The 56,386-nt window shown below is 45.3% G+C and carries 62 protein-coding genes and 1 pseudogene (2 of these 63 only partly in view); 33 read left to right on the top strand and 30 right to left on the bottom strand.

What is annotated here, in order from left to right:
• Window positions 1-1,880, bottom strand: partial view of a DNA/RNA helicase domain-containing protein gene (locus JI667_RS14605; RefSeq protein WP_206856135.1) — the 5' portion only. The gene continues 67 nt to the left of window position 1, outside the view; only the first 1,880 of its 1,947 coding nucleotides appear in the window; it begins with the start codon at window positions 1,878-1,880; its stop codon lies beyond the left edge, outside the window.
• Window positions 1,881-2,086: 206 nt separating this feature from the next.
• Here JI667_RS14605 and JI667_RS14600 point away from each other — a divergent pair, with 206 nt between their 5' ends.
• From JI667_RS14600 to JI667_RS14575, 7 genes are all read left to right on the top strand, one after another.
• On the top strand, window positions 2,087-2,407 hold the full coding sequence (locus JI667_RS14600; RefSeq protein WP_244668333.1) for a helix-turn-helix domain-containing protein: 321 nt from the start codon (window positions 2,087-2,089) through the stop codon (window positions 2,405-2,407).
• A 19-nt stretch (window positions 2,408-2,426) separates the two neighbouring features.
• A complete protein-coding gene (locus tag JI667_RS14595; RefSeq protein ID WP_206856118.1) occupies window positions 2,427-2,600 on the top strand; it encodes a hypothetical protein in 174 nt (57 codons plus the stop codon).
• Window positions 2,601-2,738: 138 nt separating this feature from the next.
• Window positions 2,739-3,353, top strand: coding sequence for a hypothetical protein (locus tag JI667_RS14590; RefSeq protein ID WP_206856115.1), 615 nt, complete (start codon window positions 2,739-2,741; stop codon window positions 3,351-3,353).
• Window positions 3,354-3,572: 219 nt separating this feature from the next.
• Complete coding sequence (locus JI667_RS14585; protein ID WP_206856112.1) at window positions 3,573-4,832, top strand: helix-turn-helix domain-containing protein; 1,260 nt, start codon at window positions 3,573-3,575, stop codon at window positions 4,830-4,832.
• Window positions 4,833-4,848: 16 nt separating this feature from the next.
• A complete protein-coding gene (locus tag JI667_RS22950) occupies window positions 4,849-4,983 on the top strand; it encodes a hypothetical protein (RefSeq protein WP_280515498.1) in 135 nt (44 codons plus the stop codon).
• 259 nt (window positions 4,984-5,242) lie between these two features.
• Window positions 5,243-6,115: a hypothetical protein gene (locus JI667_RS14580; RefSeq protein WP_206856110.1), complete on the top strand. Its 873-nt coding sequence runs from the start codon at window positions 5,243-5,245 to the stop codon at window positions 6,113-6,115.
• Window positions 6,116-6,343: 228 nt separating this feature from the next.
• Window positions 6,344-6,655 (top strand): hypothetical protein, encoded by a 312-nt coding sequence (locus JI667_RS14575; protein WP_206856107.1) that lies wholly within the window; start codon window positions 6,344-6,346, stop codon window positions 6,653-6,655.
• A gap of 46 nt (window positions 6,656-6,701) precedes the next feature.
• On the opposite strand, the gene JI667_RS14570 is transcribed toward JI667_RS14575, so the two are convergent.
• The gene (locus JI667_RS14570) at window positions 6,702-8,384 is read right to left on the bottom strand and encodes a hypothetical protein (protein ID WP_206856102.1); all 1,683 of its coding nucleotides are present in this window, start codon (window positions 8,382-8,384) and stop codon (window positions 6,702-6,704) included.
• Between the two features lie 260 nt (window positions 8,385-8,644).
• Between JI667_RS14570 and JI667_RS14565 the strand changes: the two genes are divergently transcribed.
• Window positions 8,645-9,019 (top strand): helix-turn-helix domain-containing protein, encoded by a 375-nt coding sequence (locus JI667_RS14565; protein ID WP_206856099.1) that lies wholly within the window; start codon window positions 8,645-8,647, stop codon window positions 9,017-9,019.
• A 34-nt stretch (window positions 9,020-9,053) separates the two neighbouring features.
• Window positions 9,054-9,503: a hypothetical protein gene (locus tag JI667_RS14560; protein WP_206856096.1), complete on the top strand. Its 450-nt coding sequence runs from the start codon at window positions 9,054-9,056 to the stop codon at window positions 9,501-9,503.
• A 32-nt stretch (window positions 9,504-9,535) separates the two neighbouring features.
• On the opposite strand, the gene JI667_RS14555 is transcribed toward JI667_RS14560, so the two are convergent.
• From JI667_RS14555 to JI667_RS14545, 3 genes are all read right to left on the bottom strand, one after another.
• Entirely contained in the window at window positions 9,536-9,979 is a 444-nt protein-coding gene (locus JI667_RS14555; protein ID WP_206856091.1) for a hypothetical protein, read from the bottom strand.
• Window positions 9,980-10,222: 243 nt separating this feature from the next.
• On the bottom strand, window positions 10,223-10,711 hold the full coding sequence (locus JI667_RS14550; protein WP_206856088.1) for an LURP-one-related/scramblase family protein: 489 nt from the start codon (window positions 10,709-10,711) through the stop codon (window positions 10,223-10,225).
• Window positions 10,712-10,822: 111 nt separating this feature from the next.
• Entirely contained in the window at window positions 10,823-11,863 is a 1,041-nt protein-coding gene (locus JI667_RS14545) for a thermonuclease family protein (RefSeq protein WP_206856070.1), read from the bottom strand.
• Window positions 11,864-12,273: 410 nt separating this feature from the next.
• Here JI667_RS14545 and JI667_RS14540 point away from each other — a divergent pair, with 410 nt between their 5' ends.
• The 3 genes from JI667_RS14540 (at window position 12,274) to JI667_RS14530 (ending at window position 15,144) form a co-directional block, all read left to right on the top strand.
• On the top strand, window positions 12,274-14,028 hold the full coding sequence (locus tag JI667_RS14540) for an alkaline phosphatase D family protein (RefSeq protein ID WP_206856068.1): 1,755 nt from the start codon (window positions 12,274-12,276) through the stop codon (window positions 14,026-14,028).
• A 19-nt stretch (window positions 14,029-14,047) separates the two neighbouring features.
• On the top strand, window positions 14,048-14,797 hold the full coding sequence (gene tatC, locus JI667_RS14535; protein ID WP_206856066.1) for a twin-arginine translocase subunit TatC: 750 nt from the start codon (window positions 14,048-14,050) through the stop codon (window positions 14,795-14,797).
• Between the two features lie 113 nt (window positions 14,798-14,910).
• Window positions 14,911-15,144, top strand: a complete 234-nt coding sequence (locus tag JI667_RS14530) for a twin-arginine translocase TatA/TatE family subunit (protein WP_206856063.1) — start codon at window positions 14,911-14,913, stop codon at window positions 15,142-15,144.
• A 68-nt stretch (window positions 15,145-15,212) separates the two neighbouring features.
• Here JI667_RS14530 and JI667_RS14525 read toward each other — a convergent pair whose 3' ends face one another.
• Both JI667_RS14525 and JI667_RS14520 read right to left on the bottom strand, forming a co-directional pair.
• Window positions 15,213-15,449, bottom strand: coding sequence for a hypothetical protein (locus JI667_RS14525; RefSeq protein ID WP_206856060.1), 237 nt, complete (start codon window positions 15,447-15,449; stop codon window positions 15,213-15,215).
• Window positions 15,450-15,525: 76 nt separating this feature from the next.
• Complete coding sequence (locus JI667_RS14520) at window positions 15,526-16,293, bottom strand: nucleotidyltransferase domain-containing protein (protein WP_206856057.1); 768 nt, start codon at window positions 16,291-16,293, stop codon at window positions 15,526-15,528.
• Between the two features lie 466 nt (window positions 16,294-16,759).
• Here JI667_RS14520 and JI667_RS14515 point away from each other — a divergent pair, with 466 nt between their 5' ends.
• The 6 genes and pseudogenes from JI667_RS14515 to JI667_RS14490 all read left to right on the top strand — a co-directional run bounded on the left by JI667_RS14515 (window position 16,760) and on the right by JI667_RS14490 (window position 20,299).
• Window positions 16,760-17,260: a fasciclin domain-containing protein gene (locus JI667_RS14515; protein WP_206856054.1), complete on the top strand. Its 501-nt coding sequence runs from the start codon at window positions 16,760-16,762 to the stop codon at window positions 17,258-17,260.
• A 128-nt stretch (window positions 17,261-17,388) separates the two neighbouring features.
• Window positions 17,389-17,844, top strand: a complete 456-nt coding sequence (locus JI667_RS14510; RefSeq protein ID WP_211201304.1) for a GNAT family N-acetyltransferase — start codon at window positions 17,389-17,391, stop codon at window positions 17,842-17,844.
• A 280-nt stretch (window positions 17,845-18,124) separates the two neighbouring features.
• Window positions 18,125-18,754 (top strand): annotated as a pseudogene (locus JI667_RS14505) (RNA polymerase sigma factor); the annotation flags it as partial.
• 17 nt (window positions 18,755-18,771) lie between these two features.
• Window positions 18,772-19,152 (top strand): YciI family protein, encoded by a 381-nt coding sequence (locus JI667_RS14500; protein ID WP_244668332.1) that lies wholly within the window; start codon window positions 18,772-18,774, stop codon window positions 19,150-19,152.
• Window positions 19,153-19,217: 65 nt separating this feature from the next.
• Window positions 19,218-19,673: a YybH family protein gene (locus tag JI667_RS14495; protein WP_206856046.1), complete on the top strand. Its 456-nt coding sequence runs from the start codon at window positions 19,218-19,220 to the stop codon at window positions 19,671-19,673.
• Between the two features lie 95 nt (window positions 19,674-19,768).
• Window positions 19,769-20,299, top strand: coding sequence for a DinB family protein (locus JI667_RS14490; RefSeq protein ID WP_206856044.1), 531 nt, complete (start codon window positions 19,769-19,771; stop codon window positions 20,297-20,299).
• A gap of 43 nt (window positions 20,300-20,342) precedes the next feature.
• On the opposite strand, the gene JI667_RS14485 is transcribed toward JI667_RS14490, so the two are convergent.
• The 9 genes from JI667_RS14485 to JI667_RS22735 form a co-directional block, all read right to left on the bottom strand.
• A complete protein-coding gene (locus JI667_RS14485) occupies window positions 20,343-20,747 on the bottom strand; it encodes a hypothetical protein (RefSeq protein WP_206856041.1) in 405 nt (134 codons plus the stop codon).
• A 48-nt stretch (window positions 20,748-20,795) separates the two neighbouring features.
• Window positions 20,796-21,638, bottom strand: a complete 843-nt coding sequence (locus JI667_RS14480; RefSeq protein WP_206856037.1) for a nucleotidyltransferase — start codon at window positions 21,636-21,638, stop codon at window positions 20,796-20,798.
• 80 nt (window positions 21,639-21,718) lie between these two features.
• Window positions 21,719-21,955, bottom strand: coding sequence for a hypothetical protein (locus JI667_RS14475; protein ID WP_206856034.1), 237 nt, complete (start codon window positions 21,953-21,955; stop codon window positions 21,719-21,721).
• A gap of 122 nt (window positions 21,956-22,077) precedes the next feature.
• On the bottom strand, window positions 22,078-23,271 hold the full coding sequence (locus JI667_RS14470; RefSeq protein ID WP_206856031.1) for an ABC transporter permease: 1,194 nt from the start codon (window positions 23,269-23,271) through the stop codon (window positions 22,078-22,080).
• A complete protein-coding gene (locus JI667_RS14465) occupies window positions 23,268-23,870 on the bottom strand; it encodes an ATP-binding cassette domain-containing protein (protein WP_206856027.1) in 603 nt (200 codons plus the stop codon). The genes JI667_RS14470 and JI667_RS14465 overlap by 4 nt, the downstream gene beginning before the upstream one ends.
• On the bottom strand, window positions 23,867-24,745 hold the full coding sequence (locus tag JI667_RS14460) for a hypothetical protein (RefSeq protein WP_206856011.1): 879 nt from the start codon (window positions 24,743-24,745) through the stop codon (window positions 23,867-23,869). The genes JI667_RS14465 and JI667_RS14460 overlap by 4 nt, the downstream gene beginning before the upstream one ends.
• 119 nt (window positions 24,746-24,864) lie before the next feature.
• Window positions 24,865-25,377 carry a hypothetical protein gene (locus tag JI667_RS14455; protein WP_206856009.1) on the bottom strand — a complete coding sequence of 171 codons (513 nt, stop codon included), beginning with the start codon at window positions 25,375-25,377 and terminating at the stop codon, window positions 24,865-24,867.
• Window positions 25,378-25,771: 394 nt separating this feature from the next.
• Window positions 25,772-26,227 (bottom strand): hypothetical protein, encoded by a 456-nt coding sequence (locus JI667_RS22740; RefSeq protein ID WP_244668331.1) that lies wholly within the window; start codon window positions 26,225-26,227, stop codon window positions 25,772-25,774.
• Entirely contained in the window at window positions 26,224-26,604 is a 381-nt protein-coding gene (locus JI667_RS22735) for a hypothetical protein (RefSeq protein WP_244668330.1), read from the bottom strand. Before JI667_RS22735 ends, JI667_RS22740 begins: the two co-directional genes overlap by 4 nt.
• A gap of 257 nt (window positions 26,605-26,861) precedes the next feature.
• On the opposite strand from JI667_RS22735, the gene JI667_RS14445 reads away from it, so the two are divergent.
• Window positions 26,862-27,350, top strand: a complete 489-nt coding sequence (locus JI667_RS14445; protein WP_206856001.1) for a DinB family protein — start codon at window positions 26,862-26,864, stop codon at window positions 27,348-27,350.
• Between the two features lie 36 nt (window positions 27,351-27,386).
• On the opposite strand, the gene JI667_RS14440 is transcribed toward JI667_RS14445, so the two are convergent.
• Together JI667_RS14440 and JI667_RS14435 are read right to left on the bottom strand one after the other, a co-directional pair.
• Window positions 27,387-28,061: a hypothetical protein gene (locus JI667_RS14440; protein WP_206855998.1), complete on the bottom strand. Its 675-nt coding sequence runs from the start codon at window positions 28,059-28,061 to the stop codon at window positions 27,387-27,389.
• A 332-nt stretch (window positions 28,062-28,393) separates the two neighbouring features.
• Window positions 28,394-28,804 carry a RidA family protein gene (locus JI667_RS14435; protein ID WP_206855995.1) on the bottom strand — a complete coding sequence of 137 codons (411 nt, stop codon included), beginning with the start codon at window positions 28,802-28,804 and terminating at the stop codon, window positions 28,394-28,396.
• Between the two features lie 197 nt (window positions 28,805-29,001).
• Between JI667_RS14435 and JI667_RS14430 the strand changes: the two genes are divergently transcribed.
• On the top strand, window positions 29,002-29,835 hold the full coding sequence (locus JI667_RS14430) for a YitT family protein (RefSeq protein WP_206855992.1): 834 nt from the start codon (window positions 29,002-29,004) through the stop codon (window positions 29,833-29,835).
• Between the two features lie 416 nt (window positions 29,836-30,251).
• On the opposite strand, the gene JI667_RS14425 is transcribed toward JI667_RS14430, so the two are convergent.
• Window positions 30,252-30,698, bottom strand: coding sequence for a Gmad2 immunoglobulin-like domain-containing protein (locus tag JI667_RS14425; protein WP_206855990.1), 447 nt, complete (start codon window positions 30,696-30,698; stop codon window positions 30,252-30,254).
• A 347-nt stretch (window positions 30,699-31,045) separates the two neighbouring features.
• Between JI667_RS14425 and JI667_RS14420 the strand changes: the two genes are divergently transcribed.
• Entirely contained in the window at window positions 31,046-31,930 is an 885-nt protein-coding gene (locus JI667_RS14420; protein ID WP_206855986.1) for a zinc-dependent metalloprotease, read from the top strand.
• Between the two features lie 115 nt (window positions 31,931-32,045).
• On the opposite strand, the gene JI667_RS14415 is transcribed toward JI667_RS14420, so the two are convergent.
• From JI667_RS14415 to JI667_RS14405, 3 genes are read right to left on the bottom strand one after another with little or no spacing between them, the layout of a single operon-like run.
• Window positions 32,046-33,146 (bottom strand): GerAB/ArcD/ProY family transporter, encoded by a 1,101-nt coding sequence (locus JI667_RS14415; RefSeq protein WP_206855982.1) that lies wholly within the window; start codon window positions 33,144-33,146, stop codon window positions 32,046-32,048.
• A 21-nt stretch (window positions 33,147-33,167) separates the two neighbouring features.
• Entirely contained in the window at window positions 33,168-34,379 is a 1,212-nt protein-coding gene (locus tag JI667_RS14410; RefSeq protein ID WP_206855979.1) for a Ger(x)C family spore germination protein, read from the bottom strand.
• Window positions 34,369-35,979: a spore germination protein gene (locus JI667_RS14405; protein WP_206855975.1), complete on the bottom strand. Its 1,611-nt coding sequence runs from the start codon at window positions 35,977-35,979 to the stop codon at window positions 34,369-34,371. Before JI667_RS14405 ends, JI667_RS14410 begins: the two co-directional genes overlap by 11 nt.
• A gap of 122 nt (window positions 35,980-36,101) precedes the next feature.
• Between JI667_RS14405 and JI667_RS14400 the strand changes: the two genes are divergently transcribed.
• From JI667_RS14400 to JI667_RS14380, 5 genes are all read left to right on the top strand, one after another.
• Window positions 36,102-36,326 (top strand): hypothetical protein, encoded by a 225-nt coding sequence (locus JI667_RS14400; protein WP_206855971.1) that lies wholly within the window; start codon window positions 36,102-36,104, stop codon window positions 36,324-36,326.
• Between the two features lie 207 nt (window positions 36,327-36,533).
• A complete protein-coding gene (gene katG, locus JI667_RS14395; protein ID WP_206855968.1) occupies window positions 36,534-38,750 on the top strand; it encodes a catalase/peroxidase HPI in 2,217 nt (738 codons plus the stop codon).
• A 116-nt stretch (window positions 38,751-38,866) separates the two neighbouring features.
• On the top strand, window positions 38,867-39,460 hold the full coding sequence (locus JI667_RS14390; protein WP_206855958.1) for a hypothetical protein: 594 nt from the start codon (window positions 38,867-38,869) through the stop codon (window positions 39,458-39,460).
• A 128-nt stretch (window positions 39,461-39,588) separates the two neighbouring features.
• Window positions 39,589-40,131 (top strand): helix-turn-helix domain-containing protein, encoded by a 543-nt coding sequence (locus JI667_RS14385; protein ID WP_206855955.1) that lies wholly within the window; start codon window positions 39,589-39,591, stop codon window positions 40,129-40,131.
• A complete protein-coding gene (locus JI667_RS14380) occupies window positions 40,128-40,904 on the top strand; it encodes a phosphatidylserine decarboxylase (protein ID WP_206855951.1) in 777 nt (258 codons plus the stop codon). Before JI667_RS14385 ends, JI667_RS14380 begins: the two co-directional genes overlap by 4 nt.
• A gap of 174 nt (window positions 40,905-41,078) precedes the next feature.
• On the opposite strand, the gene JI667_RS14375 is transcribed toward JI667_RS14380, so the two are convergent.
• Window positions 41,079-42,329: an ATP-binding protein gene (locus JI667_RS14375; RefSeq protein ID WP_206855948.1), complete on the bottom strand. Its 1,251-nt coding sequence runs from the start codon at window positions 42,327-42,329 to the stop codon at window positions 41,079-41,081.
• 144 nt (window positions 42,330-42,473) lie between these two features.
• Here JI667_RS14375 and JI667_RS14370 point away from each other — a divergent pair, with 144 nt between their 5' ends.
• Entirely contained in the window at window positions 42,474-43,052 is a 579-nt protein-coding gene (locus JI667_RS14370) for a type 1 glutamine amidotransferase family protein (RefSeq protein ID WP_206855945.1), read from the top strand.
• Between the two features lie 77 nt (window positions 43,053-43,129).
• On the opposite strand, the gene JI667_RS14365 is transcribed toward JI667_RS14370, so the two are convergent.
• Window positions 43,130-44,143, bottom strand: coding sequence for a cyanophycinase (locus tag JI667_RS14365; RefSeq protein WP_206855943.1), 1,014 nt, complete (start codon window positions 44,141-44,143; stop codon window positions 43,130-43,132).
• A 228-nt stretch (window positions 44,144-44,371) separates the two neighbouring features.
• On the opposite strand from JI667_RS14365, the gene JI667_RS14360 reads away from it, so the two are divergent.
• Genes JI667_RS14360 through JI667_RS14350 form a run of 3 tightly spaced genes read left to right on the top strand, consistent with a single transcriptional unit; the run spans window position 44,372 to window position 48,141 of the window.
• A complete protein-coding gene (locus JI667_RS14360; RefSeq protein ID WP_206855940.1) occupies window positions 44,372-45,859 on the top strand; it encodes a spore germination protein in 1,488 nt (495 codons plus the stop codon).
• Entirely contained in the window at window positions 45,856-47,025 is a 1,170-nt protein-coding gene (locus JI667_RS14355; protein ID WP_206855937.1) for a Ger(x)C family spore germination protein, read from the top strand. The genes JI667_RS14360 and JI667_RS14355 overlap by 4 nt, the downstream gene beginning before the upstream one ends.
• Window positions 47,026-47,046: 21 nt before the next feature.
• Window positions 47,047-48,141 carry a GerAB/ArcD/ProY family transporter gene (locus tag JI667_RS14350; protein ID WP_206855935.1) on the top strand — a complete coding sequence of 365 codons (1,095 nt, stop codon included), beginning with the start codon at window positions 47,047-47,049 and terminating at the stop codon, window positions 48,139-48,141.
• 39 nt (window positions 48,142-48,180) lie between these two features.
• Here JI667_RS14350 and JI667_RS14345 read toward each other — a convergent pair whose 3' ends face one another.
• Window positions 48,181-49,176, bottom strand: coding sequence for an NADPH:quinone oxidoreductase family protein (locus JI667_RS14345; RefSeq protein ID WP_206855932.1), 996 nt, complete (start codon window positions 49,174-49,176; stop codon window positions 48,181-48,183).
• Window positions 49,177-49,318: 142 nt separating this feature from the next.
• On the opposite strand from JI667_RS14345, the gene JI667_RS14340 reads away from it, so the two are divergent.
• Entirely contained in the window at window positions 49,319-49,906 is a 588-nt protein-coding gene (locus JI667_RS14340; RefSeq protein ID WP_206855913.1) for a TetR/AcrR family transcriptional regulator, read from the top strand.
• Window positions 49,907-50,021: 115 nt separating this feature from the next.
• Here the strand turns inward: JI667_RS14340 and JI667_RS14335 are convergent, their stop codons facing one another.
• From JI667_RS14335 to JI667_RS14320, 4 genes are all read right to left on the bottom strand, one after another.
• Window positions 50,022-50,573 (bottom strand): DUF3231 family protein, encoded by a 552-nt coding sequence (locus JI667_RS14335; RefSeq protein ID WP_206855910.1) that lies wholly within the window; start codon window positions 50,571-50,573, stop codon window positions 50,022-50,024.
• A 265-nt stretch (window positions 50,574-50,838) separates the two neighbouring features.
• Window positions 50,839-51,459: a TetR/AcrR family transcriptional regulator gene (locus JI667_RS14330; protein ID WP_206855907.1), complete on the bottom strand. Its 621-nt coding sequence runs from the start codon at window positions 51,457-51,459 to the stop codon at window positions 50,839-50,841.
• Window positions 51,413-52,678 (bottom strand): MFS transporter, encoded by a 1,266-nt coding sequence (locus JI667_RS14325; protein WP_206855904.1) that lies wholly within the window; start codon window positions 52,676-52,678, stop codon window positions 51,413-51,415. The genes JI667_RS14330 and JI667_RS14325 overlap by 47 nt, the downstream gene beginning before the upstream one ends.
• Window positions 52,679-52,816: 138 nt before the next feature.
• A complete protein-coding gene (locus JI667_RS14320) occupies window positions 52,817-53,227 on the bottom strand; it encodes a DUF3139 domain-containing protein (protein ID WP_206855901.1) in 411 nt (136 codons plus the stop codon).
• Window positions 53,228-53,563: 336 nt separating this feature from the next.
• Here JI667_RS14320 and ahpC point away from each other — a divergent pair, with 336 nt between their 5' ends.
• Window positions 53,564-54,127 (top strand): alkyl hydroperoxide reductase subunit C, encoded by a 564-nt coding sequence (gene ahpC, locus JI667_RS14315; RefSeq protein WP_206855898.1) that lies wholly within the window; start codon window positions 53,564-53,566, stop codon window positions 54,125-54,127.
• 12 nt (window positions 54,128-54,139) lie between these two features.
• Window positions 54,140-55,666, top strand: a complete 1,527-nt coding sequence (ahpF, locus tag JI667_RS14310; protein WP_206855895.1) for an alkyl hydroperoxide reductase subunit F — start codon at window positions 54,140-54,142, stop codon at window positions 55,664-55,666.
• Between the two features lie 166 nt (window positions 55,667-55,832).
• Here the strand turns inward: ahpF and JI667_RS14305 are convergent, their stop codons facing one another.
• Window positions 55,833-56,386, bottom strand: partial view of an adenine nucleotide alpha hydrolase gene (locus JI667_RS14305; protein ID WP_206855891.1) — the 3' portion only. The gene runs 127 nt beyond the window's last position; only the last 554 of its 681 coding nucleotides appear in the window; the start codon falls outside the window, past its right edge; it ends in the stop codon at window positions 55,833-55,835.

Below are 56,386 nucleotides of genomic sequence, written 5' to 3'. Positions count from 1 at the left end.
TATTCCTGACTACTCTCTTCAAACCGCTCCCTAAAATACTGTCCAAGCTCAGGGTCCGTACAATACACATAACATCCCTTCTGGCCACGAGTCATCAACGTCCGGTACGTGTTCCGAATAATCTCATCCGCCACCTTCTCAGCTCTATCCGGATTTTCATTAAGCATTTTCTTTATCCCTTTCAATGAAGAATCCGTCTTAGCTCTTTGAGTATGATCTGTGAAGACCTCTCCATCTTCATATCTCATGTCATCCCCTATGATCACCCCTACATATTCAAACTCCAGACCTTGGCATGTATGGATACAGCCTGCTTCTTTAATAGAATCCTCATCAATGGCCCAGGTGGCTGAATTATCGAGGTTCCAGCTCATCTTGAAGTCGTATTGATCAAGAACAATGTCATGATAGTCCGTATTGCTCTTCCCCTCCTTGTCCCAGTTCCAGCAGTAGCCAGCAACTATGCGGGACTTGTTGTTGGCATTTTTTCTCTCGATTTCGTTTCTCAATTCATTCGGATCGTTGAAAACCCGAAAATCATACTGGCTTCCGATATAATGAGCATTTGCTGTTGTTCTAATCTGAAGCACGTCATCTAGCCATGCTAAGTAGCCATCGGAGCCACTGCAGCGAAATTGAGATTCAAGGTTCATGATCGTGAGCGGAGCACTGTTTTCTTTGGCAAATCGTTTAATTTCTTTAAGACTTCCATGATCCTTTAACGTGACCCGCTGCCTTTCATCAATGAAGAAGATGGAGAGCTTTGATGCTTGAATGATTTCCTTCGTTTGATTTTCACCGAGGTGCTGAAACATCCCGGACTTCAGATTTAATCGGTGGGCTTCATCCACGATTAGCGCATCGAACTCATCCCTAGGAGCATCGAAGTAGCTTCCGGATCCTTTAAACAAATTATCAATATGTCCCTTTTTGAAATCTTTCTTCAGTTTGGTAGAGTAAATGTTTCGAGGTGCCGCGTTCTTCGTAACATACTGACAGACCATGCTGAGATTGGTTAGGTGGACCAATAGATTGATAGCGAGAACCGATTTCCCAGTACCCGGACCACCCTGGACGACCAGTACCTGTTTTGTATTGGTCCGAAGAGCTTCTTTTGCCAAATGAATGGCTTCCTCATATACCACTTTCTGATCATCAATCATCACAAACTCGTCGTTCCCCTTCAGCATTTGATTTAACGAATCCTGAAGTGACTTCGACGGACGGATGCGACCATTCTCGATTTTATAAAGATTCTCCTTGTTATCCCCTACCTGAATATAACGCTTAATGAAATCCCGGAGCTTCTTCGCCTGTCCCTTCACAAAGACTGGAGCCTGTTCTATATAATAATCATAGACCGGATCTGTCAGAGGATCCTCTTCCCCCTGATTCAAGTAATTATGTAAATACGCACAAGGATACAGCTCCATCTCCGCTTTTTGGGCATTCTCATTGTAATCCTTGATGAGGGATGCATATGACCAAGCCTGGTAGGAAGGATGAGTCGTCTCCACCAGACCGCGATTCATCGCCGTCTTTACAATCGCTTCCTTCCCCCTGATCACCTCAACAGACTCCCACTGCTTCAGCTCCACTATCACAATGGAATTCTTCTCCCCATCCTTCCCTGAGATCAGGAAATCCACCCGTCGCGACGTATGCGGAATCTTAAACTCAATCGCAACCCCAGCGTCACTAGGAATATCTTGATCACTAAGCACACGATACATGTACTGCATCGAATTATCCCAAGAGCGAACCTCCCGCTCATTGATCTTTCCAATCTTCGACGTGTAATTGCTGCATATATTATTAACCAATTCATCATGAAAAACATCTTCAAGAAACTCTTGTTTAGTAGCTTCATATACGATCATATTCGTCAGCCTTTCGTCTAACAGTATATTCCTATTATTTAGTTAAATTTGGGATTTAGCAAGCTTACCCTTAATTTTCACCTCTACGTAAAGCTGCATATAGAGAAATACTTTAATTAAATTCCATTTATTTCAATAAGTTGACGACCTGTCCGTTCCAAGCCATTTTTCACCATTTGATAATGGTTGTAAAAGGGGTCAAAGTATTGGAGAAATCATTGACAGAACGGGAATTATACGGGAAGTACATATCCATTTTATTACGATTAAGACGGAGCGAGATGGGCTATACTCAGGCAGAACTAGAAGAAAGAGCAGGCCTGGCTCGAACCACCATAAGCAATATTGAACGGGGTAAACGAACCCCTGAATCCTATACCCTATCGAAAATTGCCATAGCATTGGGGATCAGCCTGGACCGCTTAAATGAAGAAGTGTGGGAGAACATAGAGAAACATAAAGACAATAACTCAACTGCATTAAAACAACTATACTCTGATCTATACTATAGAGGTGATCGAGATTAAAAAGCAGGAATTTGTTTTGATGAAGGATAAGCAAGTTTACCGTTTTAAGATTGTTGGGTTTGATGAGAAGAATGCTTATGGGGAGATCTATTTTACGGAGAATGATAAATCCACTTCTATATTTAGGGGTTCGGATGTGAAGGAAGTTATTAGGTTGGTGAAGAAGGAAAGCTGTGGCTTACGAGGGGAGTAAGCCACAGCTTTCTTTTTTATTTTCACCAAACCTTTAAGAGCATACCAACAAATCACAAAAATACAACTTCCCTCATGTAATATTATGGTAATATTAGGAGAGTATTTTACTAGTATCCAACGAAACGAGGAACCACTAATGCCCATAGTAGAAAGAGACTACTGGAATGATAATCGGTATCGACCTAAAAGGAAGAAAGCTCCCAAATGGTCATGGGGCGTCATTGGATTCATCCTCCTGGCGTTGTTCGCAAGCGGATTACCAATGAAGATCTACAACGAAATCACAATCCAGCAGGAACAAAAGATACGAAGCTACCTGCAGGAGCGTGAGCAATACTTCATTTCCAGCGATCAAAGCTTCAAACAGTTGCTGACCAAGATCAATGCTGCAAATGGAAACCTCTCATCCCTGTCTGTTGATATCAATGAAACCGACATGATGCTCACTCAAAATTATCAAAAACTGATTGACCTCAATCCTCCCCGAGAATTTAAGGAGCTACATAACAAAACCATCGAACTGTACGTCATCAAACAGGCAGCCGTCGACTATCTGATGTCATCAGCAAATGCCAACACCTATCATTCTGAAATCCTCTTTACTTATATAGAAGAAAGCAATCAAATGATGAGTGACTTACGCCCATTGATGATTGAAGGACTGCAGAAAGCTGATCTGCGTTATCGTATTGAGCAGGATGGGACGTTGACGTATTGGGTGAAAGATCATTATGGGGGGAGATTGGAGTAGAAAAACTGCGAAAAATGGGTTCAGTCCCCCAGTACAATAACGCATTAGTACACCGAGGGACTGACACCAAATTCCAAGGATAGCTGAAACAGCGGATTTCCATATTAAAGATCTTATTGAAGAAGGTTACCGGTTGTGATATTTACATAAAATAGCATTTTTTGTTGCTATTAACTTAGGTCAAAAGAATCTATCAATAATAGGAAGAAGGTGATCTATATGGAATTTATTGGGAAAACAGTTAAGCTATACAGGTTAAAAAAAAGCATGAGTCAGTCTGAATTAGCTACTGGTATTTGTTCCGTTTCTTATTTAAGTAAATTGGAAAACAACAAAATTGAACCTTCTCAGGAGATTGTAGAACATCTTTTTAAGAGGTTAGACATAAAAAGAAACCCGGTTATTTCAAGTGTTATAAATTCTGAAGCAGAAGAATTATTGAGAATTTTAACTTACGAACTCTTCATTAATGAAAAAGATTTATCAAAGGCACGAGATAAACTGGCATCTGTATTAAACATGTTAGAAGCTAATCATGTCCCTCGTCTGACCATCTTCGCAAACATTACTTTACTTAGAGTAGCTACAATATCAAATAATAGAAAACAAGCGAAAGAGCTTATCAATGAATTAACACAACTTGTTGACCAAATGAATCCTTATAATAAATTGCTATTTAAACTGTATGTAAGCATCTTTCTTATTACCACAGAGGATTATAAATTAGCCAATGTCCATTGCAATGAAGCATTGATACTTCTGAAAACGGAGGTCGTAAGTAGTTGGCTTTCTGGATACTTGTACTACATTAAAAGCCTGATTTGTAGTCAACTGTATCAAGCAAATCAATGTATAGAATTTGCTGAAAAGGCCTTAGAGATATTTAAAGAAGAATTTCTACCTAGCCGTTGCATTGATAGCTATATGCTCTTAGCCATCAGCTATAGTAGATTTAAAAAATATATGAAAGCTCTTCACATACTCCATAAATGTGAAAGATTAATATCTCAAGAAACAGATCAAAGAAGATTAGGAAAAATACTACACAATAGGGCACTCTTTTACGAAAAGATGGGAAACATTAAAGAATCTATTAGATCATGGAATGAATGCATAGAGTTAAAGAAGAAGTACCATGATCCATCTGTATCTTTTACAACATTGATATTGGCTAAAACCCACTATAGGTATGGGGACTATTCTGACTCTGAAAAAGTCTTAAATGAAATGGAGATCGAGGACCAAGATTCTTTACTGAGAGAGGAAGTGGAGCTTCTTTTATATTTATTAAAAGTAAAAAAGAATCAGATAACAATGGATGAAAAGAAATTAAGTAGATCAATGAAAGAATATAAAAATTCTAGTAAGCCAAGAGTTTATAGTGAATATTGCTATTGGGTTGCCAAACTATTTGAAGAAAGAAACTTATATAAAAACGCATCATATTATTTTTGCGAAGCTTATAACACTATAAGATAAACATGGAGGAATCGAAATGAAGAATCATGTTCATAAGATGTTTAAAATAGCTATTGTAATGGGTATCATTTCTGGTTTAATTATCATCCCTAACCAAGATGAAGATCATCCCGATCCAGTAAGTGGGGAAGGAGTTCACTTCAATATATGACAATCGATTCTCCTATTCAACCTTCTTTTTCAAACAACATAGCAGTAGCTAATTTGATAAAATGAGGTCTTAAAAATAGCATTAATCCCTACAAAAGACAGCTCGTTTTATCAATAGCAAAGCTATGTTAATTAACGGTTTATTCTGCTAACATTAGTTATAACATTACATATCATAGCTATGAGAAATCAGTAATGTTAACACATGTGTACAAATAAACGGTCATGATCATAATTTCATATTTATAGGAGATGAAAATATGTTCAAAAAAACAGCTAAAATAGGTAGCGCTTTAGTTTTGACGGCTTCATTATTATCCCCTTCGGCATTTGCAGCTAGTTCATCAGAGGAAGCTTCAAAGCTCACCATGTCTCAAACCACTTATAATAAGAAACTACAAGAATATAACTCCAAAGAAGAAGTGAAATTTGCCAAACAACTTCAAAAACTATCACAAAAAGAAATAAAAAAACATCACACACTTTTTCAAAAGAAAATTGAAAAATTCAATGATGATGAGTACAATCGTTTTATATACAACTATGTGAAAGACAATCATCTTACCGTAGGGGAAATGACTAATTCCCTAGCAGAAGTAGGAATAGAATTTAATAAAAAACCGAAGCCCCTCTATACAATAGACGGTTTATCACCAAGCGATATGACCCTTGATGTCTATTCTTCAAAAAGATGGGACCAAAGTTATTATCATCTTACATCATCATGGTCTTCATATAGTGAATCATCAAGCGCAACAATTGACTTAGTCTCAGTGGAATGGGATCCAGATGATGGCTATTACTACTCTTCAAGTGTAGGAGACTCTAGCATTGTGACCAAACGAGATGGCTCTCAAAGGAGCAACGGCATATATCTATTCAACGTTGAAGATGATAATTACGATTTTGACTCCTATGCAACAGTACAGGTTGTTCCTTCAAGGAGCGGATGGCTAGATTATGGTTCTAAGTATACACATACTTATACTACTTACAGTACTTCTTCAACTGGACAAGCCTATTTTAGCTTTGATTCAACTGGTCCATCAGGTGGATTTAGTTATACCGTAAGTCAGACAAGTAAAGTTTCCGACTGGTCAAGATATGACGACAATGCAGTCTATATCGACTAAATAAAAATGTTTATACTAACCCTACAATGAAAAAGTAGGGTTAGTATTTTATTTAAGGAGGCGTTAATTCTGAAACTAATAATAAAATGGACAATTGCCTTATCACTAATTCTTCTGCTCACCTCTTGTAGCGACAAAAAAACTACCAACACTGAGAATGTCCAGGAAGACAATCTGTTAATCTTCCAGAACCACCATACCACCACCCTTCTTCAATTTGAGTTGATCTTGAAGAGCTTACTGAACGATGACACTTCGTCTGATTACACACGAGGTATGATCGATCAGTATGATGCAAGTAATCATAGAGTGATTGCTTATACAAGTTTGAACACTATTGACATCGAGGAAGACCAGGAGGATCACCTTCTAGAGCTTTATGATGGAATGCAGAATTTCGTGGCCAATTTGGATCCTGATGCTGTGGATGAGGAAAAGATAAAGAATATGATTTCACTGGCAGAAGATCTCAGGGGTATGGATGTAACGAAGAAATCTGACGATAAAACGGTACAGGAGTTAAGCGACTTGCTTGATTAATCAAAAATTGCTACAAGAGCGAAGGGGATCCCCTTCGCTCTTTGGCTCACTCCTCAATATACGGCTGCTCTCTCAAATGATACGTCTGCTCCACCATCGCATAGTAAAAATGTCCGTATTCCACCCAACGCAATGGGACATTCAATTGAAGGACATATTCTCTATCAAAAACGTTGATATGCTTCTTATCATACGTCACTTTCTTAATCTCCTGAAGGGGGATGCTTTCTTTCTTATTCCCTTTCACCTTGACCAATTCTCTCCCCACTATGGACACTGTACTACGCTTTTTCTTCCACAGTTCATAGATGGTAAGAATTCCTCCAAGTAGGGTGAAAGCGATAGAAATGAAGATTTCTTCATCAATTCCGTTCATAAAGACTCTTGCCCAGTGTCCGATCAGGAGGGCGTAGAAGAACCATAGACATTTCGAGAGGCCGGGTGAACTGTCATAGTGAACGGTTTGTTCATTTTCGATCGCGTTCTCTTCCCTTTTTTTCAAAAACAGTTGTTTCTGTTCTTCGACTGATCTGCTGTGGAAAGGCTCAAGGTCGGTATGGGTGCCTTCCCACATGTCCGCACTGTCATCCTCCTCCTCAAGGCTATATCCTCCCACCCAGGCAGCGAGGACCTCGTCCCCATAGGAGAAGCTCATCAGATAATAGCGCAGAGGCTGACCGTATGAGTTCACGGTGTCGACAGAATCCACGACCTGAATGTTTTCCGGAAAGATATGTAGCTCCTCTCCTTCTTCATCCTGCAAATGGACCAGATGGTTGAAGAGATGCGCCTTGGCAAGCACCGGCTGCTTCGGACTGACCGGGAAGAGATGCTCTTTATGGTGTTCCGCGAGCCCCCAGTACATCATCTCGGCACTTTCGACATGTGCAGAAAGCGATTGGAGGATGTCCGGTTGAACCGGGATGTTCTTATTCATCGCAACCACGACCGCATTTGTGCTGATGCGTGGATCCTTGAACGACACCGCCTCCTTCAGGAAACCTTCTGCCTCTTCTGAATAATAGAAGTTCATCAACCCGATCAGTACATTGAGGCGGTACCTCATCTGGAAGTAGGACTCCTTCCACGATTGATACACATAGTCGGACCGGTATTCCCCGTCGTACTTAAGGTATTCATCCCGAAGCTTCGCATAATCAGCCAGGAGCACCAGAAGGATCCTCGCTCTCTTATACCCTGCCTCCACTCCCGACTCATTGATCGCCGTGATAAAGTCATAGTACATATATTTATAAAAAGGAGATTCCAACTGATCGATCGTCTTATCCACAATCCCCCTCAACAGCACCGGGAACTCACACAGCTCCTCCACCGGCAGCACGACTTCCTCATGGGTTACTAGCTGCACCGTCTGATCATGAATCTCCTGAAAGATCCCCTCATCCTTCGTCAACAGCAGACACTGGAGCGCCCGCACCTTCGCATCCGGATCCAACCCGTCAAAACGCAGCAGAATCTCATCAATGATCTCAGGCATCGGATAATCACACACAAACTCCACCAGTCCAAGGGAAGGATTATCCCACACATCCACCCGCTCAGGGAAGGTTGATGCCGCCTCCTTCACCATATCCTGCAACATCTCCACCCGGATCTTCAAATCATCCTGCCCCTTCAACTCATACAACGTCCCAAGCGCCTCATACCTCGTCCCCGAATCCACACTATGCAGCTGTTTCATTAAACTTCTCATTTTTATCTCGGTCATAGGTTCCCCTTCTTAGTAAGAAAATTGATTATATCTTTGCTATTTTATTATGGGGGCGGGGGGGGAATACATGTATCTTTGGGACTAGGTAAATAAAAATATTTTACATTTGGGGCAACTCCCTTGGACATAAAAAGAAGCGCGGGAACTGTCCCAGTGCTTCTAACTTATTATGGATTTTTACGAATCTTTAGTCTTATTTGATATACTATCTTTATACCAATAAATAGTTGCTCTTAAATCGTTATTTGACTGCCGATATGAATGTACGAATATTTTACATAGGGGATATTTATGAACATTGGAGAGAGAATCAAAGAATTGCGTCAGAAGATCAACATGACAAGGGTGAGCTGGCGAACGATATTTGCACTCAATCTTTTATCAGCCGGTTGGAAGGGGGAAGTGTGTCTCCCTCCGCTGAAACCGTATATAGATTATCTGAAAGACTGGGGGTTCCCATCTCTGTACTCATCCATCCTGCTTATAATGAACGATATGACTATTTCAGCGAGGTTTATAAACAATTACGAAATGCCAGTGCGGCAAGAGACTACGATCAGGTACTCAAGTTAATCCAAACCCAAAAGAACAATCCTTTATTTAAAGACATTCGTTATCAAAAAAGACCTTGATCAAGCACTCGCTCTGATTAATTCTGCCATGGGCATGTCCTACAGCACTAAAAAGAACCTTTCCGAAGAAGACTTAGAAATTCTCATTACCAAATGCAACCTTCTAATAGAAGCGAAACGATTTGATGAGGCGCAGAAAGAATACCAAACTGTGTTCAGCCACCTTCATCAGAACCTGCCACTATTAAATGATAAAATCGTCATTCGATCCTACTACAACTACGCCTATGTTTTATATCACACAGAAAAGTACAATGAATCCATCATGTATTGCAATAAAGGAATTACCTATTGCACGGAGCATCACTACTTATATGCACTGGGGTATCTGTATTTCATGCTTGGACGAAACTTCATCAAGCTGCATAACAAGGAGTCGGCCATCACCCATCTTCAGTATGCCAAAATGGCTTATCACTTACTAAAGAGCGAAAAAAATATCAAGATGACCCAAAGCCTCATCACACAACTGAAGGACTCATGAGACCCAAAAAAAGCATCCGAAGCGGGATGCTTTTAATTATTCATGGATGCTTTGGTCTTATTGATTTGGTACTCTGACACTTGTACGAGGCCAATCACTGGTGAATCACCCTCGCATTCCTGCAAGGAGATGGATCCGGTTCTTTCCTCTATGTTCTTACAGCTTGTATTCATCCGTTCTTCCCCTTTTCCATCTGTCAATTCATACGTCAAAGAACCGCCTTCGAACTTCATCTTATTCAGCGTCACTTGTCGATTGGAGAAATTCGAGAGAGTCAATTCAGCTTCCTTATTGGCCTTAACATCTTCTATAAAGGATAATAGTTTATCCAGATTTTCTACTTTCCCCTCTTCGTCTACAATCGTGTCCCCATTATCGGTCGCTTCCGCAATCGTGTATTGTTTCTCTTGTGGTGCACTGGAACATCCTGATAGCAAGAGCCCTGTAAGTGTCATTCCTGCTATTACTTTTTTCATTTTTTACACCGCCTGCCGTTTTAATAAGCTTATTGATTGAGTATACACCAATTGCCATTCTTATTTATTTTCAACGTGCAGGGATATAAGTGTATTACGTCACTTATTGAGATCCTTTTTTCCTATATTCTTTCTAATATATGAATATAGTAATAATTTTTCCGGGGGCCAGGGGGACAGGTCCCTTGGCTCCTAACAATCACATACTCTAGCAAGGAAGCTCGGAAACCGTCCCCATACTCCTTAAAACGTCGCCGTATTCGCCTGATCCGCCTTCACACAATCAATCGCAATTACAAGCGCCAGGATCACGGACTCCATCTCTTCCTCCAGGATCTGTACCCTATAGCTGTCGCCCCAACTGAACCATTCCTTGCCCACTTCGCCTACGACTCTTCCCTTGTGCAACACCTGAAAGTCCATATCCATCCAGTTTCCCTCTACTTCAATCCCTGCCGCATTAATCGAATACTTAGCCTTTAGAAAGGATAATTCCTTCTTGATCGTCACGACCTCTTCACCATTCACTTCCACGAAGAATGTGGGCAGAAAGCTCAGTACCTTTTTCGTGATCAAAGCGACTTTTTCCCTGTCCTGATTCATAATGGAGAACGTCTTCGGGACCTTCATCAAGCTACCCTCGACATAATAAATGTCCCTCTCATCTTGATCCTTTACGGTGAATTTCTCGCTTAGACTGAATACTTTTTGTTTGATGTATAGTTGTTTCATCTTATTCCCCTCCATTTACTTCTTTCCTTTATATACGAATGAGATGGGGGGAAGTTCCAATTTTCACTGAAAAAAGCCATCCCTTCACGAAAGGAATGGCTCTTACTCTCTTTATCTCTCACACGCCCATCCGTCTTTATCCCGGTCATGCTTCTTTGCATACGCGGGATGATCGGAAGCGACTCCATCCGGATAGACTTTTCTCAGTTCTGTACAGTTTTGATAGAATTCCTGTTGCTCGGCAGCTGGCTCTTCCGTTGTATCAGTGCTCGCACTGGATTTTGCCGTGGAGGCTGTACTTGTTTTCTTCTCTTCTTTCGAATCCAGGTCCCCTTTGGTCGTCCCGTTTTCACCGTAAGCCCAGAGACCTGTTTCCTTCTCTCTTGCTTCCCGTGCGAATTTCACGAAGTAGTCGCTGTATGTCACATCCGGGTTGTAGGTGGACGGCTCGGCATATCCGTTCAATACGAGGTCGGCATTGAACATCTTCGACCGGATTTCTTCTTCGTTCATGTCATCCTTAGGGATTTCAAGCCAGATCAGACGCAGGTAACGATTATAGCGGTCCGTTTCGGACACATCCTTTTGAAGCCAGACCGTTTTGCTTTCCAGCTTTTCGGTCGTGTAGTTACTGGCTTCTTTTCCATACTCTTCGGTTCTCGTTGTGGACTCGGGGGTGTTAACGCCGATGAATCGTACTTTTCGTCCGTCCTTCAATTCGACGGTGTCACCATCTATCACACGGGAGACCAGCACTTCTTCCAATCCGAACGTGTCGGCAAGCTCCTGCTGTTCTTTCTTCGCCGCCGCTTCTTCAGCCTGTCTCTCTTCTTCTTCCTTGGCTTTCTTCTCTTCAGCCGCCTTCTTTTCTTCCTCTGCCTTCGCCTGTTGATCGGCTTCTTTCTCAGCTTGGGCAGTGGTGTCTTGATCCACTTCTTCTGATGGAGCTGCACAGCCTCCGAGGATAATTCCGAGAATTCCGACCGGGATCAACCAGCCTGTGAACGCCCTCTTGTCTTTTTTCTTGTGAGAAGTTAGATATAAGCTAACCACCACGATTAATAATCCAAGCCATGCTGCAGGTGTGATCATCGCCATAAGCAGAATAAAGATGATGGCCATGGCAGCCAAGATCCTACGTGATTCTTTCATTTCAGCACCTCATTACATATATTTCGTTCAAACCCTCTGAATGACCGCAACGTTTTGTATATTCATTGTATTATAAAATCGCTTGTTTATCTGATAATATCGCAATTCAATAAGAATCTTTCATCAATGTGTTTGGTTTGGAAGTAAGAGAAAGCTTCCTCATTATTTTCTTTATATAGTTTTCTTTTCACTCATGTTAAGAAAAGCGGGTCTCTCAACCTATTACAATGAGGTCGAATTCTCTTTACGTTACTATTAGAATGAATAGTCAAACAATAAAGATTCCTTTGTACCAGGAAAGATGACCCTCCTTTTCTCTCCTCTGTTTACATTCATTTACAAGTCGTTAAAAACAGGATTCTATAATATGAACTGTTCGATTCAATAGATTCATGAAGGGAGTCATCCACATGACGAATGAGAGATCAATGGAGAATTGGATTCAGAAGCTGAATGAAGAGACCTTATATAAAGGGGTCGACCGCCGCAGCTTTCTGCAGGGGGCCGGGAAAGTCGCCGGAATTTCGTTAGGGATGGCGATTGCTCAGTCGATGGGCGGCTTAGCCGTTTCGGCAGAAGAAGCTGGGTTTCGGGATTTTCCTTTTACACTCGGAGTAGCTTCCGGTGACCCGCTTCCGGATAGTGTCGTATTATGGACACGTTTGGCTACTGACCCTCTTAATGGTGGGGGCATGCCTGACCGCAAGATTCCTGTCAAATGGGAAATCGCGAAAGATGAACATTTCCGCCGCATCGTGCAGCGCGGTACGGAAGTGGCAAGTCCGTCCCTCGCCCACTCTGTTCATGCCGAGGTGGAAAATCTGGAAGAAGATACGGTGTACTATTACCGGTTCAAGGTCGGGAAGGATTTCAGTCCGATTGGAAGGACGAAAACGCTCCCGAACCTTAATGCAGATGTCTCAAGCCTGACATTCGCCTTTGCTTCCTGCCAGCAATATGAGCATGGCTATTATTCGGCTTATAAGCATATGGCCAAAGAAGATCTTGATCTCGTTTTCCATCTTGGAGACTATATTTATGAATACGGTCCTAATGAGTACGTAGCTAAATCTGGAAATGTGCGGGACCACAAGGGGCCTGAAATCCGTTCGTTACAGGACTACCGGAACCGTCATGCCCAATACCGGACAGATGCGGACCTGCAGGCTGCCCATGCGGCTTTTCCCTGGGTCGTCACATGGGATGATCATGAAGTGGAGAATAACTATGCCGACATGATCCCGGAAAAAGGCCAGTCTGTGGAAGAGTTCGTGAAGAGGAGGGTCGCTGCCTATCAGGCCTATTATGAACACATGCCATTGAGGAGGTCGTCAATGCCTCATGGTGCGGATATGCACCTCTACCGCCAGTTCTCTTACGGTAAGTTAGCCAATGTTATGGTGCTCGATTCCCGTCAGTATCGTTCCGATCAGGCAAATGGAGACAAAAGCTCGCCTCAGACGGAAGAGTCCCTTGATCCTTCACGCACCTTGTTGGGCCGCGAACAGGAACAATGGGTGCTTGATCATCTCGGCAACTCCAACAGCTCATGGAATGTACTGGCCCAGCAAATCTTTTTTGCCAAACGAAATTATGGTCCAAGCCCTGACCGGCCTTTATATAGTATGGATGGCTGGGATGGCTATACACCTGCAAGAGAGCGGATCACGAATTTCGCCAGAAAGAAAAACATGGATAACCTGATTGTCCTGACAGGTGATGTACATGCGAACTGGGCCTCTAATATCCTGGCAGACTTTGACGACCCCTCTTCCCGCATGCTTGGAGCCGAGTTTGTCGGCACATCGATCACATCAGGCGGAGACGGGGCAGACAAGCGCGCTGACACGGACCGCATTCTTAGCCAGAACGATCATATTAAATTCTTCAACGATTATCGTGGTTATGTCCGTTGCCATGTCACGCCGACCCAGTGGAAAGCCGATTATCGTGTTGTTCCATTCGTCTCGAGTCCAGGTGCGGATATTTCTACCAGAGCCTCCTTCGTGTACGAAAAAGATGCAGAAGGTCTGAAGGAATTGTCTACGCTAACCGTTCCAGAAGGGAAACCTCTGTCTGCTGAGGTGGAAGAGGACCGTCATGAAGCGCATGCCCGCGCCCATCAAAAACAAGCCCAAAAAGGCAAACACATGCAAATGAACTAGCACCAAGGAGGCTGATGCCATGAAAGATCGCAACCAACAGGTGATCGGACATTTGGAAGAGCTGAGGAGTCGTGCCATTAAAACCGTACTCGCCTTTATCGGTTTCCTGATCGTAGGGCTCTCTTTTATGAAACCGATCTACGGATGGCTGATCAGGGATATCGACATGAAGCTCGCCATCCTCGGACCGAGTGACATTTTATGGGTGTACTTAATGATCGCATCTGTTTTCTCAGTCGCAGCCACCATTCCAGTGGCTGCCTATCAGATTTGGCGATTTGTCTCTCCGGCTCTGAGTGCAGCAGAAAGAAAAGTCACCTTACGCTTCATACCCGCCTTGTTCTTTCTGTTCATTTTCGGCATTGGGTTCGGCTACTTTCTTCTTTTTCCGATCGTCCTGAACTTCTTGACCACCCTGTCAGCCGACCAATTTGAAACGATGTTCACAGCGGAGAAATACTTCCGATTCATGTTACACCTGACCCTGCCTTTTGGATTGTTATTCGAAATGCCATTAGTCATCGTCTTCCTGACGGTACTTGGCATTCTGAACCCTTCCAAATTGAAAAAATCAAGAAGGATCGCTTATTTCCTGCTGGTGGTCATTTCAGTGGTAATTACCCCTCCGGATTTCCTTTCGGATGTTCTGGTCATTCTGCCGCTCCTTCTTTTATATGAAATCAGCATCACCTGCTCAACCATGGCTTATAAGAAAAAGGCTTCCCCTTCGGAGGAGTCACATTCAGGTCAAGAGAAAGTAGCTTTATGAAGGAAGAGATTTGAAATGAACACTGCTTGAACAGAAGAGGCTTCTTAAGTGTAATCGGAATTTGGCACATCCCTGTTCCCACGCACACATCAAACTGACAGGAGGAGAAACCTATGCTTACAAATATCGGGATCCCGGGATTAATTCTCGTACTGGTGATCGCCCTGATCATCTTCGGCCCGTCAAAACTACCGGAAATCGGACGGGCATTCGGAACGACCTTAAAGGAATTCAAAAGTGCTACGAGTGATTTAGTCAATGGCAATGATCAAGAAAAGAGTACCTCAAGAGACGAAGGTCAACGACTGACAGCTGTGGAAAAAGACAAACAGCATACAGGCAGCTGACCTGCCACATCAAAAACCGCCCAGAGCTTCTTAGCCCGGGCGGTTTTCGATGTCAGGTATCCATTTCTCTAACTGTGACCGTTCTTCTCTTTCTCTTTCAAATAGTTTTCATATACTTCCCTTGCCTTATCCGGTCTTGGCATTTCTTTCGTTATTCTTTTATGTATGTCATTCACCAGATAAAGCCCCCTGAACAAACAACCTGCAATGATACCGAAAGCCAGGCTTCCGCCTATCCAGGGCCCGGCTATAAACAAGATCAAACCTAGTATACTGGCTAAAAAAATCGATAATAGTAAGTACAAACGAATAGGTCCCCCTTCTCTCTAATGATTTGTTTGTCTAGGATCATGATCCAGAGGGACAGGTCCCTTGGCACGTTTACCTTTCCAACACTCTCCCAATCATCTGCCCCATAAACGAAGAAACCTCACCCTCACCGGTCTCCCCACGAATCCAATCAAACTCACTCTCCAGAAGACCCGCAATCTTGCGCGTAGCCTCCCCATGTCTCGACGGCGTCATCTCCTCATAAATCTCCACCACTTGATCCTGCAACTCCTGCGGCAAGTCCCTGTGAATCGTCTTCAACCCCAGAACCGCCCGCTCACTCGCATACCGGGAAAGCAGAATGCCCGTCACGTTACTCATACAATGCCTGAGCATTTCCACCGCCCATGTGTGGTTCCCTCTCGCCGCTGCCTTTTCATATTGAAACAGGAACCAGGGCGCATCCAGCACGTTATCCTTGAACTGTTCCTTTGAGATGGTGAGGTTTTGGGATGATTCAAATTTCCCCATCACATCATCCGGATCATATACCACCGTAAAGAAATCCTTCTCCTGAAACGTCTTCTCCGTCACCGTAAACAGATCGATATGCAGCCAGTCTTCATAGATCGCGATGATCTGCGGTGCGATGATAAAAATGTCATCGTGAAAGATAAGATCTTTGTACGCCTTCAAATGATCGAGGCGACGGGTCAGGAATTCCTTCTCCTCCCCATCTTCAACCAAACAGTACAGGTCGATATCCGAATGTTCATCGTGTTCCTTCCGTCCCATGGATCCTTTTAGGAATACACTCCGGACACTGGGATCTTTTTTTAGACTTTCGAGTACTTTTTCAACAGCCGTTTCTTGTCGCATGTCAGTTTCCCCCTATGTAAAAATGGATATTACGCCATTGTACCAATTTTTTCATATTGAGAATAGGGGGGATTTTCAGATATTAAGGAAGCAAGGGGACGGTTCTGCTGCTTCCAGCTTATCAAAAAGAAGCACGAGAACCGTCCCCTTGCTTTCTTCTCACTTCTCCCGATTCCTCCACTCCTCAAGCGTCATCATCCCAAACGTATCCTCATGATCCAATTTCAAGGGAGCAATGAACTCTGCTGAGGAGGCTCGGCCGAACGTCCGTGGAAAGCGGAGCAGTTCCCTTCACCCTCCTGCACCACAACTTAAATGACAGAGCATCGTACATATTAGTTTGTATGCGAATAGCAACAATCTTTGCGAAAACAGCCTTGAAAAATAAATGGATATTCCTGCTAAACAAGCACATACTACTTTCTGAGTAAACAGATGTTTACATATTAAAATAGGAGGTAAAATCATGAAAAACAAAACATTTGCTTTGATGATGGTTGTATTCATGGCGTTATTGTCTCTTTCAAACGGCGTATCAGCCGCTAAAGGCGGGACACCGGCAACGAAGGATATCGTTGACACGGCTGTGGAAGCCGGTCAGTTCAAGACCCTTGCAGCTGCTTTAGAAAAGGCAGGACTTGTGGAAACGCTGAAAGGTGAAGGACCGTACACGGTATTCGCACCGACAGACGCTGCGTTTGAAAAGCTGTTGAAGAAATTAGGTATCACAGCCGAAGAACTACTGGCAAGAGAAGATCTTAAGCAGATTCTTCTTTACCATGTGCTTTCAGGTAAAGTCATGTCCACAGACCTGAAAGACGGTCAAATGGCGGAAACACTCGCCAACAAGACAGTGGAGATCAAACTTGACCCTGTCCGCGTCAACAATGCCAATGTGGTGCAAGCTGACATCCAGGCTTCTAACGGTGTCATCCACGTGATCGACGAAGTATTACTTCCGGAATAAGCTCTGTTAACAATAAGCCCCCTCAAAGAGTCCCAAATGGACCTTTGATGGGGCTTTTTTTGTGGGGAAAATTCAGCTTGAACTATCTGTTGCTTTATGGAAATATAACATTTAGGAGGAGAAAAAATATGAACATTGAGCTACAAACAGAGAGACTAAAACTTACCCCGTGTACGGATGAATCAATATTAGAGTATGATACACCGGAATATGAACTTGGACCCCATATAGGAATGTATCTTGAGAATCTAAAAGAAGATTCTTCTGTTTTGGGGTGGGGTGTTTGGCTTATAATCGATAAACAAACGAACAAAATTATTGGGGATATTGGTTTCAAGGGTAAACCAGACGATGAAAAAACAGTTGAAGTTGGCTATGGTATCACAGCATCAGAACAAAATAAGGGGTTTGCAACAGAGGCATTACATCGTATTGTTAGTTGGGCATTTAACACTAACTCAGTAAATAAAATAAAAGCTGAGTGCCTGGAGGACAATCTCCCTTCAATTAAAGTATTGCAGAAGGTAAATATGACAAAAGTTCTCAAAGATAACAATATGCTTTATTGGCAGTTAATTAAATAAAATAAGCATGATTAAAACGCAGAGGGATGTAAACCCTATGCGTTTTTTTATGAGATTTTGCTATCCTTGATTTATTCAATTTACCATTTTTTTGATTGTTATGTTAGTGGAAGCATGGAGCCGGTTCTCCCGCTTCCTCTTGATGTAAAAATGAAGCAAGTGGACCTACCCCATTGATCTTATGGTAAAATATCATTATCAGAATTTTACAATTTATTTATTTTAGACTATTGTTTTTTTTTAGAATCCGTATTTCATTGGGGAAAGGAGGAACACACACATGAAAGAGACTTTAATCCACCAAAGGATTGAGTCCATTTGGAGAGCGGAATCCGCTAAAGTAGTGGCATCACTTACTCGGATGGTGAGGGATATTAGCATTGCCGAGGACCTTGCTCAAGACACACTGATCACAGCGCTTGAGCGTTGGCCGGTCTCTGATATTCCGGATAACCCAGGTGCATGGCTCATGACTGTGGCTAAACGAAAAGCCATAGACATGCTTCGCAGAAAAAAAAGACTGGATCAAAAATATGAACAGCTGGCTTACTCGATGAATACTCATTATGATCATGACTTGGCTGATGAATTGGATGAAGAAATAGAGGATGATGTGCTGAGGCTGATTTTCATGACATGTCATCCGGTGTTATCAAAAAACGCCCGTGTAGCCCTTACACTAAGACTGATCGGGGGACTGACAACAGAAGAAATCGCACACGCGTTCCTTGTACTTGAACCAACGATTGCCCAGCGAGTGGTCAGGGCAAAACGAAAACTTGCAGCAGCCAATGTTCCTTTCGAGGTTCCTGATAAGGCAGAGTACGCGGAAAGGCTTTCTTCCGTATTGGAAGTGATCTATCTTATGTTCAACGAGGGCTATTCAGCTTCTACAGGTGAACACAAAATTTGGGTGATTTGGGAGAGATGATGATAATCTTTTTATGTATGGGCTATTTCAACTCCGAAAAAATGGATGCACGCCCAAGTGCAGAGATTGAGGCTGTTATGGAGGAATGCCAGCCGCACACGGAGAAATTTTACGAAACCGGGAAGGTGCTCCTTGATGCGGGTCTGGAGTCCGAGATCAAGAACTTGCGCCGTGTGAACGGGAAGGTCATGGTAACAGATGGCCCGTTTACAGAAACGAAAGAGCTGATTGGAAGCATATTCATTTTTGAAGCAGAAGACATGGATGAGGCGATCGAGCTTGCTTCTATTCATCCGACGACGCAACTGACTATAGGAGAAGAGTTCGGATGGCGAATTGAAATCCGTACTGTTCATTTCTTTAAGAATGATCAATGAGTTACCAAGTAAACAGATTTATATTTTTCTAAAAGAATGACCATTTTGAGCAAGGAGTGGATGATATGACGAATGGAATAAGCTTCGTTCAGGACGTTCTTGAAACGTACAAACGCGCCGTCTATGAAAGCGACGTTGAAACATTCCTCTCGATCTATTCGGCAGACGTACATATTTATGACTGCTGGGGAAACTGGGAGTGTAGGGGTCTCTCTTTATGGAAAGATCGTGTAACAGAGTGGTTCAATGGTTTAAAGGAAGACGGATATTTACTAAAAGTGGAGATGGATGATTTAGTTAATGAGGAAAATGCGAATGTTGCATTCGTGCACTGTGCCGTAACTTACTCAGCTTTCAGGGGGAATTCCGAAGAAAAAGATCGTCAAATGACCAACCGTTTCACATTCGGCTTAAAAAAAGGGAACGGATCTTGGCTTATCACACACGAACACTCTTCATTGCCAATCGATATGCAAACGGGAAAAGGGATTTTCAACCGGGAGATGGACTCGGAACAATAATATCTCTCTTTCATTTCACAATCTGGTGCATTTCTTCAAGAAGGAGAAATGCTCTCAACAAAAAAGGTGCACGGTAAGGGAAAAGGGGAATGAACATGAATGACCTTCCTTTGATTGAAACATACAAAAGCTTCTTACAAGCATATTCTCCTGAGCAGTTAAGGTATACACCCGAACAAGGGGTCTGGTCTATCGGCCAAATGTATGACCATCTACTTGTCGTAGCTCATGAGTATCTGGACAGTGTTGAAGCTTGTGCATTGTCAGATGGTGAGCAAATGCAGGGGAAAACAGAGTTTGGAGACTATTTATTTAACATTGGTGGATTCCCGCCAATTAAAATCCAATTACCGCCCGAACTTAACGCATCCCCGGACAATACAAAATCGAAAGAAGCCATTACACGGGAGCTCGATCAACTAATAAAACGAATGAAAGAATTGGAAATGAAAGGAGAAGAAATCAACCCAAACTACAAGCAGGAGCACGGAGGCTTTGGATGGTTGAATGCCCAGGAATGGTATGATCTCGTTGGAATGCATTTCCGTCATCATCTCCGGCAGAAATATGAGTTAGATGAAGCATGGGTGAAGCATGGGGACGATTCTCCTGCTTCCCACTCATAGAAAAAAGGAAGCACGGGAACCGTTCCCCGTGCTTCCTCTATTTTCAATCCAGAGGGACTTCTTCTTTCAGTCGATCTCCCCCTTCATTCTCCCACTCTACAATTAACGTAATATCTTTAGAAAAGCTTTCAATGCTAGTGTTCAAAGCCTGCCGGGTTCCTCCGCCCCGGGGAATCTTGAATTGTTTTCCCCTTGCCGTTCCACTCCCCTCACCATTGGGATAGGTTATGTAGTATTTAACGGCAGATGGGGTATAGTCTTTTTTGAATGATAGAGTCCCTCCAATGTAATACATCTCTTGTTTGCCTGAGTGAGTAAACGTGACCTGAATAGTGGACTTCCAGGAAGAGGATTCACCACTTACATCATACTGTTCATCTTTTTCACTCTGACATCCAGTTGCAAACAATACTATCACCATAATCATGATGGACACTTTATTTTTCATAGAATGATCCCTCCCTGGTTTTTGAACCGTGTCTTGTTCCCGTTACGTTTAGATCTTTAAATGCTTTATCTTCCCCGGGTTATAAACGTGCAACCACTTCTCAGATTCATGGATCATCCATTCTCCCATCTCATTTAAAAAGGACAGAAGTTCATCGGGATCGTCAACAGGGTTGAGGGCATATTCAAGGGCCTGCTTCATATCGGATTCCTTCTCCGGGTAATGCCTGGAGAAGAGTTGAAAAGCCGGATATAAATCTCTTGTATACACTTGTTCTTCCTCTATCACCAGAGCAAGTCCCGCCCTGACAATAATCTTCATGATCCACACACAGCAATCCTCTATATCTTCCAGATCCTCATTTCCATCAAGGTCCTCTTTAGCACGTCGAATCTGATCGCCTATATTCACCAGGTGTTCGTTCCCCAGTGTGATATCCGCCTTATAATTAGGCAATTGACCCTTAATATCTTCTCCATGTACACACACACTGTGGGTCTTGATCATAAAAGGGATCATGGCAAAGGTCTCCGTTTGTAAAATATCCTCTATATAGTAGAAACTGAACTCCACACCATTTATTTGCGGAAATCGATAGTCCATGTCTCCCTCGGTCTTCTCTACCCAATCCACATCTAACTCTTGCATACACTTATTCGTTACCGCAATCGTATCAAGGTCCGACACACCTTCAATCCCCAACCCTCGAGGGACGGACCCCCGAATGTAGATGCTGTGCAGCTCCTCCTTCAAGTGAAGGCGATACTCCTTGACTACTTTATCGATTACTCGGAGGAATACAGGCTGGATATTCTCCATGCTAGCATCATTAAGGATAAACCCCTCCGTATCTTCTTCACAAAAACGTCCAATTTCTTTTATATGTATCACTGTATCACTCCTATGTTGGTTAATCCTTCTCGGGCCTCCAAACAAAAAGGAAGCATATCCTATGGTGGACAGGCCTCCTTCTATTCCATTCTTTCCTCCGCACTCTTCTTCCGTGTGAGGAGGAATTTCACCAATCCATATCCAAACAGAATGATAAAGATGGGAAATGAAAATTCAACAAATGTAAGGGACATCACCAATAAATCGTAGTAAAGAACCAAATCAACCGCTCCGATGATAAAGATCATCATCACCAATTCTTGAAACCGAACGTATAAAAGCGAGATCTTCGTCATCACCTTTCTACCCACTTCCACCTTTATAACCCCTTCCCGTACCTTCTCTATACATACGTTCCTCCCTTAAGAAGGTTTCATTTTTCTCAGCAAGAAGGGTCACAAATGAAAAAGCACGAGATCTCCTCCCGTGCTAAAACCCATTATTCAAATTCCTTCCCCTTCTTCAACAATTCAATCGTATCCATCCGACAGATCTTCTTAATGCCAAAGACATAGACGAACGCAAGGGTCACCAGCAGGATCATGAAATCCAGGAGGACAATGATGCCCAAGAATGACAGACTCACCGGTATGAGCTTGAAGAAAAAGTTGAGTAGATAGATCACCAGTGTATAAAGAAAGATGTTACGAAACAGGATATAAAGCAGTTTCGTATAGATGGTGACAATCATTTCACTCTTATATCCGATCAGTTTAAGTATTGCGATTTCCTTCTTCTGGATCCTGAGGAAATTGATCATAAGCAACACCGCCGTCACGATGGACGTCACGACCAGGAATACGCACAGAACAAGGAGGATCATTTGATTGGTACTGATATTGATGGAGAAGTTTTCAAAGCTGTTAAAGGTGTAGCTGGTAAAATAATGGTTGTCCTTTAACAATTTCCCCACGGCGTCCACGTCTTTAATATCCTTTACATACACAACCAGGTTGCTCAATTGAGACTCCTTGATGTATTCCGGACTGTTCTGTGATTTCTGGTACATCATCTCCGTCAGCTTCTCGGCCACTTTCTCATTTACATAGGCCTGGTTGTTCTTCGGGATGGAATGGATGAAGATTGCATTCTCATTGGTGGCCCCGTGTTCCGCAGTCAACTCGACATCAGCGGATTCTGTCGAGGAGAAACCGCCGTCTTTCTCTTCAATGATGGGAACGTTAAGGGTGAGCTTCCCGGCTTTCGTATCTCCGACGCAGATATGTCCGTCTTTCAATGTACATCCCTCGCTCACAAGTGGTGCCAGCTCCTCACTGATTCCAATCATGGAATACGCGGTGGCCATTGAATCACGATAGACGGTAGGCAGCGTGTATACGGGATAGGCTTTAGCCTTGTCCGAAACGCCTTCTTCTTTCAGAAGGTTGTTAATCTCATTCGTATCTTGTAGGGAGATCTGTGTGGTGGACTCTCCATTTTCAGTCCCCGTCACATGGATGACCTTCACGTTATTGTTGTTCATGAAGTCTTTATTGATCATTTGATACTGATTTGAAATATACGAGACCATGAAATTCAGCATCGTCAGGGAAATGACCATGATCAGAATGGAAATCGTCAGGAAATGGTGAGTCTTCTTCCTTAGCATTTTCACAACGAATGTCGTGTTCATTGAACTGTCCCTCTTTCTAATGACAGGGTCGTATCGGCGTAATCCTTCACAACAGGATCATGTGTCGAGACGATGATCAGTCTCTCTTTGGAGAGCTCGACAAGCATGATTAACAGGTCTTCTTTCACTTCATAATCGATACTTGCCGTCGGTTCGTCCAGCAAGATGATGTCCGGCGCACTTAACAACGCTCTGGCAATGGATACCCGCTGCTTCTCTCCTCCTGAAAGGAACGACACTTTCTCCTCGATGAGGCCGTCGATGCTTAACTTCCTGCACGTTTGGAGAATCCTGTCATCATACTCATTCACGGGATGATCCGTTACGTTCAGCTTCAGGTACAGATTTTCCTTCACCGATATATTCGTCAGCAGCATATGTTCCTGCATCACATATTCAAGATGGTCGAAGGTCTTATGGATGGAGCCGCTATCAGGTGCTTCAAAACCCGCAATGATATTCAGCAATGTGGACTTCCCGCTGCCGCTTGCTCCGTAGATGGCATAGAAGCCTTTATCCGGAAATGTGTAGTCCAGGTCACTTAAAATCTTATTCCGGTAACTCTTATTGATTTTCTCAAGCTCCAGGATCGTCGTCATTTCGCCAACTCCATCACGTCGCCATCGCTATAGATGATGAGCTTTGAAGAATGATCATCAAAACCGATGAACTGATTACCGGATTTCAGAAGCTTCTGATCCTTGAAGCCCCTAACTTCAAACTTTCCTGTATCATTCACTTCCACAATATATTCATCCAATGCCCATGCAAAGACCGTGCCGTCTTCTAGTTCCTTAATTTTCTGATCGCCACAGAAGAATGCCTCTTCTTTCACGTAACAAACGTCTCCTTCATGGGCACTCAGATTTTGGGATACGTCCTCTGCCACCAATTCAAACGATGACAACGAAAGGTCGGTATGATACACATTTTGCTTTCCATCTTCATTCAGAAGCACATAGAACTGGTCATTCGATGAAATGCCGACGCCGAAGATGTGTTTGGTCATGTCATTCTCCTCGGTTTTCAGCTTTTCAAGTTTGTTTTGATCCGTCAGCTTGTAAAGCCCCTTGAACACCTGCTGATCAGAAGAGTATTCCATGATGGCGAAGATATACTTCTCATCCACGACAGCGACAGGAAAGATCGCTTCTTTATCATTGTCATGCTTATAAACAGGCTCCAAACGATTGTTTTCCCTTTTCAAAATGGTAAACTCGTTCGTCATGGAATTCCCGCTTGTCACGTACTCATCATTTCCCGGAAGTCTGTATTGAAACTCGTTTTCTGTTGCATCGACTTTCCCGGTGCTTGACTTGACTTTTTCATCATATGTAAGATATTGAACGCCATCATACACAAGGGCGCAGTCCCCACCGGAGCACCCTAGAACCTCCGATTTCACCCCTGCCTGCTCATCACAGCCGCTCATGAATACTAGTAAACTGAAAGCTAAGAATAAAAACTTTTTCATCTCATCATCTCCATAAAAAGAAGGAGGTAGCATGTATGGCACGGGCAATCCCCAGTACTAACCGTTACAAACTATACTCCTTCCTTCATTTTCATTCTATCATTGGGGTTCTTTATCTATTAGACAGAAGCGTTCACAGACCAAGATCGGGCATCGCCTTTGATCTTCACTTTCGCTTCATTTTGGATGGAAACGGTACCGCTTCTATAGTCGGCGCTTGGCTTGATGACCGCATTACGTGTTTCAGAATAAGCACCCTTCGCACCATTTGAGTTCTGCCAGTAGGCACTTTGACAAACGTTTTGCCATGAACTGCTTGAACCGGCACTTACGCCGTCAGCCGAAATCCCGATGGACATGGACGCACTGTTTCTTAATGAAGCACATGCTTCCCAAGTCGTCTTGATCCAATCAACCGAGTTGCTGCCTGAATAAACAGCCGATGTTTGATACGTAAACTGATACGTATTCCCGCTCGACGACAGACTCGACCTCCATGCATTGGATGTTAACTTACCATACGGTGTAGAAACATAGCTTGAATCCGATGCTGCACTTGCGGAACTGATGGTGAAACCAAATGCACAAATCGCCACTGTAATACCGATCATCAACCTTTTAACCTTTTTCATCTCATTTCTCCTCCCGGACATAACCAGTTTTTTTTTAGGATGCATGCTGTCAAAAGATCGTGATGCGCAGTAAGTAACTTTCATAAAACATGTGTACCATTGCCATAGCATCTTTCATTATGTGTACAATCGTATGGTGTAAGAACGAGCTACTCATGAGTATTCGTTTGAATCGATTCGACATTATCTTACCATGTTTTGGATTAAATGGATTATTCTTTTAGGAATGTAAGTAGAAATAGGTCTATTTTTCTATTCTTGTTTATTTTTTCCTGAAAAGAAGCACAGAGATGGTCCGGTCGCTCCCTTTTCACATAAAAAAGCAGGAGAACGCTCCCCTGCTTTATCCCCTTATATGGAGACGTTCCCTTGCTTTCTTGGTAAAATGGCTTGATTAGTCAGACAAAGTAAATCCGTCAATATAGCAGGATGAGATGAAGGTTGGCGGATTGTTTCCAGGCCGATTAAATAATATCAACCCTTCAAATACATCTTCTACTGTAGCGTTTGTGACATTCTGCAATTGGCTACTAACTGTGTTGACGGTAAACTCTGTTTCAGTCCCCTCAAAGTCCAAAAAGAAAAACGTGACGGGATCTTCACAGCAGGCACAGCTCCCGGTACTCTCCACCGGCTCCGGCAAACTGCTCAGATCCGGCAAGGTGCTTCTCACTTGAATCGCAACGATCTGGCAAATTGGCACATAACTCGTTTTGTTGCTTTTTTCGTACTGTACAATATACCCCTTCACAATCGCTTGGAGATTCGCTACGGTTATATTATCATCCTGCGTCAAAATATCGACTGAATTATCTTCATCCATGATCAGCAGGCTGATTAAGTCCTTCATAGTTTCCGTGCAGCACTCACAGTCGGAGTCTGTGGATGGCCCCGGTGGACCCTGTTCGCCTTGTGGGCCCTGTTCGCCTTGTGGACCCTGTTCACCTTGTGGACCCTGTTCACCTTGTGGACCCTGTTCACCTTGTGGGCCTTGTTCGCCTTGTGGGCCCTGTTCACCTTGTGGACCCTGTTCACCTTGTGGACCCTGTTCGCCTTGTGGACCTTGTTCACCTTGAGGACCTTGTTCGCCTTGAGGACCTTGTTCGCCTTGAGGACCTTGTTCGCCTTGAGGACCCTTAGGACCTTTAGGACCCGGTGGACCAGTCCTCCCCCTTGGCCCGCGTTTACAACAGTCCGATTTCTTTTCTTTACATTCCTCTTCCTCACGATGCTTCTTCCTATGTTTCCGGCACTTTCCAAATTCATTATCTGAAGACATCCAACTCACCAACTTTCCTGTTCTAATGATACAATCGAATGCTTGCTTTCCTCTGTAACAGTATATGTAAGAAGGGATTATCTGTGAGGACAACAACCCAGGAGGGCACTTGTCAGGTGACGTTAGCTGACTTCAACCCTTCATAAGAGCCAATCGATATATCCCCGTGTTAAAATGAATGGACTAGTTAAAAGGAGGAATGACCATGTTCACATCCAAAAATGATTTCTTACAAGAATGGAAACAAGAAGCCTCTGTCACCCAAAAGGTAATGGATACACTGACGGACGTGTCCCTGAAACAAGAAGTGACACCTGACTTGTACAGCATCGGAAGCGTTGCCTGGCACATCACGGGAGCTACATACTACTTCCCTGCTCAGGTTGGCATCACATTCGAAGTGCCTGACCTCCGCAAAGAAGCACCGTCGTCCGCTGCCGAAATCAGCGAAACGTATAAGCTCGTCAGCGACCGCCTTGTAGAAGCTGTTTCTGAGCAGGTGTCTGATGAGAAAATGAACGAAATGGTGAATCTCTTTGGAATGGAAATGCCGGTTCAGGCCGTGTTCCGCCTGTTGATTCAGCATCAGGCTCATCACCGTGGACAATTAACAGTACTGATGCGTCAGGCTGGTTTGAAAGTACCTGGGGTGTATGGTCCAAGCAAGGAAGAAATGGAAGCGATGAAGGGTTAAAGAGGGATGACAGCCGGTGGTAGCCGGCTGTTTTTATTATATAGAGACCGTGGTTGTAGTCTGCAGTTCACTGTCGACTGCAGCTGTGGTCCGTACCTTTGCACGAAGGTCATGAATAAACGGTTCCGCATCCTCCATATAAATCAGCGCCTTCTCCACCACTTTTCTCTGCCCGAAATACCCTCTCGCCTCAACCGGTTCCTTGAAGATGATTTCATACCGCAATTCATCGATCATCCCGAAGACCCGGGTGAACACCCTTGGCAGCATAGCGACGTGAAACACATGTTTCTCATGGATAATGCCCCCGCTTTTGGCATACTGGGTTCTTGCGGGCTCGATGGCTGCCACATCTTCAAGCTGAAAATGGAGGGATCTTCGTACGCCGACATTCATCTGGACCCTATTTCCTTTGAACTGGATTGGTGAGTTACGGACGAGATTATAGTCACCGAGCATATAAAGGATACTGTAGATATGCAGGACTACGAGGATATCTGCACGGATTGGATCCACGTCCTTTAAATAATAGTGAAAAGCGAACGCTTCGATGACCTGTTCATGAAGGAGGGCGATGAAGAGCCAGAAGTAGTTCGAGCCTTTGTGAAAAGGATAGGTTCCTTCCTTGGGGTTCACCTTCCATCTGAACAGGGCATAGTTGAAGATGAGCGTTTCTTTTTGGAGGATGGTAATGAACGGATTTTTGTCCATGTGTCCCCTTCTATATTTGACAAACAGGATGATGGCGCCGATGTGGGCAAGTACAATCAGAATGACGAGTGAGATGAATAGTTGAGTGTCCAGGGTAACCCTCCTTCATGTGGGTGGCTTAGTACTTGCTTAGTCTTCATTTGGGATATATACCAATTTTATCCTTTTGTTTTATTACTTAAAATGTAAGGGATTCTTTGGACGATGCATAGGATTTTTTTCCTTTATTTTAAAATAAATTTAGATATTGTGACAGAATTGTAAAGAAAGTAGAAAGAAGCCAGGTGGACGCCTCATTCGGTCCACCTGGCTTCTTTCAATCAACATCCTATTTATTCCTTTTTCTCTACTGCTGCGACCGCCTCAATTTCCACTAATTGATTCGTGTATCCAAGCACCGTCACTCCCGACAATGTACTCGGCACATCATGATCGCCGAACTCTTCCCTGATTGATCTCCAGGCAGTCACTAAGTCTGCCTGATGATGGGACGCCACAATGACCCTTGTATATACGACGTCTTTCAGGGAAGCACCGCTTTCTTTCAGAACGGCTTTCATGTTCTCTACGCACAGCTTTGCCTGCTGTTCGTAATCATTGATATAAGGCACTTCTCCCTCTTCATTAAGCGGACATGCCCCGGCCAAGAACAAGAGATCCATATCTGAAGGGACTCGTGAAGCGTAGGCGTAATCGACTTCGGCTAATTGGTTGGAGCGGATGAATGTGATGTTTTGATTCATAGGGTTTCCTCCGATTTCATTTTATGCTTTCTTAGAAGTTCTCTCTCGGAGGACATCATTCCTTCTAAATAAAACCCAAAAGTACCACGGGGTCAGGTCCCCTGGTCCCATCCTCACAAAAAAGCACCAACGGACCTGTCCCCCCGGCTCCCCATATGCTATAGTATCCTAGTATCAATTGAGAACGGAGTGATGATATGAACTCAACAGTGAAAGAAATAACATTGATTATTATTGGCTCCTTATTCTTTGCCCTTGGAGTCAATTTGTTCGCCATCCCGAATGAGCTTGGGGAAGGCGGCGTGACGGGGATTTCCATGATCCTTTACTATGTATTCGATTGGTCGCCGGGTATCACGAACTTTGCCATGAACGGGGTTCTCCTTGCCATCGGATATAAAGTTTTAAATAAACGAGTGACATGGTACACCATGCTGGCCATTTTCTTCACCTCCCTCTTCATCCAACTGACCGAGGGGATGGGCGATTCAGTCGACATCATGCTCGGCACCGTATTCGCCGGCGTATTCATCGGGATCGGGCTTGGTCTTGTCCTGCGTTCAGGGGGGACGACGGGTGGATCCACGATTGTGGCCCGCATGCTCAATCAGCGTTTCGGATGGGCGGTCAGTACGAGTATGTTCGTATTCGACATCCTGGTCGTGCTCAGTTCCGTGTTCGTTATCGGAATTGAAAACACGATGTACACCGGGATCTCCATCTACATCAGCACGAAGATCCTCGATTACCTCATCGATGGATTCGATACACGGAAGGCGGTCACGATCATCTCCCAGGATACCGATGCCATCGCCGAGAAAGTCAGCGCCAAAATGGACCGCGGCGTCACCATCATCAATGCAAGAGGTCACTACTCAAAAGCGTCGAAAGATATCCTCTATGTCGTCATCAATAAGCAGGAGCTCTTCTTACTGAAGAAGATGATCCAGCAGATCGATGATAAGGCTTTCGTCGTCGTCCATGATGTGCGTGATGTGTTCGGGGAAGGATTTACGTTTCCGAAGACGTAAAACGTGCGCCAGGGGGACAGGTCCCTTGGCACTGTTAAAAAGGAGAACTCGCCGTTAATTTTGGCGAGTTTCTTTATTCTACTTGTGAAACGGTTCTCCGGAATCTTTAAATTAAGATGATTGCCTATGATAAAAGGACCTGCAGAAGTAAAAATAAGCGGAGATTTTCCGGTTATACTCAGAGTGGATCTTGATTTGAGGGAAATAAGGGGACTTTTTCCGGTTAAGCACAGTTAAACCACTTATTTATTGTTCTTTCGGGAAAATAGCCGGAATTTTTCCGTCTATTTTCACTCTTTCTTTATCGTAATGACGAATTAAGCGGAATTTTCCCGTCTATTCTCCCAACTGAAAAGTATGCCCCTCTATTGCACATATACTATCCTTGTTGTCTTCAGCATCATCTCTGACCTCACCTACTCCATTGAAATAGGAAGCTCCAGCGAATCCATTTTCAAACCATCTTTAGCTGAGTAATAAAACAATTCTACCCTCGTAACGAATTCATGTTTAAACGTAATGGTAAATTCCCCCCAGGCAGGGGCCCCATCTGTTTGATAGTTGCTCGTTTCCACTACGTTCTCCCCATCATAAAGATCATATTGAAAGACCCCTTCAAACACACGTGCCTTCCCAGTGACCGTCACTTCATCTCCAGACTGAGTGACTACCACATCTTTGAATGCCTCGTTCTCATAAACCACATCCCCTGGAACCTCTGTCTCTGACTTACTTTCCGTTGGCGGAGTTTCTTCTTTGGTTTCTGTAACAATCGGTTTCTCATTTCCTTCTTTTGATTGTTGGGTACAAGCAACAAGACCACCAATCATTAATAACGTTATGATAAAAACCAGTATCTTCATCAATCTGCACCCCTTTCTTACCATAATGGAATGGGCAAACATCCTTTTAAAGGGCCGCTTTACAGCGAATATATTAAACTAATATTCGGTTCCTGATTATATTATACTCTTGTCGCTACGTACATTTTCATCGGTCAAAATCCATTAGTCCCTACATACTAGCGTATGACCTTCTCCATGCTTCACCCATTTTCAATCCTCCCATTTACACCTTTTTAACAAAAAATGAGACTTTCCGCCCGGAATATAGTGGAAATCTTTACAAAAACCCTCGGGATACCGGGTGTTATTTATGATAGATTAATAGATGCCCGGCCGAGGCTATTACATATTAGGAGGATCATCACATGAAGAAAACCGGACTACTTACATTATCTCTTGCTTTATCCATGGCATTCCTGCCTGGAGCATCCAGTGCATCGACGACTGACGCGACCATCACCGATTCCCAAGGAAACACGGTGGAAATCGGGCATGCATTGCCGAAATCGAAAACAAAGGGAAAGCAGACCTTCGACACTCCTTCTCACGTTGAGAACAGCACGATAGCGGACGTACTTGATGAAAAAGGAAAAAAGATCAAAGAAAAATCAATTAAAAAGTCAAAAGACAAAAAAGCCAAAGATCCATCATCTGAAGAATTATTCGGTCTGTTCGACTGGCTAGGCGGAGGCGGATCCGGTGGTGGAACCACTACTGAGCCTCCTGCGACTACAACCCGTACGGTGACAGTACTCGTCGCTGTGGATGAAGAATATCGCGCAGCACATCCCGATTGGCAGACGCTCACAACGAATATCATCGAAAAAGCCGATGACGGCTTCACGCGCGATCACGGCATCGACTTCGAAATCAAAGCCTTTGCACAGTGGAATTCAAATGGAAACAACGCTTCTGAAATCCTGCAGGATCTTGACCGTGACTTTAACGGCAACGGCTATGACTTCGTCGCAGGCTTCACCCGCGATGTGAACTTCAATTCAGGCGGTATCGCATACGTGTACCCTTCTGCACCGAACGGAAGTGCCATCAGCGTCAACCTTGATCAGGGAGCTGAAAACACATGGCACGCGGCCCAGCACGAATTCTCCCACAACTACGGAGCAGGTCACGACGCCCAGGGCAGCGGGATCAAATGCATCATGAACTATGACTATTCCTATCAAGTAGACTACTGGGATCAAGAACACGACAACCAAATCGAAGCACATAAAACGTGGTTCGGGAACTAATTGAACGAAACAGAGGGACAGGACCCATGGCTCATTTTGAGCCGGGTGACCTGTCCCTCTGTTTTTCTGTATTCCCCCTCCACTCTTCCATCTCTTCCATTCCGGCAGAAAGACCTTATCCCCCTGTCTTTTTTCGATTTTTCACAAAGGCAATCAGGAGAAGGAGAATCGGGATGACCACGAGGAACGGGAGATGAAGGACATACATGGCTACCTTTAATCCTTCATGGATGTGTTCTTGGAAATTGCTTGCAATCGACATGGAGATAAATAAAACGATCAGACCTAAAGGGTACGAAAGCTTAGAAGGGGAATGAACCTTAAACAGGCTGGCCGTCCCGATGACAGCCGCATAAAACAATATACTGATTTTGAAAAAAATCCCGATGACTAAGCCAAGCATGAAAAACACATCCAGGCGTTCCAGGAAATCGGCTACCTGGATCGACTGAACCGTGCTGAGCAGGGGAAATTGGGAACGTGCCGTCAAATCCACTCCGAGGACACTGATATTAATGAGCATCGTCAGAATTAAGTTAATCCCACTCAACCCTGTGGCGCAGAACATGGTCAACTTCGCTTTCTTGGGATTATTTAAATACGGCAGGATCATCGTGAAGACAAACGCTTCTGTAAACGGGAAATATAAGGTTTGAGTGAAGACGACTTTCAGAATGGGCTTAAGTCCCTCTTCCAAAACAGGCTCCAGGTTGGTTAAATCAATCAGACCGGACACGACGATCAAGATGAATCCAACAACCGAAAGGGTAAACATGAACATAAACAACAGCTCCCCTGACCGCCCGATCACTTCGATCCCTTTTTGGACCATATAGATAATCACCAGCATTAACAATGCATTGGCGATGAATAGAGGGGTTTCAGGATAAGCAAACGTCAACAACATTTCACCAAAATCACGCAATACCCTGGAAGCATTGTACATGAAATAAGCTATGTATAGGAAAGCAAGGAGTGTCCCCGCTGCCTTCCCGAGAATTTTTTGCATGTACTCTGAAGGAAGGAGGTATGGATAATACCAATACAATTTGTGATAGACGAGCAAAAGGGCGAAGCTGACAATCATTCCGATCATGATGGAAAGCCACGCATCCTTTTTGGCATCGATGGCAAGAGGGACAAGTAAAGCACTTCCCATTTCAAACAGAACCATCATGACAAAGAGCTGTATGCTGCTGATTTTCGCCTTTTCCACTTTACGGGTCCCCCCTTTTCCTCACTCTTCTTCCAAGCTTGAAAGAAACGATTTATTTCTAAGACCAGCGCGACGAACAAAGGCTTCGACTGTGACATCCACCTGACATTCAGGAAAATATACGTCGTTCCACAGCGGTTTCATCTTTTGCCAATCTTGTGGTGAAGAACGACGGATAACATCACCGAATCCAAAGACATCTGCCTGATTGGACTTAGCTTGTTCAATTGCTTGTTTGATTTCCTTTTTGATTTCTTTCTCCACCTTTTTCTCTATCTTTGAGATCACCAGTCCATCCGTGATATCCAAGGGGACATTCATTTCTCCGATACTTCCTTCTACTCTTGTACGAACGGAAACATGAGGCTTCCCATTTTTCATTTTTCCTGACACATTTGTTTTCTGACGAATCGTTTGATACGCAATCGCTTCCTTCTTTCCTTTCCAATCGATATTGAGGTCCGTCCCCTGAATCTCATTTTTGACCCATACTGTTCCCCTTGCTCTTTCACCATAAGACCAGTCCACGAGTTTCCCATCTTTGAGAATGGCGATGCCACTGGATTCAAGGGTGGATTCCGGTTCACTCTCCTGAATGTTGTCTAAACGGCTCGCAATCTCGGGATCCCCGACCAGTCGAAATCCTGAAACCACAGTCGACCCATCGGATGACTGCAATCCCTTCATGACGTCCTGGATTGAGGTCTTCAGGCTGTGCCCCCATGCTTTTTGAGAGAACTCTAATGCCTTCAGCACTTTATTGGCTGGTATTTTATCTACGGGGGTCAAGGTTTTCAGCAGATCCTTTGCAGTGGAAGAATTCGTAATCACCATAGTCGTTGTAATCCGGAATTCATGATCACGGTCGATGGCATCGATAATTTTCGTTACTCCTTCTTCTCTGGCAAGTTTTTCTCCAATGACGACGAGATTCGCATGTGCATAATATAATCTTCGGGAAATCTTGCTCGAGGCTTGCCTGCTTGTTTCCACTAAATTATCACCTGTTGCCGAGTAGATCGTAACCGGAGGACTTTGTGTTCCCTGTATCCCACCGGCCACATTCCCAGGATTGATGATCTGCAGGGTCATGGTGTATTTTCCGTCGTCGGTTTTATCCACTCCTATGGCTGCCACGATGGCAAGATCCGTTAACTCTTTCTTGCTCCAACAACCGGAAAGGAAGAGGATTATGGGTAATATGGTCAGGATAAGCGTCCCTTTACGTTTCATTGCTGCCACCTCCGTCCCGGTTCACCATCTTACGGGAAGCAGGAATATCCGGGCCTTGCCGTGACCCTTCCCTCGTCGTATTCGCACTTATTAAGCGAGGTCTTTGTCTCAACGTCCACCATGGCAAACGAACAAACGTATCTTTATTATTAACGGGGATAAATGGAGCAAGCGGAGCCATATAGGGCACACCAAAGGAACGTAAACTGCATAAATGGACGACCATCAAGAGGAAGATCAAAATGATACCGTAAAAACCGAAAGTCGCTGCCCCAATCATGAACAAGAAACGGATCATGCGGGCAGAGATCGCCATATCAAAGGAAGGAGTGGCAAAGCTTGCAATTGCCGTGATCGATACAATGATGACCATGGCCGGTGATACAATGCTCGCTTGAACCGCCGCCTGTCCAATCACAAGTGCCCCGACGATTGAAACAGCGGAACCAATCGCTTTCGGCAGTCGAAGTCCGGCCTCCCGGAGGATCTCAAAGGTGATCTCCATCAGAAGAGCTTCAACAAATGCCGGAAAAGGAACAGATTCTCTTTGAGCCGCAATGGCGACAATGAGGGTTGTCGGCACCATCTCCTGATGGAAAGTAGTGACGGCCACAAATGTCGCAGGAGCAATAAGGGAAATCGCAAACATCAATACCCGTAACAGACGAATAGACGTCGCAATATCAAACCGGGCATAATAGTCTTCAGCCGATTGAAAAAATTGAACGAACACAGCAGGAGCAATCAACACAAAAGGACTTCCGTCCACAAATATGGCAACCCGACCCTCAAACAGATTCCCTGCCACAACATCCGGCCTTTCAGTATTAAAAATGGTGGGAAAAGGCGTCAGCGTTTGATCTTCTATCAACTGTTCGATATACCCTGACTCCAATATGCTGTCGATGTCAATTCTGTTCAGCCGCTGACGGATTTCTTTCACCACTTCATCATTGGCAATGCCATGTATGTACATCAAGTTCACATCCGTCTTGGTGACGCGCCCCACCTTTACGGACTCCATCCATAAATCTGGAGTCTTGATGATGCGGCGTACCATAGCGGTGTTGGTTCCGATACACTCTGTAAAAGCCCCTTTAGGACCCCGAACAACCATTTGAGTGGTGGATTCAGAAATGGCCCGGGTTTCCCCCCCTTTCGTGCAGGCACTCAACCCCTTAGGGATTCCATCGATCAGGACAACCGTGTCACCACCCATCAAGTGGGAAAACAGGTCTTCCCATGTTTCAACAGACGACACGTTCCCAACCGTCATCATGTCATCTGCGAGCACTTCCAATGCATCGTGTTCAGTGAACGTCTTATTATGCTCATCTTTCATCATCGATTGCAGCAGGAATTCCTGGATCGATTGATCATTCACAATTCCTTCAATATAAAGAATCGCCGTTTGAATCGTAGACTTCTCCCCCATGTTCACATGGCGAATGATTACGTCTGAACTATTTCCGGTTTTTTCCCTGATGACCTCAAGATTGTCCGATAGGGATTCTTGTATATGATCGTCAGGCTGAGCCGGATTTTCCGCATCTGGCTCCTGTTTCTTTCTTTGTTTTCGGCTTTTGAAGAACGAAGACATAGGTTGTGACACCCTTCTCTTATTTTTTATTACTCTAACCAAATACGGGATCTTTATGTAATTTTTTACACCGTATGAACTACCCTCTATGAGAAAAAGCTAGTAAGAGGAGCGTGATCAACATGAAAATCATGGGTATTACTTTATTAATGATGGGATGTTTACTGGCTTTCTCGATCGGTCTTGATCTTCTGCAGGGTTTCGCCATTTCGAAAGCATGGCAAAACGCATACAGCCCCTTCCGCGTCATGGAAGTGGCCGAATTATTTGTGCTCTCCTTTCTACTCATCACTTTCCTGGCTGGAGTATCCTATGATGTATATAAGAAGAAAAAAGCAGAAAAATGAGCTTTCCCCAACTCCCCCTCTGTCCTTCTCACCTTTTTATTCCCCCCCTTCTGTTCCCATCATCTTAAAATTCTCCATTCTGAGAAGCTTCACACTTTCCATACCCATTCCAATCTTTTATAATGTAATTAAGAATTATTATAATTATCACACTATTCAAGTGGTAGTTGCTTTACTCCATTTTACAAAACGGGAAGGTGAATCGTTATGGAAAAAGAAAATCGCCCTGATCAAAAGGACCACTCTGCCGCATCGGGAGAATGTCCGTTCACTCATCACAAGGATAGTGCTATCACGACGACAACAGCCCCTGGAGGAACGACGAACAAAGAGTGGTGGCCGAATATGCTCAACCTCAGCATGCTTCGCCAGCACGACCGGAAATCGAACCCCATGGGAGAAGACTTCAGCTATAAAGAAGAGTTCTCAAAACTTGATTACGATGCGTTGAAGCAGGATCTTCACAACCTGATGACAGACAGCCAGGATTGGTGGCCAGCCGACTACGGTCATTACGGTCCTTTCTTCATCCGCATGTCCTGGCACGCGGCAGGTACATACCGTGAAACCGACGGACGTGGAGGCGGTTCGTCAGGTGCACAGCGCTTCGCTCCCCTGAACAGCTGGCCGGACAACGTCAACCTTGATAAAGCAAGACGCCTTCTTTGGCCGATCAAACAAAAGTACGGAAACAAAATTTCATGGGCGGATCTTCTTGTCCTGACAGGAAATGTGGCCCTTGAATCCATGGGCTTGAAGACGTTCGGCTTCGGTGCAGGACGCGAAGACATCTGGCATCCGGAAGAAGATGTGTATTGGGGTAATGAGAAGGAATGGCTCGCTGACAACCGCTACTCAGGGGACCGTGAGCTTGAGAACCCACTTGCTGCCGTACAGATGGGACTCATCTACGTCAACCCGGAAGGCCCGAACGGAGAACCGGATCCACTCGGAAGCGCCCGTGATATTCGCGACACGTTCGGACGCATGGGGATGAACGATTATGAAACCGTCGCCCTGATTGCCGGTGGTCACACATTCGGTAAAGCCCACGGAGCCGGTGACGCTGAGCTTGTCGGCGACGATCCGGAAGCCGCAGACATCGAAAACCAGGGACTCGGCTGGATCAGCTCATACGGAAGCGGAAAAGGCCGCGACACGATTTCAAGCGGTGTAGACGGTGCCTGGACGACGAACCCGACGAAATGGGACAACGGCTACTTCGACCTTCTCTTCGGCTACGAATGGGAGAAAACGAAGAGCGCAGCCGGCGCTTCCCAATGGACTCCGGTCGGCATGACCGAAGAACATATGGCTCCTGACGCCGAAGATTCATCCATCAAAGTAAAGACCATGATGACGACGGCGGATATGGCCCTCCGGATGGATCCGGATTACGAGAAGATCTCCCGTCATTTCTATGAAAATCCGGAAGAATTCGCCGACGCTTTTTCCCGTGCCTGGTTCAAGCTTCTTCACCGTGACATGGGGCCGAAAGCACGCTACTGGGGTCCAGAGGTTCCGGACGAAGAATTGATCTGGCAGGATCCGGTTCCGGCAGTGGACTACGATCTTTCTGACAGTGAAGTGGCTTCACTGAAACAACAAATCCTTGACACAGGTTTAACCGTTAGTGAACTCGTAAAAACGGCCTGGGCATCCGCCAGCACCTACCGCGGTTCCGACATGCGTGGTGGAGCGAATGGTGCACGCATCCGCTTAGCTCCTCAGAAGGACTGGGAAGTAAACGAACCGGCTCAGCTTGAGAAAGTCCTTGGCGTCTACGAGGATCTTCAAAGCAAGCTCGATAAAAAAGTCAGCCTTGCCGATCTGATCGTATTGGGCGGAAACGCAGGCGTTGAAAAAGCCGCACGTAAAGCAGGCTTCGATGTGACCGTTCCATTCTCACCTGGCCGCGGCGATGCAACGGCGGAACAGACCGACGCCGAAAACTTCGGAGTATTGGAGCCAGTATCAGACGGATTCCGCAACTATCAGAAGCAGGAATACGCCGTCAGCCCGGAAGAAATGCTCGTGGATAAATCACAGCTTCTTGGTTTGACTGCACCGGAAATGACCGTTTTGATTGGCGGCATGCGTTCTTTAGGCGCCAATCACGGTGAATCGAAACACGGCATCTTCACAGACCGCGTCGGTACACTGAACAACGATTTCTTTGTGATCCTTCTGGACATGGGCATCGAATGGAAACCAGCCGGCTTCAATCAATATGAAGGCCGCGACCGCAAGACCGGTGAAGTCGTGAGAACGGCTACACGCTTCGACCTGGTGTTCGGTTCGAATTCTGTCCTTCGTGCCCTGGCTGAAGTATACGCACAGGATGATAACAAGGAGAAATTCGTCCGTGACTTCGTTGCCGCCTGGGTGAAGGTGATGGATGCGGACCGGTTTGATTTGAGATAGACAATAAGTGACACGCCTTATCCTTTTGGATGGGGCGTGTTATTTTTCTGTTAAAACAAGCAGGGTTCTGCTACCATTAACTTACAATATATTCCTGAAACTGATGGAGGAAATAGATGAAAAAGAATATACTCGCCACCCTTTTATTTCTACTTCTTTGCTCATCCATAGGATATCTGCTTACCATACCCACCTTATCAGTGGCCAATAAACTAAAAGCCCATTTTTCAATAGAAGAGAAAGTGATCTATTCCAACGCTCCCCCTATCATCATCGATCCCGATACGAAATCTGTTGACTGGGATGGAGAGCTGCCTAAGTGGAGAGTTTTGTACCGAATCATTGGGGGTACCGACCTTGCTGACTCCCTACATAAAAATGGGACACAGAAGAAAGCAGTGTTTGGAACTTTAGGGATGATCCTGATCCTTTTGCTCACCTATCTTTATCGATTGTCGAAGAAACGCAAAAAACCTGATGCCGCCTTAACTGAATCCAGTAAAGATCCGGCCATCCTACAACAAAGAAGACTATTTGTTTGTCCAAAAGCAGTTGAAGTAAGTCAAGGCCCTTCCTTTTTGGCGATAGGAGGGCTTTTTTTAGTGAATGGTAGAATTCGTTCTGCGAATCCCCCGTCCATCCGGAATCCTTTTTTTAAAAGGCTGTTTTCGTATACATTGTTGCTTTTTGATGTAGCGAGTGGTGGTTGATTTCCGCTCCAGGTGCTCGCTTTCCGCGGGGCTGGCGGTGAGCCTCCTACCCTTCACAAACTCATTGACAAACCCCTCTCCCTCCATTATTATCAGTATTGATAATAATTCTAAAAGGATGTAGTTGAATGACCGATATAGATACAGATTTGATCCTCCACCCCGTCCGGATGCGCATCATACAGCATCTCTCCAAGGGAGCGGCGACGGCACATGAGCTGAAGGAATGGATGACGGATGTCCCACAGGCCACCCTTTACCGTCACTTGAATCGATTGACGAAAAGCAAAATCATTCACATTATCGATGAACGGAAAATCCGTGGCGCTGTGGAGAAAACGTATGCCATACAGGAAGACAGTCCCTATATGACCGTGGAAGATGTACAGCAGCTGTCAGGGGAAGAGCATCTTAAATGGTTCATGACCTTCTTATCCACCGTGACAGGTCAGGCCAGGAACTACCTTCAGGACACCCCTGACCTCACCCGGGAGTCGTTCGGATATAACCAGTTAGACCTGTATTTGACTCCTGAAGAACTCAAGGAGCTGACGGACGGTATGAACGAGCTTCTGAGCAAATTCAAACCGAACCGGCCGTCCCAAGAAAACGATAAAATCTCTCTCATCCAAATGCTCATACCAGACCCTAAAGGACGTGACAACCAATGATCAGATCCACATTTTACAGAAAAGTATTCGAACTGAACGGACATCCCGTCATCGCAAAAGGATTGCGGAAGTTCGCCCAATCAAAAGTAAGTAAACCCTTCATCGCTTCTTTTGCCAAAGTCTATAAATTGAATATGGAAGAAGCGACTCGGGAACTCCGGGAGTACGGGACGCTCCATGATGTTTTCACACGGGAACTGAAGCCGGATGCACGACCGATCGCTGATACTCCCGATGCATTCGTCAGCCCATGCGACGCCTATCTATCTGTTGTAGACGACTTGACACCGGAGAGTACGTTCATGGTCAAAGGACAGGATTATACGGTGGAAGAATTGTTGGGATCTGCTGAGAAAGCCGCACCGTACTCAGGCGGACAGGTTCTCATCTTTTACCTGAGTCCGACCGACTACCACCGGGTCCACGTCCCGATCGATGCCCGCGTTGAGGAAGTCTACACCCTCGGCAAACACGCCGATCCCGTAAACGAACTCGGACTCACCCACGGGCTCCGTCCACTCACCAGGAATTACCGGCTCGTCTCCAGGTTTGATGTGTCAGGATCCCCTCTTGCCCACGTCATGGTCGGGGCGCTGAACGTGAACTCGATTGTGAGGACAAATACGGCTCAAGTTGTTCATCGTGGAGATCCGTATGGGTACTTTTCATTTGGCTCCACGGTCCTTCTTTGTGTGCCGAAAGGAAAGTTTCGCTTTACCAGGGATAAAGGACCCGTGAAGATGGGAGAGGAAATCGGGAAGTGGCAGTCATAACCAAAAAGGCGCCTGTTCCAACTGGAGACAGGCGCCTTTTCGATGTTACCGGACATCACGCCCTACACACTCCCGTTCTTCTTCCTCTTTGTTTTCCGTTCTCCTTTCTAACTTATAAACTAGCACTCCACCCAACAACACAATAAAAAAAGACAGGGGCTGAAGACCATCTGGTCAACAATCCTCCGCCTTTGGAAAACAAATACCGATTCCGGTCCCTGTACCGACTTCGCTCTTGATTTGGATGTCTCCGTTCATCGCTTCGATCACCCTGTAAACGACCATCATCCCCAGGCCCGTTCCTTTTCCCTCTTTCGTAGAGAAGTAAGGTTCTCCGAGGCGTGAGACTTGGACCGGAGTCATCCCCGCCCCTTCATCCTCAATGAGTATACAAACCTTATCGTCCTTACAGCTTAGGGTGACATGAATGGCCCCTCCGTCGGGCATCGATTCAATCCCATTTTTCAAAATGTTGACGAGGACCTGTAAAAACAAGCCGGAGTTTCCCTTAATCGACATATTCTCCAAGCTTGAATGGATAAGCACATTATTCATATTGGCCAGGGGTTGAATAACCTGGATCGCCCCGGTTATGACGTCTTTAGCAGATAGTATCTTGATGTTCTCCGAAGCAGGCTTTGCAAAGGTCAGATAGTCATGAATGATATCAGTTGCCCTATCCATCTCTCCCATGGCCAATGCCAGGAATTCCTTATCTTTCTCCGTGACCTCCGGTGATTCCTGCACCATCTGAACAAATCCCCTTGATGTAGTAAGGGGATTCCTGATTTCATGAGAGATGCTCGCTGCAAGATGACTCACGATCTCTATCTTTTCCATCCGGATCAGCCGGGTGAGGATCAGGTTCTGTTGGCGAAAATATTCTGTGAGACTAATAGAGATCATCATCCCCGCCACATGTATAAAAATGTACAACAGGGAAAAAGAAAGGGTCAGCGGCACTTGAAGGATGGTAGAAACACTGATTACGATCCCTGTACAGGTGAAAACGACCAGGGAAGAGGAAAGGAACAGACGTCCCCTAAGCTTACTCCGATCAAAAGTACTGCGGAGCAACATGCTAGATGTAAATAAAACAGGCAGTGTCACAATGGCAATCCACACACCTTCCCCACCATAGATGACCCTGATCAAAGCCACCACTCCCCCTAAAAGGACCGCAGTGACAGGATGGGCATAGAAGCAGGCCAGTACAAAGGAAATGAAACGCAGATCGAATATGAGGCCGTTACTGATTTTGAAAGGGAACAGCATACACAACAGAATGGAAAACCCTAATGAAAGAAATATAATAACCTCATTATGCCTGCTGTCCGTTCCCCTTTTATTCATCCAAAATTGGATAAAAAGGATGGACATGACAATCACTAATAAATTGATTAAAAATTCCTGGATGCTATCCAAACATTAATCCCCCTTGTGTTCTGTCACCATTATAAGGGAATCTGGAAGATGAGACCAGTAAATTTCCATATTCACTCTACATTCCATATATATGGAATATATGCGAAACCCGTTATGGTAAAATGGAACAAGGAGGAGATGCATATGAAAAAAGTGTTGGTATTTCTAACAGACGGCTTCGCCGATTGGGAAGCAAGCTATGTCACAGCGGAGTTGAATAAGTCTTCAACTGGCTATCAGGTTGAGACCGTAGCACTCGACAAAGAGCCCAAGATTTCCATGGGCGGGTTGAAGGTCCTTCCTGATTACAGCATGGATGATGCTCCAGAAACGTTCAGCATGTTAATCCTGCCTGGCGGAACCACGTGGCGGGAAGAGAAGAATCAGAAGATCGAGAAGTTGGTGAAGGATTGTTTCGACCAAAACATTCCCGTCGCAGCGATTTGCGACGCCACAACATTCCTCGGCATGCACGGATTTCTTGATCACAGCAGGCATACGGGAAATTCACTTCCTTATTTAAAAGAAGGAGCACCGGCTTATCGTGGGGAAGAACATTACATAGCCCAACCTTCCGTACGTGACAACGGTCTGATCACGGCGAATGGGACGGCTGCCCTAGAATTCACAAGAGAAATCTTATTGGAATTGAACGTACGGGACGAGAAAGACATTGAGAATTGGTACGGGTTCTTTAAGAAGGGCTCGATTCCGTCCGTTTAACAAAAGAGAGCCAGGGGTCCCTTGGCTCCCATAAAAATGAGGGACGGACCTATAGGTCCGTCCCTCCCGTCTTCTATCTAGTTCCCATAAATCGATCCGCTTGATGAATTCAATACACCGTCAACAGCATCGAGCTGATAGGAATAGCCTGTGTGATTCGTCCAGTTTGTCATATCGATGGTATCTCCGTCATTCAGCTTAATGATGTTAATACCACTGATTGAGAGCGGTGATACCTGGCTGGGCCGGGAAGCCGCTTTGGCAAGATACACGGATTGATTGGTCCCGCCAGGCTGTACGACGACCCTTGCTGATCCATCTGCTTCGATTAACAGAGCCGTCTGCTCGTTCACGGCAATCCCCCTCGCCTCAGTGGTCCATCCATCCAAGAGATTCCGTGATAAGAATCCCACCAGGCGCCCCATCCGGTCCCGCTGCTCGAAGTGACTATCCGTGATCGTATGATCCAAATAACGATTCTCAAGGAAGTTCCTTGAGAACGTCATATAGCGGTTGTAAGGATCAGCCAACGCTTCATCCGAATAGACGGTTCCGTTGGCGGCGTCATAGACGAAATCTCCTTGGATTGCGAGTCCGGCAGACGTCCCGCCGATGGGAATCCCTTTCTGAATCCTCGAATTCAATGCATCCTCCAATGGAGTCCCTTCAATATAATCCACATATAGAAACTGATCTCCACCTGCAAAGAAAACAGCTTCAGCATTCTTCACTTTATTCAGTACGAAGCTGTCATACGAAGCGTTCCGGTTTTCCAACAGAATGGTTTCCACTGAATTAAGCGGAGACTGATTGGCTGCAGCTAAATCATATAAGTACTGATTGTACCCGTCACTTCCCGACGTTCTGAGGATCACGAAGTCCCCTCCATTCGCTTTCTCTGCCATCCACCTCATCGCCTCATCCACATCCGTCGATCCTCCCATCATATTCACACCGTACGTCGTCTGAGTCGTGACATCGGCTTGACTTCCATAAGGGTAGTACGTATAGCTGCTTCTTGCAGCACCTGCCGTCACCACGGTGCTTCCCCATAAAACCATTACCAAGCATCCAGCGATCCATTTCTTCACATGCTCGTCCTCCTTTTTATTCAATCACCAACCTTAATGCAAGTTCCATGCCAATGTCTAAAACGGCTATACGACTGAATAATAAGAATATTTAAAATTCAATTGGTTCTTATTGGTTTCCATCCATTTCCACCAGAAATACCATTAAAGAAAACGGCTTTCTGAAAGAATGGCCTATATACATTTCGCGCATACTAACGTATTGACACAATCATAAGGGTGAACGTTATGAATACGAACCAAACAGGCACGTTGGAAGAAAGAGTCTCTGCGCTTCTTACATCATGCGGGAACAGCTCCGATTTGAAAATACGCTACTTACATGTAGCCGGTCACGATCTTCAAGCCTGCCTTCTTTACATAGAGAACATTGTGGACACAACATCGATCCAGGAGCATATCATTGAACCCTTTATGCAGAATCGAACCTGCGTTGACAAGGAACGGCTCCTCCCTTTTTTAATACAACAGGTCATTCAAGTGACCAATATCGAAACGATTACCGATCCTGATACGATCATCGCAAAGTTAATGGAAGGAGCCACTCTTATCCTCTTTGAAGATCGGCAAGACGTCCTTGCCGCCGATACATCCAAATGGGAGGAGCGATCCCCCTCAAGTCCCAAAGGGCAGCGGACCGTCCAGGGACCAGATGTGGGATTCACGGAGAGCCGCAGCGGAAATGTGGGAATGATCCGCAAATATATCAAAAACCCCTCCCTAAAGGTTGAAACCGAAACCTATGGCCATATCACTCAGACGTCTGTCTCCCTTGTTTATCTTGATCATGTAGTCGACCGTGACATCCTGAAGGCCATTAAACAAAAGCTTACAGACATCTCCCTGGAATCGGTCATTGGTTCCAATTATATTTCAGAGTACTTAACCAAAGAGTCAAAAACCCTTTTTCCCTTAATTCTTGACACGGACAGACCCGACGTTGCCGTGGCGGAGGTCTTGGAGGGGCGGGTGTGCATCGTTGTAGATGGAAGTCCATATGCCCTGATTGCCCCTGCAGTATTTATTCAATTCTTTCAGTCTGCGGACGATTATTCTATCCAGAGTGAAGCAACAAAGTATGTGCGGTCCCTCCGGTTTATCTTTTTCTGGGTGGCTCTTTATATCCCAGCCCTTTATGTGGCGTTCACCACCTTCCATAAGGGGCTCCTGCCGGTGAATCTGCTGGTGGGATTCACCGCACAACAAGAACTCGTCCCATTTCCCACCGCCTTTGAGGTACTGGCGGTTGTCATGCTGACAGATGCCATCTTTGAGGGAACGACCCGTCTTCCACAGGCCGTCATCATCACCCTTTCTTTATTCGGGGCCATTGTGTTCGGTCAGGCTTCTGTAGAGGCCCAGCTCGTTCAGCCCATTACCCTGGTCATCGTCAGTGTTTCGTTTATTTATTCCAGTCTCGTTCCGATAGCCATCATGAACTACTCAGTCAGGATACTAAAGATCAGTCTGATTCTGATCGGGGCTCTTCTCGGGCTGTACGGACTTGCCTTATTCACGCTATTGCTTTTAGTCCATCTCTGTTATTTACGGTCCTTCACCGTTCCCTATCTGTCCCCCATTACTCCATTTGCACGGAGGGACATGGCCAAGGACGTTTTTGTTCGAAATCCTATCCCGGAAATCAACCAGAGCATACCGCTATTTCATAAGGAAGAGCCGATGGAGGATCCTTCCAATAAGGAGAATGAATCGTGAATGTAACGAAATTACGTCTCATCACCATCCTTTTTATCCTGATGGGCATCATCCTTGTGAGCTATGTCAAGAACAACCGGTTAGATGAGGTTGAACTGGTGTCAGGTCTCGGAGTGGATAAAGCAGAAGAAGGGTATACCGTTACCCTGCAGATCTTCAACCCATCTGCGAATCAGAAGAACTCTGTGGACCCGACAGGCGGGTTCACCTATACCCACATGGGGAGAACCATACCCGAAGCCATCCAGAAAATGAAAAAGGAATCTTTGAAGGAGCCAATTCTTGACACCCTTCAAATCGTAGTCATGAGTGAGAAGCTAGTGAAAGAAGAAGGGTTGACGGAAACCCTGGATTTTCTGATCCGTGACCCTCGGGTTCCGGCAAATACCAACACCATCATTTTAAAAGAAGAACGCCCGGATGTTTTCCTGAACTTGTTCACTCCTCAGAAGAAACTGTCTTCCCTTTATACGAATACTATGCTAAAGAATTCCACAGAAGCCTGGGGGAACCTGGTGGGCGCTTCTTCAGAACGGATTAAGAGTTATCTTACTGACAAGACTTCGGACATCGTAATCCCTTACATGGTGGTTCTCGGAAACGTGGAGAAAGGGATGTCCAAGACGAATATCGAAGGTTTCACCCCTGGAACCCGCCTTTCCCTTGAGGGCTTCGCAACATTTAAAGGGGAGAAGCTTTCCTCCTACTTAACCCAGGAGGAAAGCAATACGTTGGCCTTGATCAAGGGAGTCGATCAGGTTGTCTCGATTTCCACCCAGTGTCCCAACAGTGATCCTTCGTTCACTCTCAACACGATCAAAACCTCGTCTTCCCTTAGAGCGGAAACGGACCCAGTCAGATTCCGACTGAGAGTAAAATTAGAAGGAAACCTTGAGCAGTTTTCCTGCAGTAAAGATTTGAACAGCTTAGCCTACGAGAAGAAGCTGGAGCAGAAAATGGAAACGCAGATCAAGTCCGACATAGAGAAGTTCATCCAGAAGACAGAAGAGGAGGGGACGGACGTCATTGGACTTCAAGATGCCCTTTATCGTCAACATCCCGATGTATGGGAAGAGAAACGAAATGAGAAGGATTTCCTTTCTTCCCCACAAGTTGAGACATTTGTAGATGTTCAATTCAGAGGATTAGGCCATATTAAACAATAAGAGAAAAGGAGGGGGAAAGAGATGAACAAAGAATCCATCTCGTTGCTTGAACTATGTACCATGATGCTCCTTTTTTTAATTGGAAGCACCGTCGTGGTTGGCTTGAATTTTTCTGCCATGGAAGACAGCTTTTGGGCGATCTTAATCGAAATGGGATTTGGGACTCTCTTGTTCTACTCCTACCTTATCCTGTTAAAAAGGAGTGAATGGAAAGAATTCGTCCCTCTCTTGGAAATGGGGTTCGGATCCGTATTTTCAAAGGTTTTGGCTGTTTTATTCAGCTTCTACTTTCTTTACATAGCCGCAAGAGTGATGAATGATTTCGCGTTTTTCACCACTCAAGTACTATTCCCTGATGCCCCCAACTGGATTGCTTCCATTCCCTTCTTGATCGTGATTGGTTACTGTATCATCCTTGGATTCGAAGCCATTGCAAGAAGCGCAGTCATCCTATCCTTTTTCTCCATAGTGACTCTTGTCGCTCTGTGGCTCCTTGGTTTTTTCTCAGCGGAATTTCAAGGTAGATTCTTGATGCCTCTCTTCTCACATGGATGGAAGCCCCTTTGGAAGATGATCTTTCCCATAGGTCTTACATTTCCTTACGGCGAGCTCGTTGTGTTTCTCGTATTTATCCCGCTCACGGTCAAGAAAGGTCAGCTCATCACGTTCGCATGGATTCCCATCGTTCTTGCCGGTCTTATCATTATAGTGACGATGGAGCTGGTCATCGGGATCCTCCATGCACCGTTTGCCAATACGTATTACTTCCCTTTTGTCAAAGCGATGGAAATGATCTCGTACTTAGGAGTGTTAGAGCATCTGGAAATCTTCACCTACCTCCTTCTGATCGGTGGGGGGTTTATCAAAATATCGGTGTTCATCTATGCGGCAAGAATCGTTCTTACCCAGTTATTCACGATGAAACATAAGAATTGGCACGTTCTTCTCTTGCTGTCCATTGTGTATATCCTTTCTCTTCACCGCAGCAGAGATATTGAGGAACATTTATATGTCGGCTTGAACCTGGTTCCCTACTACCTCCACATCCCGTTTCAATTCATTCTCCCCTTTCTGTTGGGAGTCGTGGTATTTTGGAAAACGAGGAAAAGAGCATAAAAAAAGGGGCTTATCCCTTTTGAGATAAGCCTCTTCCTCTTACTCTGAAACCTTCACAACCGTTCTCCCTCTTGCCTTTCCTGCCAGGATTTCAGACAGGGCATCAGGTAGATCATCAAATGAGACTTCACGCTGAATGTCCTGCAGTCCATCGGGCTTCAAATCCGTCGCCATGCGTTCCCAAAGCGTTTCTCGCAGATCTTTCGGGCAATACACCGAATCAATCCCCAATAAGTTGACGCCTCTAAGAATGAACGGGAACACTGTCGTCGGGACATCCCCCCCGCCTGTCAATCCGCTGACCGCAACCGATCCCCCGTATTTGGTGTTGCTCAATACGGCGGCAAGCGTCTTACCGCCGACAGGATCGACCGCACCGGCCCAGCGCTGTTTCCCGATCGGACGGATCTTCTCAGGGTTCACGTCATCCCGTGAGACGATCTCTTTTGCACCTAACCCCTTAAGATACTCATGTTCCGACTCTTTCCCTGTACTCGCGATGACGTCATAATTCCGTTTTGCAAGCATGGAAACCGCCATGCTCCCTACTCCGCCTGTGGCTCCCGTCACCAATACCGGCCCGTTTTCAGGAGTCAATCCGTTCTTCTCCAATTGATGAATGGACAGGGCCGCTGTAAATCCTGCCGTCCCGAACGTCATCGCCTCTTTCATGGTCAACCCTTCCGGAAGCGGGATGACCCAATCAGCCGGGACCCGGGCATATTCGCTGTATCCCCCGTAATGGGAAACACCAAGCTCATAGCTCGTCACAACCACCTCGTCACCCTCTTGATAGCGGGAATCTTCTGATGACGTAACAACTCCCGCGAGATCGATCCCCGGTACAAACGGATACGATTTCACAATATTCCCCTTCGGAATGCTCGCCAGCCCGTCTTTATAGTTCACGCTGGAATAATGGACGCGGATCGTCACATCCCCTTCCGGTAAATCGTCATGTGTGAGGGATCCAACGTTCAACGAGAAATCTTCTTCCGTTTTATTGACAACAAGTGCTTTAAATGAGTTTGACATCTGAATCTTCCCCTTTCGAATGAATTACGTTCATCATAGTATATTTTATACTGACCGGTCAATTTATTTTATCCGGCCAGTTTAAAAATACCCTGGCATTTTGTATAATGGATGTAGTTTCAACTGGAGGTTGTATGTCACAATGGCGAAAAAAGCTGAACAACGACGCAAACAAATACTAAAGGCCGCCTTTCAAGCCGCATCGGAAAAAGGTTACGAATCCGTCACCCTTCAGGATATTGCCGATTACGCCGACGTCAGTAAAGGGGTCACCAACTACTATTTTAAAAATAAAGGGGACGTCTTCGCCCACCTGTTTGAATGGCTCACCACCAGGATTTATGAAAAAGAAGCAGAATCCGTGAATGGGGAGGATTCTGCTCTGGGTAAACTCGAGGCTTATCTTCACCAGGTGTTCATCAGCCCTTCTGAAAATCGGACATTCTACCGGGTGTACCTGGACTTTTTGGCCCAAGTGAAAAACGATGACCGCTACAAACAAATCAACCAGGGTTTCTATGAAAACTGCTGGTCCATCGGGGAACAAATCATCCAGCAGGGAATCAAAGAGGATGTCTTTCAAGTCAAGGACATCCAACAGGCCGCCAAAAGCATCCGGGCCATGATCGACGGCAGCCTCATTCAATGGCTCATGCAGGATGACGATGAACTGCACGAGGATTACCGGAAGATGTGTTACGAATCGATCCTGCGCATCCTTTCTCATTAGAGAGAGCAAGCCAAGGGGACAGGTACCGTGGATTTTTTGGGCCGGGGTACCTGTCCCCTTGGTTTTTTTTTCAGCGATCTCCATTTCCCCCGATATTAGCGTCGCCACCTGTCACCTACTCTCTGGCAGGGGAACCAGGCGGATTATATGACGGTGGGACTCTGAGCCAGCCCCTGGAGATCATCAAGTTCTTTAACGGAGCGGCGAATTTCATCAGATTGATCTGAATGGAAAAGAACATCAATCCGACATCGGTCCGGACAGTCTTTGACATGGCCTGTGCGCAGAATGTGATGGAAGCTGCCACTTTAGCCGAGATAAGGTTCGCAATCTCATCGTCATTCAGCTTCACCCCTTCCGGCACGGCGCTTTGTTCTGACTGGGGTTTATCCGGATTGACCAATGGCAGGGGGACGCCTTCGTTTAATAGAAGTTTCTCTATTTTCTTGGTATCGGCGAGACTTCCTTCTAATGCGTTCTGGAGCACATGTAGCATATCCTTGTCCGTCGTCGTGTTCAGGCCTATCTGATAGAGGGCGTGGGCCTCATGAAAGGCCGTGAATGCCATCCAAAGATCCATCACTTCACCAACGTGGAGAGGAGGTTTGGGCGCTTCGTCTGTAAAATTCTTCATGATGGCTGATATCGCTTCGAATACATGGGTCATCTTTGTACCTCCTGATTGCTTGTTCCTCCTATTATTCCTCTATATGTGTCAAGCATTCAGAAAAACCAGAAGAGGCAGAAGCCCTGGACTTGGATCGTCCGAGGTATCTGCCCTCTTTTGAAACGTTTATCGGCGAGATATTCATTTTATCGGCGAAATTTTGATTTTATCGGCGAAATTTTGATTTTATCGGCGAAATTTTGATTTTATCGGCGAAATCCTGATTTTATCGGCGAAATTGTAAATATATCAGCGAATCTCGACTCTACTCAACTACGCCCAATCCCCACTTCAAATACCCCATCAGCCACTCCGTCTGTTCCTTCAATTGAATCGTCTCGGCATCCAGAATCGCATGGTCCAGTGCCATCCCATCGATATGGGAGATGATCGCCTTGGCCATCACGTCCGGTTCAAACCTTGGTGAGAACTCACCCGCTTTGACGCCTTCTTGGATGATACTGGCGGTCATTTGATAACCATCAGCATATCGTTTCTGCGCGTGTTTCATCCTACTTTCGTCATGGCGCCCCGTTACAAAATACTCGAGCTTTGAAGATGCCAGGGCATCCATTTCATTTGTCGCCTGTTTACTCTCCCCAAGAAAGCTCATGAGGAGGACATCCCAATAGCTTCCATGCTCCTGAAGCATCGACTGGATATTTGCCTCTATGTGTTCTCCCTGCTCTGCGTCAATTAATGCTTCGAAGAGATTTTCCTTATTTTCAAAGTATTGATACAATCCCCCCCGGCTTACACCAGCCCGTTCCATGACATGCTTCATGGTCGTATGTTCATAGCCGAGCTCGCTAAAGACTTCCCGGGCGGCCTTTAATATGTTAGAGCGGCGCTGCTCCTTGTGTTCCTGACTGACTTTCGGTGACATTCGGCTCCTCCTCTACTTTATTTTTTACAGCAATGGATAGGAAGAATAATACGATCAATAGGGAACCGGTCACAATGAAGGATGGGATGATTCCGATGATCGTCGCAAGGGCTCCCCCTGCCAACGGCCCGATGATCGTCGCCGTGGTCGTCGTGCTGTTGACGACTCCGAAGACCCTGCCCGTCATATGGACCGGCGTCTTCTCCTGGGTCGCTGCCTGGAACGGGATGAACACGAAACCGGCAGATGCCCCTGCCATCAAGCCAAGGGCCGGGACCCATAGCATCGATAAACTCAGATCATAATGCGTCAGAATCCCCATCAAACCAAATCCCATGCCGATTCCTAGTACCCCTGCACACATATAGACAAATGCGTTGTAGTCCGTTTTCTTGGAAAGATAAATACCGGTCAGAAGCATACCTGCACCCGCACTTGCCACCAAGTATCCTAAGAGATTCGGTGAAACGTCGGTCAACTGGCGCAACAGGACGATAAACTGGGAATCCGATAACTGCAGAATCAACAAGCTGACTCCAAGCAAAAACAATCCATATAACAAGAAACTACTCTTCTTAATGAATGTGAAACCGACCTTGATTTCTTCCTTGAATGAAGGTCCGTCCCTCTTCTCTCTTTCAACTTCCACTTCTCTGACGGCCTTTGGCAAGAAGAAGATAAGGATGGCCGACAGGATGAACGTAGCAGAGTCCAGATAGAAGACGTTGTACGTTCCGATAAGGGAAACCAGGATCCCACTGACGAGGGGTCCGATGACCTTCGTGCCTGAGTCAATGGTGGAAGATAGGGACATGGCCCCCTTGATGTTCTCATCGGGTACAAGTTCCTTCAACTTCCCGTTCTTCGCCGGAATAAAGACCGACGAGAACATCCCCGTCAGGAACAAGCATCCATACACCATCCACACATTGGTTGCGAGAGTCAGAAGCAGAATCAGCACACCTCTCACCAGATCGGAAAACACCATCAGCGTCTTCCTCTCCATCCGATCGGCAATCGTACCTGTGACCGGCCCAAGTAAAGCCATGGGCAATGCCAGACTCAAGATAATCAACGACATCTGCATCGGTGTTGCTTCCCATTTTAACCCGACCAGCGTAATGATTGCCACTATGCTCAACCAATCCCCGAGTCCCGAAATTGCCTGCGCCGTCATCAATGTGATGAACGGTTTGTTTTTACGTAAAGAGTTCTCCATGTGAATCTCCCCTTTTTAAAATGACACTAATGTCGTTTTGTTACTTTCAGTATATCGACACTGGTGTCATTTTGCAACGGACTTTTAGGAATTTTGTGAAAATAAAAAGCTCATCGTCTCCATGAGCTTCATTTCACCTTATTCATCCCGATGATCGAACATACGGACACACTTCTTTTCCGAGTGTTTTGTTCTATTTTCAATGATATTCGTCCCATCAGAAGATTCTTTATCTTTTTCACAAAATTGCTTTACTTGCTTCCCTTTTTTTGTTAATCCATAATAATAGGTAATATCCGGTTCATCTTTGAAAATGATCATATAGTGCCCATGATGAAAATCCCGATTAATCAGGTATTTCGGTTCTACATAAAGCGATTTCTTTATCCTGTCCTGTGTCATTTCTTTTTCCTTTAAATAGTTCGGAACATACTGGTTCACAATAAATTCCGTATACGGGTTTCCGTTATTCAACACATACAATAAAACGGTTGGAATAGCCAGTACAATGATGATGGCGGCAAAGGCCAAAAACCAACCTCTATTCATCTATTCTCCTCCTTAATCGTAATGGAATCTATTCCACTGCAGAGATCTGTAATAATACACCACATCGTGAAGCGCCCCTCGCATATCTATAGCATTTGTAATCACAGCAAATAGCGAAACGCCAGCAAGCCTCGCAAAGACCACCCTTGTATAGGAATCAAACCAAGCAGGAATACTATGACCATTGCTTTTTTGAACATCAAAATCCCCCTTTCTAAAAGAGAAGCTTATCCCTTGACAAAAAACCGTAAATATATAATAATGAATATCGAATTAGAATTATTACAATCTGTTAATGATTCTCAATCAAACACTTACTTAGGAGGAATTTACACTATGTCATTAATCGGTTCACAAGTCGTACCATTTAAAGCAGAAGCATTCAAAGATGGTGAGTTCATCACTGTTACAGACGAAAGCCTGAAAGGTCAATGGAGCATTTTCTGCTTCTACCCTGCAGACTTCACATTTGTTTGCCCGACAGAACTTGAAGACCTTCAAAATAACTACGATACACTGAAAGAGCTTGGCGTAGAGGTATATTCTGTTTCTACGGACACGCACTTTACACATAAAGGCTGGCACGACAGCTCTGAAAAAATCGGTAAAATCAAATACGCAATGATCGGTGACCCGTCACAACGCATCACTCGCGGATTCGATGTATTAAATGAAGAAGACGGTCTTGCTGACCGCGGAACATTCATCATCGACCCGGATGGCGTAATCCAGGCAGTTGAAATCAATGCTGGCGGAATCGGCCGTGACGCTGATATTCTAGTAAGCAAAATCAAGGCTGCACAATATGTGCGCAACAACCCAGGCGAAGTTTGCCCGGCTAAATGGCAGGAAGGTTCTGAAACACTTAAGCCAAGCCTTGACTTAGTTGGTAAATTATAAGGAGTGCTACGCATGCTCGAAGCAGATATTAAAGCACAATTAGAACAATACCTGCAAATGATGGAAGGCGACATCGTCCTGAAAGTCAGTGCAGGGGAAGATGACACGTCGAAGGATATGCTCGCTCTTGTCGAGGAGCTTTCCTCCATGTCATCCCACATCTCAGTGGAAAAAGAAGAACTGACAAGAACACCAAGCTTCAGCGTGAATCGTCCTGGTGAGGAGACCGGTATCATTTTTGCCGGGATCCCTCTTGGGCATGAATTCACTTCCTTGGTCCTTGCCCTTCTTCAAGTGAGCGGCAGAGCGCCGAAAGTGGATCAAAGCGTCATTGACCAGATCAAAAGCGTTCAAGGCGAACACCACTTCGAAACGTATGTCAGCCTAAGCTGTCATAACTGCCCTGACGTCGTACAGGCACTGAACATCATGAGTGTCCTGAACCCGAACATCACGCACACGATGATCGATGGAGCTGCATTTAAGGAAGAAGTGGAACAGAAGAACGTCATGGCTGTTCCTGCTGTCTACCTGAATGCGGAATTCTTCAACGGCGGTCGTACGACATTAGAAGAGATTCTATCCAAAATCGTAGAAGGCCCAAGTGCCGATGAGTTATCGGATAAAGAACCGTATGACGTCCTAGTCGTAGGTGGCGGTCCTGCCGGATCAAGTGCGGCGATTTATGCTGCACGTAAAGGCATCCGTACGGGGATCGTCGCTGAACGCTTTGGAGGTCAGGTCCTTGACACGATGAGTATCGAAAACTTCATCAGCGTGAAGCAGACGGAAGGTCCGAAACTTGTGGCGAGCCTTGAAGAGCACGTGAAGGACTATGGCATCGATGTCATGAACCTTCAGCGTGCCAAGCGCCTAGAGAAGAAAGACCTCGTGGAACTTGAGCTTGAAAGCGGTGCTGTCCTGAAGAGTAAGAGTCTGATCATCTCGACAGGTGCACGCTGGCGCAACATCGGCGTTCCTGGCGAAGAGAAGTTCAAGAACAAGGGAGTGGCATATTGCCCTCACTGTGACGGACCACTCTTTGAAGGGAAAGATGTCGCTGTCATCGGCGGAGGAAACTCCGGTATCGAAGCAGCCATCGACCTTGCAGGAATTGTCAAGCACGTAACCGTCCTTGAGTTCAACTCAGAACTGAAAGCCGACGACGTGTTACAAAAACGTCTTTACAGCCTTCCGAACGTGACGGTAATCACGAACGCTCAAACCCAGGAGATCACGGGTACAGATAAAGTGAATGGTATCACTTACAAGGACCGTGAATCTCTTGAAGAGAAGCACGTCGAACTACAAGGTGTATTCGTCCAGATCGGTCTTGTGCCAAACACAGACTGGCTCGGTGACCTTGTAGAACGTACGAAATTCGGTGAGATCATCGTGGACAAACACGGTGCCACCAACGTCCCTGGCGTATTCGCCGCAGGAGACTGTACAGACAGCGCCTACAACCAAATCATCATCTCCATGGGATCAGGAGCAACCGCCGCACTAGGCGCGTTTGACTACATGATCCGCAACTAAATGGATGTAGAGGTCCGTCCCTTTCGAGGGACGGACCTCTTTTTGTGTGAATGATTGCTTATCACGATAGACGGCAGAGGGACGGACCTTAAATCGATACAAGATCATTTCTTCACAAGCCGTTTCCGAGGTCCGTCCCTCATTTTAAGGGGCTAAGCGTCCCTGCTCACGCAGGTACGATTTCCCTATATAAGAACCGGTCCTTCCCGCTTCTCACATCCGGTGCCGTTCTCTCTTCCCCGAGCTCATATTTGAGAGGGGTACTAAAATTCGGCCCGTCAAACACAAACGTGTGAAACTCCCCATTCTCCCCGCATACATCGCAAGTTTCGGGATAGTCTGCTAGAAACGCTTCATCATACACTCTGCCTGCGCAGGATCGTTCCAACTGCTCAAGATCAATACATGTAAGGACGGCTTTGAACCCAAGCTCGATGAACTCTCGTCCAATCTCCACGACGGGTCGGCCCCATAATGGGAAAATCGGCGTGATGCCTGTCCCTTCCAGCATCTCTTCCCGATATGCCCGCACATCCGCAAGATGGATATCCCCGAACACCATATGGGTGATTCCGTCATCGAGCATACCGGAGACTGCCTTCTCCATCCGTTCCTGATACACTTCATTCGGGCAGTCCTGAGGAATCCAGACCTCCCGGAGCGGAATGCCGAGGGACTCGGACTGTCTCTTCAACATCTCATACCGGACACCGTGGATCG

The organism is Bacillus sp. NTK074B, from assembly GCF_017303375.1.
In the GTDB taxonomy this organism is placed as follows: Bacteria; Bacillota; Bacilli; order Bacillales; family Bacillaceae_B; genus Rossellomorea.
The sequence above is the reverse complement of the archived record's forward strand: the minus strand, read 5'-3'. Positions and strand labels throughout refer to the sequence as shown.

What these genes read in the sequence shown, in the direction of transcription:
- JI667_RS14595 (WP_206856118.1), top strand. Translation starts at nt 2,427, where the DNA reads ATGAAGGATAAGCAAGTTTACCGTTTTAAGATTGTTGGGTTTGATGAG.
- JI667_RS14590 (WP_206856115.1), top strand. Translation starts at nt 2,739, where the DNA reads ATGCCCATAGTAGAAAGAGACTACTGGAATGATAATCGGTATCGACCT.
- JI667_RS14585 (WP_206856112.1), top strand. Translation starts at nt 3,573, where the DNA reads ATGGAATTTATTGGGAAAACAGTTAAGCTATACAGGTTAAAAAAAAGC.
- JI667_RS22950 (WP_280515498.1), top strand. Translation starts at nt 4,849, where the DNA reads ATGAAGAATCATGTTCATAAGATGTTTAAAATAGCTATTGTAATGGGT.
- JI667_RS14580 (WP_206856110.1), top strand. Translation starts at nt 5,243, where the DNA reads ATGTTCAAAAAAACAGCTAAAATAGGTAGCGCTTTAGTTTTGACGGCT.
- JI667_RS14570 (WP_206856102.1), bottom strand. Translation starts at nt 8,384, where the DNA reads ATGACCGAGATAAAAATGAGAAGTTTAATGAAACAGCTGCATAGTGTG.
- JI667_RS14565 (WP_206856099.1), top strand. Translation starts at nt 8,645, where the DNA reads ATGAATGTACGAATATTTTACATAGGGGATATTTATGAACATTGGAGA.
- JI667_RS14560 (WP_206856096.1), top strand. Translation starts at nt 9,054, where the DNA reads ATGTCCTACAGCACTAAAAAGAACCTTTCCGAAGAAGACTTAGAAATT.
- JI667_RS14555 (WP_206856091.1), bottom strand. Translation starts at nt 9,979, where the DNA reads ATGAAAAAAGTAATAGCAGGAATGACACTTACAGGGCTCTTGCTATCA.
- JI667_RS14550 (WP_206856088.1), bottom strand. Translation starts at nt 10,711, where the DNA reads ATGAAACAACTATACATCAAACAAAAAGTATTCAGTCTAAGCGAGAAA.
- JI667_RS14545 (WP_206856070.1), bottom strand. Translation starts at nt 11,863, where the DNA reads ATGAAAGAATCACGTAGGATCTTGGCTGCCATGGCCATCATCTTTATT.
- JI667_RS14540 (WP_206856068.1), top strand. Translation starts at nt 12,274, where the DNA reads ATGACGAATGAGAGATCAATGGAGAATTGGATTCAGAAGCTGAATGAA.
- tatC (WP_206856066.1), top strand. Translation starts at nt 14,048, where the DNA reads ATGAAAGATCGCAACCAACAGGTGATCGGACATTTGGAAGAGCTGAGG.
- JI667_RS14530 (WP_206856063.1), top strand. Translation starts at nt 14,911, where the DNA reads ATGCTTACAAATATCGGGATCCCGGGATTAATTCTCGTACTGGTGATC.
- JI667_RS14520 (WP_206856057.1), bottom strand. Translation starts at nt 16,293, where the DNA reads ATGCGACAAGAAACGGCTGTTGAAAAAGTACTCGAAAGTCTAAAAAAA.
- JI667_RS14515 (WP_206856054.1), top strand. Translation starts at nt 16,760, where the DNA reads ATGAAAAACAAAACATTTGCTTTGATGATGGTTGTATTCATGGCGTTA.
- JI667_RS14510 (WP_211201304.1), top strand. Translation starts at nt 17,389, where the DNA reads ATGAACATTGAGCTACAAACAGAGAGACTAAAACTTACCCCGTGTACG.
- JI667_RS14500 (WP_244668332.1), top strand. Translation starts at nt 18,772, where the DNA reads ATGATGATAATCTTTTTATGTATGGGCTATTTCAACTCCGAAAAAATG.
- JI667_RS14495 (WP_206856046.1), top strand. Translation starts at nt 19,218, where the DNA reads ATGACGAATGGAATAAGCTTCGTTCAGGACGTTCTTGAAACGTACAAA.
- JI667_RS14490 (WP_206856044.1), top strand. Translation starts at nt 19,769, where the DNA reads ATGAATGACCTTCCTTTGATTGAAACATACAAAAGCTTCTTACAAGCA.
- JI667_RS14485 (WP_206856041.1), bottom strand. Translation starts at nt 20,747, where the DNA reads ATGAAAAATAAAGTGTCCATCATGATTATGGTGATAGTATTGTTTGCA.
- JI667_RS14470 (WP_206856031.1), bottom strand. Translation starts at nt 23,271, where the DNA reads ATGAACACGACATTCGTTGTGAAAATGCTAAGGAAGAAGACTCACCAT.
- JI667_RS14465 (WP_206856027.1), bottom strand. Translation starts at nt 23,870, where the DNA reads ATGACGACGATCCTGGAGCTTGAGAAAATCAATAAGAGTTACCGGAAT.
- JI667_RS14460 (WP_206856011.1), bottom strand. Translation starts at nt 24,745, where the DNA reads ATGAAAAAGTTTTTATTCTTAGCTTTCAGTTTACTAGTATTCATGAGC.
- JI667_RS14455 (WP_206856009.1), bottom strand. Translation starts at nt 25,377, where the DNA reads ATGAAAAAGGTTAAAAGGTTGATGATCGGTATTACAGTGGCGATTTGT.
- JI667_RS22740 (WP_244668331.1), bottom strand. Translation starts at nt 26,227, where the DNA reads ATGAAGGACTTAATCAGCCTGCTGATCATGGATGAAGATAATTCAGTC.
- JI667_RS14445 (WP_206856001.1), top strand. Translation starts at nt 26,862, where the DNA reads ATGTTCACATCCAAAAATGATTTCTTACAAGAATGGAAACAAGAAGCC.
- JI667_RS14440 (WP_206855998.1), bottom strand. Translation starts at nt 28,061, where the DNA reads ATGGACAAAAATCCGTTCATTACCATCCTCCAAAAAGAAACGCTCATC.
- JI667_RS14435 (WP_206855995.1), bottom strand. Translation starts at nt 28,804, where the DNA reads ATGAATCAAAACATCACATTCATCCGCTCCAACCAATTAGCCGAAGTC.
- JI667_RS14430 (WP_206855992.1), top strand. Translation starts at nt 29,002, where the DNA reads ATGAACTCAACAGTGAAAGAAATAACATTGATTATTATTGGCTCCTTA.
- JI667_RS14425 (WP_206855990.1), bottom strand. Translation starts at nt 30,698, where the DNA reads ATGAAGATACTGGTTTTTATCATAACGTTATTAATGATTGGTGGTCTT.
- JI667_RS14420 (WP_206855986.1), top strand. Translation starts at nt 31,046, where the DNA reads ATGAAGAAAACCGGACTACTTACATTATCTCTTGCTTTATCCATGGCA.
- JI667_RS14410 (WP_206855979.1), bottom strand. Translation starts at nt 34,379, where the DNA reads ATGAAACGTAAAGGGACGCTTATCCTGACCATATTACCCATAATCCTC.
- JI667_RS14405 (WP_206855975.1), bottom strand. Translation starts at nt 35,979, where the DNA reads ATGTCTTCGTTCTTCAAAAGCCGAAAACAAAGAAAGAAACAGGAGCCA.
- JI667_RS14400 (WP_206855971.1), top strand. Translation starts at nt 36,102, where the DNA reads ATGAAAATCATGGGTATTACTTTATTAATGATGGGATGTTTACTGGCT.
- katG (WP_206855968.1), top strand. Translation starts at nt 36,534, where the DNA reads ATGGAAAAAGAAAATCGCCCTGATCAAAAGGACCACTCTGCCGCATCG.
- JI667_RS14390 (WP_206855958.1), top strand. Translation starts at nt 38,867, where the DNA reads ATGAAAAAGAATATACTCGCCACCCTTTTATTTCTACTTCTTTGCTCA.
- JI667_RS14385 (WP_206855955.1), top strand. Translation starts at nt 39,589, where the DNA reads ATGACCGATATAGATACAGATTTGATCCTCCACCCCGTCCGGATGCGC.
- JI667_RS14380 (WP_206855951.1), top strand. Translation starts at nt 40,128, where the DNA reads ATGATCAGATCCACATTTTACAGAAAAGTATTCGAACTGAACGGACAT.
- JI667_RS14370 (WP_206855945.1), top strand. Translation starts at nt 42,474, where the DNA reads ATGAAAAAAGTGTTGGTATTTCTAACAGACGGCTTCGCCGATTGGGAA.
- JI667_RS14360 (WP_206855940.1), top strand. Translation starts at nt 44,372, where the DNA reads ATGAATACGAACCAAACAGGCACGTTGGAAGAAAGAGTCTCTGCGCTT.
- JI667_RS14350 (WP_206855935.1), top strand. Translation starts at nt 47,047, where the DNA reads ATGAACAAAGAATCCATCTCGTTGCTTGAACTATGTACCATGATGCTC.
- JI667_RS14345 (WP_206855932.1), bottom strand. Translation starts at nt 49,176, where the DNA reads ATGTCAAACTCATTTAAAGCACTTGTTGTCAATAAAACGGAAGAAGAT.
- JI667_RS14340 (WP_206855913.1), top strand. Translation starts at nt 49,319, where the DNA reads ATGGCGAAAAAAGCTGAACAACGACGCAAACAAATACTAAAGGCCGCC.
- JI667_RS14335 (WP_206855910.1), bottom strand. Translation starts at nt 50,573, where the DNA reads ATGACCCATGTATTCGAAGCGATATCAGCCATCATGAAGAATTTTACA.
- JI667_RS14330 (WP_206855907.1), bottom strand. Translation starts at nt 51,459, where the DNA reads ATGTCACCGAAAGTCAGTCAGGAACACAAGGAGCAGCGCCGCTCTAAC.
- JI667_RS14325 (WP_206855904.1), bottom strand. Translation starts at nt 52,678, where the DNA reads ATGGAGAACTCTTTACGTAAAAACAAACCGTTCATCACATTGATGACG.
- JI667_RS14320 (WP_206855901.1), bottom strand. Translation starts at nt 53,227, where the DNA reads ATGAATAGAGGTTGGTTTTTGGCCTTTGCCGCCATCATCATTGTACTG.
- ahpC (WP_206855898.1), top strand. Translation starts at nt 53,564, where the DNA reads ATGTCATTAATCGGTTCACAAGTCGTACCATTTAAAGCAGAAGCATTC.
- ahpF (WP_206855895.1), top strand. Translation starts at nt 54,140, where the DNA reads ATGCTCGAAGCAGATATTAAAGCACAATTAGAACAATACCTGCAAATG.